The organism is Bacillus sp. TL12, from assembly GCF_022625245.1.
GTDB lineage: Bacteria > Bacillota > Bacilli > Bacillales > Bacillaceae_G > Bacillus_A.
In genome coordinates this window covers 1-57,180 of sequence record NZ_JAJJBY010000029.1, presented here as the reverse complement: position 1 = coordinate 57,180, position 57,180 = coordinate 1, and the positions used below count along the sequence as shown (strand labels likewise).

Genomic DNA, 57,180 nt, shown 5'->3' with positions numbered 1-57,180 from the left:
AATCTGAATCATCATCACTTACACCACTGAAATATACATTTTTATCATCATCAAGGACACGAAAACGATGCATTCCTTGATTATAATCTACTTCCTTTCCAACCAATGACCATTTTTTCTCTTCTGGTGAAGTGTGAATGTTATCTTTTGTTATCTTATATCCCATGTATTTTTCTCTCCCTTATGTGTGGTATAATAGGAGAAGGGAATGGATCAGATTCCCTTCTACAAGTCATCTGTTTAGCTGCGGATGGCTTTTTCGTTTTTAAAGTACCTATTTGCTACTCCTGTGAACAGTTGGTCCACTGACAATCCCCTTTCAAAAATCCCTTCCAAATCTTCTTCAGATATATTGCACATTACTTGCATTGCGAGAAGCTTAAATTTCTGCTCTGAAGTTAGCTTATTGATTTCTTTTTCTTTTTTTCTTTGATGAAAGCTCACAACTTCAGCAAGCTTTACTTCTTCTTGTGGCTCTTCCTTTATTTCTACTGAAGTATCACTATCCAATCCTTTCATATGTTCTTCCGCTTGTAGCATTTTTTGTTGATATGTCCAATCATTTATATGGAAATCTTCAAATATTTCTTTTGCAAATTCCTGAATTTGCTTTTTGTATTCTTCCGATAAGCTTCGATTGGCAAATATATAATCAGCACCATTATATATCTTTCCTTGATATTCATAACCGGTTGTTATTTTCATATCTTGCATACCATCAAAAGAGCAAGAATTGAATTTTTCGGTTATTTGTTCAACCTCTTTTCTCATTGGGCCATCTTTCCAATTTACATCTACTGAAGAACCTCCACTATAACTACTAGAACGAACAGAAAATTTGATCCCCGGAAATGCTTTTTTTAACTCCTTTCTAATTTTTTTCGCTGTTTCAACAGCACTTTCAATAATTGCTTCCATGCTTTCATTTCCCCTTTCGTTATTAGTTATCCTTACAAGTCTATTATCTCACGAATACAATAGACTTACAAGTCTATTTTGTCATTTCCTTCAATTACTTTTCGACAAAAAAGACCCTACTAATTAAGTAGAGTCTTTGCTTAATAATTTGCTATTTAACAAGATATTGCTGTAGTTCTTTTATTATATGATCTGCGCCTTCTGGACTAAGAATAATTTTTCCATTTGCTAAAGAAAAATTTTTCGCTGAAATGTCTCCAGTTATCATACAAGCATGGTGAGATTCGTATTTCTTCAAAACAATTTTCTCGTCTTCCACAAAAATCTCCAGTGGATCTTTTTCTGCTATCCCCAAAGTACGTCTTAACTCAATTGGAAGCACAACCCGGCCTAATTCATCTACTTTTCTTGTCATTCCTGTTGATTTCATTAAATCTCTCCTCTATTTCTATAATGTGTTATGTTACCTCTATATTTATTCTAACAAATTGGTTAATTTGATTTAACTGTTTGCTTCTTTTTTGGAAATACAAACTGAATCTTTGCATCTACTAATTTGAGATAGGCGTCAAATTCCTTTTCCGATTTCCCTTTTAATCCTTTAATCAAGTTCGTTTTCTTACCCTCTAACAACTTCACCATATTACCTTCGCTAATTTTCTGTCCTAAAAATTCTTTCGAAACAGAAAATTTACAACTGTTTTTATCGTCCTTAACGTACCCCGTGCAACCATATATTGTTTTCTTGTCTACAACAGGCTTTCCACAAGACGGACATACTCCTATATGATGTTCTGACTTTTTATCCCCCAAAAATTCATTTATCGCCCATGAGTTTACTTGGTCTTTTGCTTCAGTAATTAATTTGTGTGCTAACTTTTTAGAGGTTTCTACAAAAGGCTTATCATTTTTCTTTCCTTCACCAATTCCCTTCAAGTAGACTTCCCATTTTGCGGTTAATTCGGGTGAGCCGATTGCGGTATCCTTAATGGCTTCCACCATCATTTTCCCTTTATTCGTAACGTTTACGGTGTTCTTTGCAATTTTAATGTATGAAAGGGACTTTATTCTCTCTATAATTCCTGATCTCGTTGCTTCGCTGCCAATATCATGTTTTGCCATCAATGTAATCAGTTGTCCTTCTGTATATAATTTAGGCGGTTGCGTTTTCCCTTCATATAGCTTAATTTCTTTTATAGCTACAGATTGCCCTTGTTCTACAATTGGAAGGGTTTGTTCCTTTTGATCCTGTTTCTCTTCCTTTTCTTCTTTTCCAAACACAACTTGCCAGCCTAGATATGTGATTTGTTTCCCTGTGGACTTGAAGAGTGCTGTATTCACTTCCGTAAAGAGATCCGTTTGATTATAGGTCATAGGTTGATAGAAGGTTGCTATAACACTGCGTACCACTTCATCATAGAGCCACATTTCCTCTTTTGATAATGTCTCTATGTTTGGCACTTGATTAGTTGGAATAAGCGCATAATGATCACCGCATTTTTCATCGTTCACGTATGCTTTTTGATCTACAATCGTGTCTCTTTCTTTCTGTTCAATTAAAGTTTGATAGTCCGTGATATTCGCTAACTTTTCTAGAATACTTGGCAATTGTTCCGCTTCCGCTACGGGAATATGCTGATATTCTGTTCGGGGATACGAAAGCATCCTTTTATCATACAAACTCTGAGCTGTCTCTAGTACAACTTTAGGAGACAGCTTATACTTCTTATTCAGCTTTGCTTGTAAACTCGATAAGTTATGCAACTTAGGAGCTTGCTTAGATTTTTGTTCTACTGTCACCTTGTGTATTCGTGCTGTATGCTGTAGCAATTGTTGCAACTTCCCTTGTGCTTCTTCTTTTGAATGAAGTTTCATAATATTATTGTCTTGAAGAAGCTTCCCCACATAAAGTGTTCCATTTGCTTGGAAATGCCCATGAATTTCATAGAATGCTTGCGCCTTAAAACTCTCTTGTTCCTTCTCTCGTTGACGAATCAAATGTAACAAGGATGATTGTACCCTTCCTGCACTAAATACTTCTTTGACACCTTTCTGCTCTCGGAATAACAGGGTAAACAAGCGTGAAGCATTCATGCCAATAATCCAGTCGCTCACAGAACGAGCCTGTTCCTCTAAATAATAACTATGTGTTTCTTCAGCATCCCGTAAATTTTGAAATCCTTTTCGAACTGCTTCATGTGTCATACTTTTTACCCAAAAACGTTTTTGGGGTTTATGATTAACGCCAGCCATGATAATAATATTTTTGGCAATGGCTTCCCCAGCTCTAGCAGGGTCAGTTGCGATAATAATTTCATCCGCTTTTTGCAACCATTGTTTGGCATTTTGGAAGATAGATTTTTTTTCTTTTGATACCTTCATTTTGAATTTCTCTGGAATCATTGGTAGTTGATCCATACTCCAGTTTTTCCATTCTTCTTTATACTCATCAGGGTTACATAATTCGATGAGATGACCCAGTGCCGAAATCATGACGACTTCTTCGTCTCCAAAGATTTCTTTGTCCTTCACCGTAATATGTGTCCCTTCTCGTTTGGCACTTTGGAATGCTTCCGAATAACTTTTCATTTGTTGCGGTTTTTCACATAGTATAACTTTCACGCTAAATTCCCCCTTATTTTATTTTCATTTAATATGACTCTACAAAATAACGCCTTTTTAGTTTTTCCCAAGTGATTTTTAACTTTTTTTTGCAAGGACTAGACTGTTTACAAGGAGTGTAAGCATTATAAGAAGATAGAGCGGTAAGAAGATATAAACCTTGAAAGTATTAGGTAACTCTGGAAAGAAAAACATAACCATAACGTAAATCGCAGTGAATAATGTAGTGAATATGATATTAATACAGGCTTGCTCTCGAAAGTCTCGAAAATTTTGCTTCATTACATAGCATCCTCTCTTAATAAAATTCAAATTTGATAAAAATTGTAATAAACACCTGTCGTTTTCGCAAAACTTAATTCTAACTCTTGTTTCTTTTTGATAATGCTTTCGGAATTTTGATTTTCTGTCCATTTCCTAAAATTTGTTTCTATGTTACGAATAACCGTTTTTAACAAATAATAAAATTCGCGTTCATTCTCTCTCAACTTCCGAGATGGTACTCTTTTATCTTTGCATTCAGTAAATAAAGGCAATGCTAAAGCATCTTCTTCCTTTATCGTTATACTGTTATGTGCTTCTGCTCGATATTCAACCGCAACATCTTTTTCATTCAGATGTAAAACAACTCCAGAAACACTCCCATTTTTAAGAAATATTTTTTTAGGAGGAATACGGTTCTCCAATTGTAACGCTTGTGTTATTGGATCATTTTCAAATGTCCCTACATTAATCATCCATACTTCCGCTTCTAATTGATTAGATTCTGCAACTATTTTCCCTGTAGATAATGGTTCAATCTGGATGAGACCATTTTTAATGAGGGAAACCGTATAAATGCACTCACCTGCTGATAAAGTACGTTTTTGATAGGCATATATATCTGTATCATTTTCTATTAATTGCTTCATTTCATTTTCCAATAGCACTTCTGAAAAATAGGAATAAAAATCTTCAAAGAATCTGTGTATCGTCCCATAATTATCCCTTGTATAATATATGCCATCTTTAAATCTGGCTTTATACACCGTATTTTTTGTAAATAGGGTTTTATCAACAATCGAATCATCAATCATATAAGTTTCAACAATAAAATTACGTGTACATACAACCCCTACATACAAATCACAATTACACTTCATTAAGTGACAGTTAGGACAGAATAGCCAAGGTAGTTCATTTCCAGCTTCTCTCCAATTTTCACTGGCTTTTATTTTTTCTTGCATTCCAGAATCTTCTTTCTCAAGATTTTTCAATTCAAAATTTAAATTCACCATTTAACTAGCTCCTTTCTATATTGTTAGAACTTTCATCCCTAAGAACCTTATTCTCACGGGCAAGAGTTCTTCATATTACTGATCTATTTCCCCATATCCATCTGTATAGTATTCCCCATAAAAATTTGCAGGGTCTGCATTCCATTCCTCAATACATATTCTTCCTAGACTATTTTCTAAGTTTTCGAAAGTAATATGAATGTAATCACGTAAACGTTTCAACTCGTGTAAATTATAATTTTTCAGTTCTTCCTCTACTGAATTTTTATCTCCATAAGGAATCATCATAAGTGATTTTGCTTTCTCCAAAAACTTTTCATTCTGTTCTTGTTCCAATAGCATTTCTTGCTCAATTATTTTGTCTAAATTTCCAACATAAAACCAACTCTGCTCTTGAACATGTTCCAAATCAAGACCTTCCCAATTGTGATACAGTTCAATTTCAACATATTTTCTATCCCATTTTTTTGTATGGGCAGTAAACCCAAAATACTTGCACAATACATTTTCCAGAGGTGAGCCTATGAACCAATTATCTTTCACTCGCTTACTTTTCATTTTCAGCACAATTCCCTCAATGTGTTGTAATAGTTTCCGAACTATTTCTTCTGAATGGTGAGCTGATACATATATCGCTTCTTCATCGTGTACTAAACTCAACTTATGATAAATTCTGTATACGATCTCTTTTCTTTCTTGCACTTCTATATATTCCTTCAACTGTTCTTGTTTCATCATGATTCACCCTCTTCATAATTTAGTTTACATACATTTTCTAAAGTTTAACTTGTCATTCCTAAAACGGTTTCAAAATCAATATCATGAGTAGCAATCTGTATGTTTCTTTCTGTACAATAATCAATCAGGATTCTACTGATTTCTTCTGATGGAGCATCATTATATTTTCCCTTCGCTTGCACCAAAGACCATCGTCTGCCCTTACAATGAAATTCTAAGCAATGTGTAACTTTTTCTTGTTTTTTGTCTTCCATTAAAACAATATATAATTCCTTATCGATTGCTTCTTGTGCATATGAACCTACACATATGTTTAATCGCGTCCCAACTTCTATTAAATGATGGTTGCTCGTTGCTAACAGAAAACGATGGCCTTTTGTTTCTGTTTCCAATTTCAATATTTCTTCTTTTGAATACGGTATTTCCTCATATTCGTACTCTAATTTGTTCATATCACTTGCCAGTACATCGTGTAACTTTTCTAAATCATAAAGTTTTGGCACTTCATACGTAGGTAGCTCTTCCTTTATAACTTCCATCATCCGTACAATATCTCGCATATATTCAAATATATAGTCTCGACTGGTTTCCACCTGTTTTATGATTGCCTTTGCAAACATTTTTTCACTTATGAAATGCCTTTTGATACGTCCAAATTCATGTAGATAATTTGGATTTAGTTGCCCGAATAAATGTTCAATCGGAAGGTAATGAAAATCAAAACGTTTTAAATCAGGGATTCCTGCTAGCTTTTCTAACATATATTGTTTTACATCTGCATTATCAAATAGATGTAAAAGATGTTTATATAGCACCAACAAATGGGGATTTTCAAATAAGATTTTCTGCTCTTTTTTTGCTAGTTTCTTATCCACTAACCATTTCATAAGTTCGGTTTGTTTGTATGGTAATTGAGGTAATTGTGCCCTTTTTTGTTTATTATCTCTTAACTGAAACCTAAAGTGTGAGTATTCCGTTAATTCTATCGGTAACAACATCAATTGCGGATATCTTAACAGAATGGGAAAATGCATCACGCTGATCTTGGAGTATTCTGAAAACCATGTTGGCAAGATCGTCTGCAACAAGGACTGATAAGCTTCCGTTTGTTCTATATACTGTAAATGTTCGGATAAGAGATTCCATTGAAATGAACATGCTCCAAATGTGATATTCGCAATCCGATTCTTCTTGGGATTCTGACTTTTTCGAATCAAATATGTTTGTTTCGTTTGCTTATTGTGAGTGATATTGTATCTATAAACCACTGACATTTTTCTCATTTTCTTTTTCTCGAAATCAAACTTCAAAAGGTGATGATAGAAAGCACAACTATATGTAATCTTATGTTCATCATCAAAAACCTTTGAATAAATAGGACTGATATACGTTGCCCGTTCATACTTCCGATTTGTTCTTTTTTTACAAATCGAGCAATAATATTTATGTTTCTCCCGAAATACTCGAATGAACGCTCGGGAAAATTGATTACAATTCTTACAATGAACCAGATGAACCGTTTCCCCAGACCATACATCGTCAGACTTCATATAAAAGCTTTCTTTAAAAGGATTCTTATATATGATTTCCTCCACAACAAATTCTCCTCTCTTCCAATATTTCAACTTGGTAAACAAGCCTATTCCGTGAAAATAAATAACCCTGTTACTTGCTCTCCTTCTACTGTTTTATAAGGGTCTAATAGTCCAAGTCCTAAACATTTTCTTAAAACTCCTTTATATTTAACTGCTGGAATATCATTAAAGACAAAATCAAATTTATGAAGGTCTTCGAGAATAGTTTCTTTATCCATATCTATTACTGCTAAGTTACATGGCGCATCTAAAAATGAGCTTAACATGACTTCGAATTGCTCTTTTCCTGATTGATTAAGTGTTTCTCTAACAACTTGCACCATTGATTCTTTATCAATTTCCACCGGCATTCTTCGAGCTGAAATTGCATCACATACATAACATTCCGCTGACTCGCAAACAAGCCCACATCTTTTACATACATATATTTCTCTCGTTTTTTTCATTTTTTCTTCTCTCCTTTTGGATTATGAATTTGTAATTCATCATTAAACAACCTTATAAGTAGGCTTCTCCTCTGTATTGGCGCTGAACCTTTGATATCTTCATAGGCTTTTTCTTCGATTTTTTAATTTGCTCCCACATATATTGAAGAACTCGAGCTGTAATTTTTTCTGGAAAGAATCCCTGACGTTCTAAGAGAATATTTTCAATAACCCACGCTTTTCTTGTGTAATACTCATAATCATTCCCTACTTCATCAGCTGTATCTTTAAATTGCGCATCATCATTCAAAGCTTTATTTAATATCCTTAGCCCTGTAAATGTTTGACTCCGTGCTTCTCGTACTTCCTTTAGCAACAAATACAAATCGTACGTATGATACTGTTTCAGCTCTTCTACAGACTGATTGATGTGTTCTAAGAAGATATGTTGTTGCATCTTTGTAAACTCAAAACGCTCACCATTCTGACAAAGCTGTAACACACCTGTTTGTTGTTCTCGAATACAACCACCACAGAATTCACAAATTTCTTGTACGATACCATCTTTATCAACCTGTATCGGAGTTGCACAGTATGGACAGTTCACGATTACCACGCTACCTTTCGTTTGATGATACTCTTATTCTACACCGAACTTAATTAAGTTTCGATAACCTTAATTAAGTTTATTTACATTGCATTAACTTTTACTACTCGATATAATAAGATGTAGAGGTGATTACAAATGAAAACATCGGACTTAAAAACTAGAGATCGTTTCTCTAGCACACTTGATAAGCAGATAAACGAAAAATTCCAACAATTAACAGAAACAACACGCATTAATAAATCTAAATTACTAGACGAAGCTATTAGTGATTTAGTAAAGAAATATGAGAACCCTACAAAGAAATAATGGCGTAGGGTTCTATTTTATTTTCAGTCACTTATCTTTCTAAACTCACCGTAACCTCTTCTTCCATCACAATTTCCTCTTGTTTTTCCTTCACCAATTCTGAAAACTTTTCTACTTTCTTTTCATCTTTTACATCTTCTGCTATGACTGCCAACTCTTCTTTCTGATCTACAATCTTGGCTTGTTGATTTACCAGTAAAATATGAGATACTTTTTCTACTTTTGTGACAAACTCTTCCGCATTCACTTGTTCTATGCGGTGAATATGAGGATGGTGTTCCACAATATATTCCCGTAACGCTTCCATTGTCGCTTCAGGGTGTTTTTGAAATTGTTCTGTTACGATTGATTGAAAATCCTTTTGTACTGGATTTTCAACAGATGGATTTTCTTCTATACGTTGGGCCAAATCAGGCATTAAATTCTCTGTTTCTTTGACAGTTTGCTCTTGTACCACTTCTTCTTCTAAAATTCGTTCCTTTTCATGGACAACTTCCTTCTGACTATCCTTTTCCTCTACAACAAGCGTTTTCTCCTGATTCGGTCTAGCCATTTCCATTTTTTGATTCAGTTCTTGACCCTTTGCAATGATAAGATTGTTCACCCGAACAACACCATCAATCAATTTATTTTTCGCATACTGTTTGACTTGCCCAGGTGCATCTTTTACCGTTTGTACGTTTTGTTTTACCTTTTGTACAAATGCTTCTTTAAATGTTTGGTAACTTTGCTTTACATTCTCTTTTAACGTATGAAGTGATTCTTTCCAAGAAACGCCTTTCTCTTTCTGTTCATAGTATTGATGAAGTGTTTGTTCTAAGCTCTTCACATGTTGATCTAATAACTCCTTCACGTCCTCTTTGGTCAGTTTTGTACCATTTGGATGATCCAAATCCTTTTCTATCATCTGCTGTACCTGTTTCATGCTCTCATTTAATACATTTTTCACTGTGACCGTTTGTAAATTGTCACGTAATGCCCCTATTTCAACTTCTAACCCTGTCTCTTTTGGAATTTGACCTTCGTATTCAAACGTAGGATTCACTTGATATACACCCGATTGAACCCTTTGAAGAAAATCGGATTCTTGTAACGCCTTCATGGTATCGCTCACTGTTCGTTCTGAAACATTTGTCTGTTCCGCTATTTCCTTCTGTGTCATATGCAATTGGTTTTTTGCATCCAATCGTTCCATCACGAAATTCAATACTTGAATTTTTTTCTCACCCTGTAAATGTAAGTCCAATAAAAGATTCCAATCTCGATGATTCTTCGTTTCCATACAAAACCACTCCTTTTATATAAATTAATTAATTGATATATCCCTCTTCACCTAAAGGCTGTTGAATACTGATATCCCCCACAATCCATTTTTTCGATTCAGCACTATATACCATTTGGATGTCCAATACCATTTGTGACGTACTCGTTATACCGTTTACAGTAGTATTGATCCACAAACGAGAGAAAACATTTGCCTTTTCCCCGTTATTCATTGCTGTGTAGTATAACTTTACATCTTTTATATTAGAGACAATTGTTGTTTCTGGAGGTGTTTTTTGCGGCTTTTGTTGTTCACCTGCTGGCTTTAACTTGCCCCTTGCTGTTTCTGTTGTATAAGAATCTATTTTCGCCCAACCTTGCTCACCTTTCGATGTATCATACGTAAAGAATGCCCGTAAAAATGCTTCTGTATCTTTTTTTACTTTCGTTTCCTCATTGTTCTCTTTTGCATGTACTCTGTCTTGTAACCTTGTATTCTCTTTCAAAACCTGTTTATATTTCGTCTCATATTCTTTCACCTCCCCTTTTTGCTTCCACCCATACCCCATTGACACCACCATACCTAGAGATAAAACAACAATTACTATGATACGTCTCATATATACTCATCCTTTCTTATGGTTATTGAACTCGGCCAAATCCTGCTAGATGTTGCTGCCAATAAGGTTTATTTAAATCTGCATAATCAAGTGGATCACCTGCGTGATACATTTGCATATTTCCTTGGTAAATACCTACATGTGTAATGTATGTTCCCGAATTATAAGTAGAGTGAAAGAAAACTAAATCTCCTGGCTTTGCTTCTTCAGCAGAAATACGTTTTGTTTGATTCCACTGCATTTGTGCCGTTCGATCTAGCTGTACACCTGCTGTTCGAAATGTCCATTGAGTTAAACCACTACAATCAAAACTTGTAGTTGGACTAGCTCCACCAAATACATATTTATAGCCTTTATACTTTATAGCTTCAGCCATAACTTTTTGAAAAAATTCATCCCCAACAGCTCCACCACCAGCAATTTCACTAGTTTGATAGTACTTTAAAACTTTTTCAACATAGCTAAAATCGCCGTAACAAAATGGACTTCTGAATCCACATTCCGTTCTTCCTCCATTGTGTTCTAAGGCAAATTGTTTTGCCAATTCAAGCGTATATTCCCCACCATTACGGTTTATAAAATTTAAAAATCCTGGTCCGAAATTATATGTTTGCAAGGCTAATTTAATCCTATTTATATCAGAGGGGCTTTGTACATTTGCTATTGTAATAGAATGTTTAAACTCTTGAACACCGCACCAAATACTGTAATCTGGATCAGTAATACCGTTCTGAATTTTCGGATATCTAGTATTAAATGCCCCCTCTGCTGACTGCATGACATCGAGCTCTCTGCCGCCACTCTCCTGCATAATTAGACTAAGCATCAAAGGTACATAGGCTTCTACCCCAAACTCTTGTGCATATTTTCTTACAAGTGGTTCCCATTTCATCACTTCTGGCGGAACAGTTGCTGTTCCTACTCCTGCTCCTCCCATTGGTGTTTGAGGCTTACTGCCCCCTCCCCACATCAAACAGATGAATAGACTAAACAAAACCAGTATGCCAATCAGTATGGGCTTCCAATTTCGTACAACGGTTACGGTTGCTTTGATATACACGTTTTATCATCTCCTTTTCATAATCATTTGACGTGTAACAAACTTCATCATACTTCCTGCACCACTTGCTACGCCTGTAGAATACACAAACTTTTGTAAGACTGCTGGTGTTGTCACGACTCCTATTAAAATACCTGTTCCTAAAATGGCGTGACCTGATAGCATACAATTGATTCCAAGATATAAAAAACTTACTTGTGCCATTGCTGTCCCGACAATCGCAATGGTTTCTCTCCACCACGTTGAATACATATCCATCTCCTCATTTAAAGCGGATAACGCTACAAAGGGAATTAACACATAACAAAAGACAATCTGTCCTAACCGCATAATCATTTGAATGTACATCATGACAAATAAGATGGCGAGTAATACTAAAAAGAAGATAGTCACAAATACCACTGTTCCTGCTGTCTGCAATTGATAAATTTTTGCTACATTCCCTAACACAATTTCACTAACTGATTTTTCGCCTTTGGCTTGATTTAATCCTAAGAATTTCACAAATTCATCTACCACTAATCCTTTCCCTGAAATGAAACTCACCCAAAACGAATTAATTTTGATCACAATGTCTAAAAATAACGGTAACATAAGAAGGCGATAAGCAAATTTTCCGATATCCCCCATAATCTGTGAGGTCGTTCTCCTTTGAATCGAACCTGTTGAGATTGCTAGATATTGTTTAAACAATTGGTGAATCACAATTGTGCCAACCAAGGCATATACTAGGAATCGAATCCAAGAAAACAAATCTTGTATCACCTGTACATTTTGATATTCCGTATCAATTTTCGTAACACTGACAATCGAACCTAAGAAAAAGTTTAAAAGTTGAATAGATAACTCCACGATCCATCTGGAAAAAGCTTCAATCGGATTCGTTGCGACTTGAAAGAAATCTTTTACCGCTTGCCACATACTATTTCGCTCCTTCGCTCTTTATTGTGCCGGAGGCACGACTGCTTGTTTTTGTTGTAATTTTTTGTTTTCTTCAATCACGATTTTTAATTGACCCACAATTTCTTTTAGTTCAGCTTCCTTGTTTTGTAATTTTGTTTTTAACTTTGTTTTCTCTTGTTCTATTTTTTGTATCTGTTTGGCTTGTTTTTCTGTCTGCTCATCATATTTTGCATTCACCATAGCTGGTTGAATACTATCTTTTGTGATAAAATACAAGTTACAGGAAACCGATAGTGTCAACGCTGCGACACATATTTTGGTGGAAAGAGGGGAAGAGAATGGTGCGAATGACCAAGTTCTCTTTCTCTTTTTTTGTTTTTTTCCCGTTTCCTCTGGTTCTTTGACCAGTTCTTGCAATGCTTCCCATGTCATAGCTTGATAGACTTTTTGTATGAAAGGGTCTGTTATCTCTATTTGCTGAAGCATATATGCTTCAAATGACTCCCCTGAAAACATGAAAGCAAATAACCGCTTGGCATGTGATAACATATCCTTACGATTGAATCCCGTCACTGGCATGTGATCCATTGCATGATACATAAACTTCACATCACCTGTCTTGGTGTAAAAAATATTTTCGGGAATGGGAAGGAGCATCGTTTGTTGATGTGTTTCAAAAATGTGTATAAGATGAGAAGCTATTTTCCGTTTCAATGCTTCATTTTCTTGTTGCACATGGGTAAGAGATAACAAATTCGGTTCTTTTTCATAGCGTAGTATCACATCTCCCCGTACAATATCCGCAAATGTACAAGACAATACATACGGTTGCTTATGCTTCATTTGGTCAAACGAATTTTCTTGCTTTAATTTTGCTTTGGAAAACCGATACACGTATTCTGTTGCTGTTTCCTCTACCGTTCCGTCTCCAAAAACAATAATCATGTTTCCACCTCCACTTTCTCTTTTTTCTCTTTCCTTCTTTGTGCTTCTTTCTCTTCTTGATGTTCGAACGGAGAAAACTCACTCTTTTTTTCTTTGTATATCAAAACAAACGACGTTTGCTGAATAGATTCTGTTAACTGTATATGAATATCTGTTTCCGTTTCTGTTAACTCATACGTAACAGACGTTTCTATATCGGTCATTTCAAAAGCTGTATTTTTTGCAACTAACAACTTAATCGCTTCTTCTTCCTCATCTTCCAAGATCACTGTATACGAAGTATGTATACGTCCATTTTTGTTCATACAATTCGTAGGCTGTACCACCATATCTCCCCATAACTCTCTTTGAATCGTGATAGGAAATTCTAGTGATGATTCCTCCTGTTTATTGTCCTCGTTTTGTTCGTTCGCTTGTTCTTCGCCTTCCAAAGATTCTTCTGATACTGAAATCGGTTCTAGCTTTTCTTCCTCTAATGTTATAGGTTCTGGTCGTTCTTCTTTTAAATGCCAACCCAACTCTGCTTTTTCTCCTGCTTGCTCTTTAAACCACTGATACGCCCATGCTTTCTCTGCATGTATCGGTAATTTCCCTCGTTGAAATACATAGCATTCGTTTTCATCCATCTGATTCAAAAGTTCATCTGGTGTTTTTAACGGTCTCTGTACATACGTGTAAGAATGTTGATTACTATCTAACTCCCCAGGTGTTTGACTATCATTTCGAAGGCGTTTTGTTGTAACACCGAGCCGTTCCGAGAAATATTTTGCTGTATCAAGTGCATTCGTTCCAAGGAAGATGGCAGTATCACAATTGGCAATAATCTCATCTGTCTGTTTTTCTCCATATCGATCCATTAACTGCCCAATACTTTGTACAATCACTGACACTTCAATTCCATACGAACGTGTCGTAGAAAGCCGTTCCGCAAAATCAGGTATTTTCCCGATATTCGCAAACTCATCTAGTAAGAACCGAACTGGTACATCTAATCTGTTATGATTTGTATCTGCATACGCATATAGCTCTTGAAAAAGCTGTGCAAAAAATGTATTGATTAACGCTCTATAGGTACGGTCTGCCACTGGAATCACAACATACAAAGCGATTTTTCTCTTCCCAATATCCGCTAATTGAAAGCTACTATATTTTGAAAAATTACGAACGGACTTTAATTTCCAAAGTTTCATAGCGGCGGCTGCGTTACTCACAATTCCTGCCCATGTTTTTTCTGTAGCATTTTTAACTACTCCGAATGCCATTCTAGCCGAAGAATCTTCAGCCAACTTTGCAAACATTTTTTTCAACTCTTTTTCTGAAGGTTCTGTCAATAACGTGTACACACTTGGCATAGAATGTTGTTCTTTCGGTAGATTTTCTCTCACATATAAAATGCCTGCTGTAATTAAGGAGATAGCTTGCTCTTTCCAGAAAGTATCTCCTGATTGTTGTCCTTCCTCTCCCCCTAATACAAGCGTTGTTGCGAACTTTTCAGCATCTTGATCTAAACCAACATAATCAATCGAGTTATACATATCTGATAAAGCCATGTTAGAAAAATTGATTAAGTATACTTCATACCCCTGTTTTCGCTTCTCACGAGATGTCAGTTCATACAATTCCCCCTTCGGGTCCGACACAACAATCGATTTTTCTGTTGTATTTACAATGTTCGGAAGGATATAACACTGTGTTTTCCCTGAACCCGAACCACCGCCAATGAATACATTTCGATTTAGTTTACTTTCTGGTTTATGAATCATCATTTTATCGTTATAGATTGCTAAAACAGTTCCTTCTTGATTCCTATCATCCGTAATATTCTTTCCATCAAATATTTCTTCTTCACTTGAAAGTGAAGCACTTCCTAAACCACCATATTGGCTCGCATCTTCCATCGTATGAGGTTTTAGCTTTCTCCATGTTTGGAATGTTGCATAGCCAAAGATTCCAAGAAGAATCAATTGCGCATATTGATAAAGTTCTAGTCCGATTGCAAAGGATATCGTCTCAATAGGACTCGTAAGATACGTAATAGCAAGGTCTTTCGCTGTACCATCTGGTAGGTCCATCAATTCGTCTTTATGCTCTAATAAAAAGTCAATCATACGAAGACCAAATGCTACTACATAATCAATCAATAGACAGAAACTGAAAATCATTCCGACTGACAACCAAAATGTCTTCCGAGAATCGGCAAGTGGTTTCTCCTTTATACTCATATAGCTTCACCCTCTTTCGGCTTTCCTCCCATGAGTTCCCATTCAACCTCTGTTGGTTCAATTTGAAGGTGTACACGTTTATCAGCATATATAAAAATCCCTTCTCCCTTATTCTTCTTACGAGGTTTTAAAATACGTCTTTCATTATCCGAAAACTTAATATGCGCTTTTGTCATCAAATCATGGATAGATTTCTCGGCTAGTGGCAAAAACATTTTCATTAAACTATTTTCAATTACAGCTCCACCATAATTCTTTTTCCCATCACTAGCCCGAAGTAATTCTTCCACTTGTTGTGTTGCGCCCCAAACGCTTCCACCATACTTTCGAATCCGCTTCCAAATTTGATAAATAAATTCCATACTTTGTGGATTATGGGGGTCTGCGAATACATGTAATTCATCTAAAAATAACGTTTTTCTTCCCTTTGTTTTGGTGATCTCATCCCATAGAAACGATGTAGCATTAAACATTGCACATAACTGTAATGCTGAACCCACACCAAGTCTTGAAATATCAAACGAAATCAATTGGTTGTCTAAATCTACGTTCGTAGGCTCATTAAAAATACGATTATTCGCACCTGAAACATACTGTTTCAGTACATAGGAGAATAGTTTTAATGTGTCATCTCCTTCTTCTAACTTTTTCATCAGTAGCTCATATAAATCTGCTAAAATAGGAAACTCATGCGCTTGTTTCTGTTCAAAGTTTGTATCAAATGTAATGTTAAAAGGCTCTGATTCATATAATTCCACAAGGTAGGCATCTAGTACCGCTAATTCATCAATGGTCATAGACGGACGCATAATCTTAAAAAAGACCTTTACGCGTTCTAAATGCTCAAGTAGTGGATTTCCTTTCTTCTTCGCATCCCGTTCATAAAACACTTGTAACGGATTAATAATTGTATCGGTGGTATTCGATAGTTCAATCACTTGCCCACCTAATTTTTGAACTAATTCAGTATCCTCTCCCTCTGGATCCAGGTTAAAAATACGAATACCTTCCATAAAATCTCTTAACATCAACATGTGCTTCGTCGTCGTTTTTCCATAGCCCGATTGCCCCAAAATAATCCCATTTCTATTTGATAGTTCCCATTTATTTACGACAATGAGCGATTTTGTTTTCATATTTTTCCCCATTGCAATCCCACGTTTGGAAAACAATTCTGTTTCATCAAAAGGAAAAAAAGTCGAAAATGCTTTTGTATCCATATTTCTCCTTGTATATTCTCCCACCTTATTTTCTAAAATAGGCAGGCACGATTCAAACGCATCTTGCATACGAGAGTTTGGAACATAGGCAAACAGATTACGAGCAGAAAATGCATTATTTACCTTATCCGTTAACTTCTTAAGCTGTTCCAAACTCTCCGCATGAAGCCGAATTAAGAAATGAACCAAAAGCATTCCGCCTGTATCATTCGCTACTAAATCCTCAAGCATATTATTCGCACTTTCTAATTCTTGTTCTGCTCGTTTTCGCATCTCTGGATTTAACTTACCTGAAAGTAACCTTGACTCTAACTCTTCAATCGAATTACTAAAATCTTTAATCATATTTGCCGAAGAAGTCGGCTCTACATGATAGGTAAAAGAAATATTACCCTCTAGCCTATATAATTTTGATAAGAAACCAATGGAGCTTACAGACGGATAATCTGTTATACAAAGTACCCTTTCATATGCATCTCCTACTTGGATATAATCCTTTTCCTCCTCGAATATAGCTGGTGCAATCTGATCTGCTACAGAGAAGCGCTGAAATGTTTGTTCTTCTTTTTTCTTTTTTCCTTTTAATTTGAACATTCCCTATTCTCCCCTCTTGTTCTTTGCTTTTCTTTGGCATCTGAAATCGTAATATAGGGTGGAGATACTTCCTTAAAGCGATTAATACGTGCTTGATAGTTGTTAAAATGAACTTGAAGCATTTGGACGATTTCATTTGCATTTAGAATGTGACATTCTAATCCATCTTCTGAAAGATCCGTAAGATTCTCCCGTATCATTTCTGTACGTTCTAAGAGCGTTTCTAGCCCGTCTCGGATGCTTCCCTCGTCTTCTCTTACTTCTGCACTCAAAAGTAGGTAATGCGCTTTTTTTAAGGTATTCTGGACTTGTGAGGATGTTTCTAAGTAAGACACATATCCCCTTCTTAATAATTGACGGTTTGCATTCGATTCTTCTTCTATCTTTTGTTTTTGATCTTCAACGTAATCCGATAAATCAACAGGTTCTGCTAACACTTCAATTTGAAACTTACACGGTATGCTCGACACAATCGCCCCAAAATCCTCTAGCAATTCTATTTTTTCTTCTTCCCCCATTAATTCCAAATTCATAGTTCCAACTCGAATCCCTGCAATCAAATTTTGATTCTTTGTCAGAATAGCTTGATGATACAACGTTTTGATGGGGATTAAATCCTGCGTTCGTTTGGCTTGTTGTTTCTGCTTTCTCTTTTCTTTCCATTTTTTCAAAGTCATTGTCCCACCTACCTAATATTTTCTATATAACACGACATTTTGTTTCTTTCTCTTCCGCTTATAAAAACGATATAAATCTAGTACATATGCACCTGCTTTGACGTTACACCCTCGAATAGCTGGCATGACAAGTAATCCCGTAAACATAACGAATAAAAACAATCCAAGTCCGAGTTGCGCAAAAATGTGAATGGGTAACAGATACAACACACCCCCTACACTAGGAGTGAAGAGAAGATAGTAACCTATCTCCTTCCACCCTATGCCTGTGTTGGGAATCAACTCAAATTTTGCATCTATATTCTTAGGAATATGCACTTGTTTTTTACTCATCTCGCTCTACTTCACCTTTCCTATTACAAAGTTCACAATTAAAGTCCCCATAAAAATCGCTCCCGTTACCATAAGGATGGACATCATGTCACCTTTACACTCTGCTTTTTCAGATGGGTTATTGGCAAGTTTCATTTTGATTCCTTTCCATCCAAACATACATGCTCCTACAGAAGGGGCAACGAATAAAATAATCGTGGAAACAGCATCTACAATACTTTTAATCTTTGTCTTAATCTGCTCTTCTTCACCAGCTGCAAATATAAGATTCGGAGTTAACAAGATGGTACATACCATCACAAGTGTTGCATACTGCCAAACCATTTTATTTTGTAAAAATTCTTTGATTCTTTGTTTCATTCAATCCACTCCCTTTCTTCTTTTTCAATTTCGCAAATTGCTCTCGCACATTAGACTTCGGATCAATTACAATCATTGGCTGATTACCACGTTGTTGATTCCAATGCATCATTTGGTAATATTGATATCTGCCCATGCCCACTATAGATTTCCCCCTTTTTCAATTTGTGGTTCGGTTTTTACATTTAATTTTTCTGGAAAAGTAGGAGCATCCTTTTTTTCTTCTCCTGTCTTATGCACATCTGATTTTGATTTTTCTGGTTCTATTGGTGGTTCTACGGGTGGCTTGGGCTTTTGATCTTCAATCACTTTTACTGACACTTTTGTAACAGAACGGTTTCCTGCTTTATCAGCTGCCATTACTTCTACCTGAATATCGCCTACTTTGTTCGTATCATACGCTCCCACCGTTAAAACAGGATTTGCATCTTTATTATCTTTTACTGTGACCAAATCTTGGGCTGACAATTTCCCTCCCACTTTTACTGTCGCGTTTTCTTTTGGTGTAATTACAGGTGCTTCCGTATCCTTGTTCTCCTCTGGATCAATTACTTTAACTGGTACAGTTACACTTGCTTGATTTCCAGAGCTATCTACAGCAATAACTTCAACTTGGATTTCACCAGCCTTGTTTGTGTCATACTTTCCAATTGAGACGATTGGATTTGCATCCTTATTGTCACTAACAGTCACTAAATCTTGTGCGGAAAGAATTTGACCAACTTTTACTGTGACATTTTCTTTTACAGCGATAACTGGTGCTTCCGTATCTTTATTCTCATTTGGATCTATTACCTTCACCGCAACCATGACACTTGCCTGATTTCCAGAGCTATCTACAGCAATGACTTCCACCTGTATATCTCTTGCTTTGCTTGTATCGTACTTGCCGACAGAAACAATTGGATTCGCATCCTTGTTATCACTCACAGTGACTAAATCTTGTGCGGAAAGAATTTGACCGACTGTCACTGTAATGTTCTCTTTCGCTTTTATCACAGGAGCTTCGGTATCCTTATCTGCGTTGGGATCAATGACTGGTACTGTTACCGTAATACTAGAGCGATTTCCTGCTTTATCAATGGCAACAACCTCTATCTGTATCTCTCCTACTTGATTTGTGTCGTAATTCCCATTAATCGACAATAACGGATCGTTATCCATGTTATCAGTTACGCTAACTAAATCATGTGGATTCAAATTCTGTCCTTTTTGTATTGTTAGATTCTCTTTTGCTGTCATTTTTGGTGCTTCGCTATCTATGATTGGTTTCGGCTTTTCTGGCTCTGTCGGTGGCTCTACAGGTGGTACGATAACGGGAGGTTTCGGTTTATCCCCTCCTCCATCATCTTTTGGTGGAATAATGACTGGTGGCTTAGGCTTATCGGATTCTGTTGGCAGTTCTACCGTCACCTTCGGCTTCTCTAGATTGTTTGGTGGAGTAGGTTTTTCAAGTGAAATGGATTCTTTCAAATTTGATGTATTTCCTAATGGTGTCAATATAACTGGCGGTGATGGTTCTACTTTTGGTGGTTCGATTGCAGGTGTTGGTAACTTCTCTTGCTCCACTTTCGATTTTTGATTCGTTTGAAGAATTTGTGTTAATTGTTTCGTTTCGTCTTCCGTCAAATATTTTTTTGCTGTTGCTACAATTGGTACGTTTTCTTTTTTCGTAACAGATGTTGCACCTACATGATTGATATCTTCTAGACTCGTATCCTTTTGCGCAACATCCTCTTTCTTCGGTGTTTCTTTTTCCGTTTTCTTCTCCTTTTTTACCTCTTCCGTTTTCTTTTTACTTTTTTCTTTAGAAGAAGCTTCTTCTTTACCAAAACAACCTGTGAGGGAAGACAGTGCAAGCACTGTTCCACTCACAATAGTAACTTTTTTTAAAAATGCTTGCTTTTTACTCATTTTTGTTCCTCCATTTGTCTAGTTTTCTAGTCATCTAGATATTGATTTCTACATCTTTTATCGGTATTTTCTTTGGTGGACTATATGCATGTAGTAGAATTATTTCTTCTCGCAGTAGGAATACTTCCATTTGATCGTATCCACTGATACGACTAAAATATTCCGCATCTTGCATACTATTTGTTCCAAAGAAAAGAGTCTGATCACAATTTTCTAGAATCTGATTTGCAACTTCTTTTCCATAAATTTGTTGTAGATGTGAATGAGATTGAACAATGATTGAAACACTTACTCTTTTCGATTTCATCACATTTAAAACATGCAATAGACCTGGAATGGGATACATTTCATATTCATCTAAATACAGATGTACATCTCTTTTTAGCGTTTGTTTTTGTAATACGTTGAATAATTTTTGAATTTGTTCTCCTCGCTCTTGATACGTATTTTCTAGCCCATTGACATGGATGTATAAAATGAACTTTTGTTGCTGAGGACTAGCTATTATCTCATGAAATGTTTCATCGAAATAAGGATGGAGTAAATCTAACTGTAGCACTTGATATCCCTGCTTTGACTTCGTTTGATGCGTTACATGGTACATTTCTTTCTTCATGCTCTCTATGACAATAATATTCCTTTCTTCCTGACCAACGTTTGGGTTTGTATAAAAACGAGTTTTACCTGTTCCAGTAGGACCAACTACATACACATTTGAATTGTTACCTTGTTCAAATTTTACTTCCGTAGCACCAATTAGCATCTGTTTCACCTATCCTTTTCCCTTTTTATTTACAGAAACCATATTAGTAATATAGCTATCCATGTTGGAATTGCTAGTAAACATGCATTCTCGCATCCTCTAAAAAAATTGAATGCCTCTTCTTCCACCTCATAAGAATCTTTTTGAAGCTCTTCTTGAGACGGATATTCCTTTGCACTTACCAATTTTATATTTTCTCCTTCCAAAACATAGCTTCGACTCATTCCTTCTCCGGATTTTCCAATTATAAAGGTATGTTTCATCAAAGACTTACTCATACCCGTTCTCCCATTCCTAACTCCCTTGAATATTGCTGATATATACAGTGTTTTCGAAGGATCGATAATAACGTGTCTATAATTCCCTTTCTAGTCATACCTTGTGAAGAATCTACGCTCTTAAAAATGTGATACGATGGATGTTTTTCACCAATAGCCACCATTAATTCTGAAAAGTAGCTTTCTTTTTCTCTGGCTTTCTGTAGCAATTCTAGTGTTTGTTCCGCATCTACATACAACAGTTCTCCAGACTTTTTCTGAAAATACATCATACATCCTGCTAATAGATCAATCGCTGATTCTACCCAAAAACCACCCCGCTCTGCTGGCTTTACAAACGTTCTCGCAATTGCAGTTGCCTGCATGTATTCATCAATATACAGTTTATAATTCTTTGTTTTTCCAATCGTACCACTTACAAATTGATTCTGATTTTTATTACAAATGCTTGCGTCACTCATTTTTCTCCCTACTTTCGCTTTTAATTAATCATCTCAACTGACACCCTTCATACTTTTACATCTCCCACCGACCCTTTGTCGTTGAGAATCACTCATTTACTCATTTGGAACTAATACCTTCTCTGTAAAATAAGACGTGCTTTGTGCTGGGTAATTATCCGTATTATCAAACAAATCTAGATACTGCGTCATAATGTCCATAAATTCTTCTGGCGAAATTTCCTGTGCTTCAGCGAATCCTACCCCTACATCTTTGGAATATGCATCAATTTCCCATTGTATGGTATAACCACTGTTTTCTAACAAGGAATGATTCCGTTCAAATGATACGATGCTTTCCTTATCAAACGAACATTTCACTAAATTCGTTAGATAACACGATTCTCCATTTTTTAAGGAAAGACGTTGATCCTCTAATCCTTCTGACTCAAACAATCGTTCCTGCCCTTTTTCATCAAATACTTTAAATAGGACATAGACACTCATTGAGCTCATGACATCTCCTTTGTAGGAGAATGGTTCGTTTGGTATAAATACATAATCATAGCCTAATCTATACTTCATCATGATTCCTCCTTCCACAAAACTTAGCTCTTACTCATTCGCCTTTCTATGTGAGCGATACGCACGAATTGCTACAAATCCACCTAACAACATCACTATTCCGCCAATCCACATCCAATATGGATTCTCTTCTTTACCGCCTGTTGTCGGAAGGGTTCCTTCTACTTTCTTTGGCTGTTCTACTGCTTTAACTGGCTGTACTTTCACAGGTTGCTCCACTACCTTTGGCTGTTCTGGCTTCGGTTGTGGTACATCAGGTTTTTTGGGTTGCTCTGGCTTCGGTACTTCTGGAGTTGGTTTCTTTGCATTCTTGACTGTGTGACGAATAATCTGACCATTTTCTTTTATCTCGAATGGGAATATTTCTTCATTCAATACATATCCATCTGGAGCAATCGTTTCTTTATATGTGTACTTTCCATGCCCAAGTTTGAATGTTGCAATCCCTTGCTCATTCGTCTTTCCTTTTACTACGACTTCACCTTTTTCATTAAAAATCGTAAACTCCGCATTTGGTAACTTTGTATTCCCATTTGCAATATCAACCTTCGTAATTTCTAACTCACCTTTGATTGGCTGATTCTTTGCAACTAATTCGATTGTCTTTCCTTGCTCTGTGATTTGGAAAGGGATTGGCTCTTTTGCTAAAACATAGTTTTCTAACGTTTGCTTTTCTACAAATGTGTATGATCCAAACGGAAGATTCTCTACTTTGATAAGTCCGTTATCATCTGTTGTATGTTCACTGACTGTCTTTCCTTCACTGTTTTGCAGAAGGAACTTGACACCTGCTAGTTTCTTCTCTGGATTCTCTGCATCTACTTTTAAAAGCTGAACATTTCCTTTTACTTCTTTATTTTCCACTGTGAAAGTAAGTGTCTTTCCGTTTTCTTGAATCGTAAATGGATACTTCGTATCATTTACAAGGTAACCGTCTACACCCTTAGTTTCTTTAAAGAAGTATTTGTTGAATGGAAGATTCTCTACTTTTGCAATTCCTTGCTCATTTGTTACAGTCTTTGTAACTTCTTTTCCATCTGCTGTATATACCGTGAACTCTACTTTCGGAAGAACTTTTCCACTGTCACTTAACTTTTTAATCTCGATATTTCCTTTTACTTTCGTATTTGCTACAGTGATTGTTGCGACCTCACCTGTTTTCACTTCAATTTTTTGTGGTTGGTCATTCAGTACATAACCAGATGGGCTTTTCACTTCTTTCACGGTATACGTTCCAATCTCTATATTCTGTAAAGAAGCGATTCCTTTTTCATTTGTTGTAATCGTTCCCACACTCTGTTGGTTTTGATCCCATACTTCGAACATTGCACCTGCAAGCGGTGTTTTGTTTTCATCCACTTTTAGGATTTTTAGACCACCAACAGATTTCCAAAAGACTTGAAGGTCTTGACTTACTTTCTCTTGATTGCGTTCTAACAGAACCGTCGCATCTTGAACCGTATCCGTTCCCTGATAGACAACTGCATGCTGATTCGTCAGGTTCGCCATTACTTTTAACGACAATTCTGAACTTTTGGAGAGTTTTGGTACTTGCACACGGAATTTTTCACCTAACTGGAATGTTTCTTTTGCTTCTCCCTGTTCAGTGACAATTCGTGTACCAGCTGGCACTTGATTCGTTTGAACCTTAAACTCGCCTTTCTTAGCATTTGTTTCTACTGTATACGTTGTTGTTTCAAAATACTCACCGTTTAACTGAGCTTCTTGCTTATCAGTTGGTTTCACATTCATATACACATCTTGTGTGTCTCCTGTGTGATCCGCTGCATAAGTAATGGCTTTCGTTGCACGTTCTACTTCAGCATCCTTGAACTGTAAATCATCTGCTGATAGTTGACCAAGCGCTATCCATATTGAGACCTGCGTTGCATAATGTGCCTGTTGCCAAGTGGAAACCCCTAATTGTTCGGGTGTTTTTTGTGGATAGCCATTGAGTAATACCCGATACACAACATCGTCTGTGCGTCCGATTTCAGGAAGATCATGACCATCTGGCGACTTTTTCCCATACACCAGACAATACGCAATTTGTCCACTGGCATTCTTTAGGAGTTCTGTCCGCACATCTTTTCCATACTGAGGACTGTAGGCCCATTTCATGTCATATTTCTCATGGTGGATGACCTCTGCACTAGCAGACTGAAATGGAATCAAGAAGCTGAGAACAAACATACATAAGCTCATCACGACAGCAATCGGTTTCAAATACACGAATTTTTTCATCATATAGTAGTAGCTCCTTTATGAATATGAGATTGTCAATGTGCAAAAACTGAAAAATATAAATATTCAGTCATATAAGAACAAAAAATATAATTCTTGAACAAACGTTCAATTTCCAAATTAAAGTCTTTGAAATTACTTCTTTTTTATATAAAATGTACACTGTATGTATATTCTATATATAAAAGTATACTTATCAAACTAATTAGCATTAAATAACTTTCGCTCGATAATACGTTGGAGTGAACAACTTATCTAATGGTTCATCCAAATACTCTGCGATTCTTTGTGCTCTCTTTGCAAGCACACTCTTCCTTCCCGTTTCTACATCATATAATGTAGTAAGTGGAATATCACAAGCAATCGCAACACCCTTAACACTAATACCTTTAGATTCACGTATTTCACGTATATTTGTCACATCATCACCCCCTTGTTTATATTGTATTCGGCTTAAAGCGTAATGTCAACTTAATTTTAATTAATTTTTTAACTATTTTTTAACGAAAGGGAGCGGACACTATGTTTGGTCAACGCCTTAAAGAATTACGTAAAAGTAAAAAACTAAGCATGAGGCAACTTGGAGAAGTTCTAGGTGTGAAACAAACCAATGTATCTAATTGGGAAAATGTTGGCACAGAACCTGATTACAAAACCTTAATTAGAATTGCACAATTTTTTGATGTTTCTACTGACTATTTAATAGGTAATTCTGTAGAATTCAATGATGAGGAAAGTAAAGAAAAGAGAGAAATTGCATTATTAGCTCAAACATTATATAAAGAACTTTCCAAAAATCCAGATCTCAAAAAACAAATTGAACAAGAATTAATACAATATGTTCACTTTCTAAACTATAAAAATAGAGGGAAAGGCATATAGCCTTTCCCTCTATTTTTATAGTTTCTATTACACTTAATTTCATAAGCCTAAATTTAATTCATATTTGTAAATTATCAAAAAAAACATTAAACTAATAGGTAGAAGTATCGCTTAAACAATCCCTGCTCACTAAATATAAGTTGAAAATTTAACATAATTTATGTATCATTATAATCAAAGAAAAAACCCCACCGCACAGTTTTCAATTGGTTCAGGTCGGCAAACTCGATACCAATTAAAAACTCCAAAAGATAGGGTTTTAATTCATACTATAAGTATATGTGTTTTTCTTTAATATCATTCTTGATATTAAAATTATACCATAACACATATACAATGTGAATATAAAACCTCTGTTTTTCCTGATTATTTGCGGTGGGAAAAATAGGAGGTTTTTTCTATGGTAACTAGTTTTGAAACCCTAACCGCTAGTGAACTAACTAGCGATATTGAATTGGAAACAAAAACTTTCAAGACAAACATGAAATTCAGTAAAAAAAATAAAAAATCAAAATTCCTCATGCATGGGCCAAAATTTTTTGATGAGCTTCGTATATATTTAATCAAAAATAACGAGCTTGGAGAATATGCATTGCCTTCAAGCGCATTAGCCACTTACATTTTACTCCATTATAAAGTAAATGATTTAGGGCGACTTCCTCGTGATTTTAAACTATCTAATATCGCGAACGAATCTGATATTCCGTATTCAACTATTCATACAGGTTTCCAAGCTTTGCTTCATTCTGGACTTGTTAGGGAAATTTTTATTAATGGGAAGATTCCAGTGTATGAGATTTGTAATTATGCAAGATTAAATCGTACAGCTAAAGAAACAAAAGATAATGATGGAAAACTTTCATATTTTCGAATCCCTAACTTATTGTTAGAGACTTCTATTTTAAAAGAGTTAGTTTCCCATCGTGACAGCAAAGGTATCATTGAATTTTTAGGATTATGTACCCACTTTACTCATCAATTTAAAAATAGCAAAAATTCCGTTGAAGATTATTCTTGTGTTCGTAACATGGACGGCTTAAAGGAACGTTTAGGACGCAATGCGAAAAAGGTGCGTAACTACCTAAAAATCATCTCGCCAATTTTTAAATTTGATGCTACTACAAAAAAGGTTCGTAACCCACGTAATGGACGGATAGCTCGTATACGTGAGAAGATTCAGCAAATTGTTATTACTCAATTTACGGTTCATATGAATCCTGCATGTGTGATTGAAAATGACCGAGCTGAAATCAGACAAACTGAAGCTAAAATGCGTAAAGAAGCAACAGCCCGTCTTGAATCCATTGGCATAGCATTAACCAATAAAGATCGTAAAGACATTGTTGTATCTTATAAAGGAGAAGTATCACGAATCGCTACATATATTAAAAACAAACAACTTCGTGATGATTTTATGACTTATACCATGAGTTATGCAATGGATCAATGTGAAAGTTTCTTAGCACTTGGAGAAAAGATAAAATCAATCGGTGGCATGATACGAGCGAAACTGCGTGAATCGTTTATTCCATGGGCGGAACGATATTTAGACGATGATACACGTCATGCACTTGTACTGGAACTCATTTCTCATGATATTGATGTACCTGATGCATTCCGACTTACTTAAATTTTAAAAATGAATAGATTATGAGCCTTGTTCAAAAAAATTACTAAGGACAGGGCTATTTGTTATGTTGAAATAAAGTAGATAATCTTTCTATTACCCTATAATTCAAAAAACAGTAGGTTTGATTTTTCTTCCCCTACTGTTTTTTAATACTTCCAAATACTAAATTACGTCTAAATACTTGTGGAATTGTTAGTAATTTATTAATTAAATTGTGTAAACCTTAGTATATTGTTATAAAGCTTGTGTAAATCTGAATAGTTCGTAGTTGTAGTTATGGATAAGTTGGTATTCCGATTCAATTTTTCAGACAATTTATCTAGCCCTAGAGCCACAAGAGTTTCCAAAGTTTTCTTTTTATCTATATAGTATTTGTATCTTTTATATTATTATTGAAAATTTTATATAGTAATTGAAATTATTACTTAATAGATGAATCTATACATAAACAAATGGAAAATTAATAAAAACTATCTTTCTTCATACATTTAAAATTTTATAGGGAACTTTGACAAACCTCGTAAATAGAATTAAAACTTTTAGGGAAATTCGACTAGTTTTAGCGAAGCACAAGGGTTTTCATAAATCCCTCAGAATTGCTACAGCAACTGACTTAATCTCTAAAACTTTAATTAGGAGTTGATTGTATGAGTCAAGTAATTTCATTACAACGTCCATTAAACAGTTCGGACGTTGCACACAAACTAAACATACCCCCAAGTACTTTGCGGACGTATACAGTACAATTCAGACGCCTTGGACACAGTTTTAGCAAGAAGAATGGCCGAATATTATATTCAACCTGTGATGTAGAGCTATTTAAACAGATGATGAAGTTACATGCACAAGGTTTTGGGACGATTTCCGAATGTGTTTTAAACGTTTTAAACGTCCACAACAACGTTGTAAACATTTCAAACAATAGTGAGGACACAATGGACAACGTGGACAAACAAAACAAACAATGTAAACAAGTTAAGCAACCTGAGAACGCCTCTTCACCAATTGACACAGCAAATGAGATAGCAAAGATCAAGGAAGAAATGGAAGCATTACGAAAATATGTCGATGAAAGTATAAAAAAACGAGATGAATTGTTGCTGCAAACATTGCGAGAAGTATTAGAAACAAAACAACAGAAGAAAAAAAAGAAACGATGGTGGCAATTCTGGAAGTAAATCAACTAACCCCAATCCCTTCCAGTCTTGGAAGGGACTCGCTCGGCGCTTGCCAGGCAAACAGGTTGGGAAGATCTTTCAACCTATTTGCAATAGGTTCTAGCGTTTGGGATAGACGAATCTGTCCATTCCTTATCCTCCCTCGCAAAGAATGCTCAGTCCGGTATCATGGACAGATACCATGTGTACGCTACTATTGTTTGATAGTGAGAATAATAGGTTTTAAAAATAAGGAATTCTCCAAGTATGATGGAGGGTTCCTTATTTTTTGTTCGATTAATACGGGGAATGACTACAATTTATATGGAGACAAAAAACGGTCATGCAATAGAAACAACCTTCATGAAATTTTGCATCTACACACTCCCTACATTCAAAAAACTTGCACGGAATGAAACGTGCAAATACGGAATAAAATTTATACTCATTTCATGGAAAACAAAAATAAAAATAGAACCTCGGATAAAATTTATTTCTGTTTTACATAAAAATAAAATACAAATAGAATAAATTTTATTCTATTTGTATTGAAAACGGAATAAAATTGAAGTATAATAAGGATATAAGAAAAAAGAAATAAATTTTATTTTTTATAGTTGTTATTTAGAATAAAAATGGTAGGAGGAACTGAAATGACGAATGAAAATCTTAGTGTGGTAGAAAAAATTAAAGTGAATGTGGAAGCTGATCTCGGAAATAGTAATTTAAAAATTTTTATTAATGATGAATACGTAACTGTACCGAATGTCTTTCAACGTGTTCATGGGGGAATGGATGCCTATGAATCTGATGAAAATAAGAATGTACTAAATTTATTGGAAAATTTATATGTTCATGTATCTAGTAGTGCAATTAAAAGGAATGGAAGTTTTTTAATCGGGAAACGTGCCATGCAAAACTCTGAAAAAATGAAAGCGATGAATATTAAGATTGCCAATAAACATGAAGAAGATCTTCCAATTATTAATACATTAAGTGTTATTGGAGCAAAAATGATTCAAAAAGTATATAAAGAGACAAAAGCGATTCCTGATGTATTGAATATAGATATAGATTTAATAACTGCTATTCCTGCAAGTCAACATACCCCTAAGACAGCTCAATTCCTTGTAAACAGATTTACAGAGAATAAACATGTGGTAATCATCTATGTCGGTGACAGACCTATCACAGTACAAGTTGAATGCTCTAAAGTACGAGTTACAAAGGAAGCATTAGCAGCGTTATATGCGATTACAGAAGCTCCAGATGAAATGTTCAAAGAGTTTCAGGAACTATACAAAGATCGTTTAGATAATAAAGAGATTACAGGAGACTTTTTTAAAGATAAAAAAATTCTACATACGGATATTGGTGAAGGAACAAGTGAGTATATTTTTACCGATGGTTTAAGTCCAGTCTTAGACAGTTGTTCTGGTGAAAGAAGAGGAATTGGTCATGCAATTGAAGAAGCGTGTGCCTTGTTAAATAAAGAAAGAACAACTAATTTTAAGAGACAGCAATTTACTGAAATTCTTTTAAATAAAAATGATAAATACTATGAGGATGCATCCGAATTTATATACAATACAAGATTCGAACAAGCGGAATTAATTCAAGAAGATATAGAAGATAAATTCACGAATGCTACAGGCGGTCAGGCTGAGGTATTAGCTGTGTACGGAGGTGGTAGTATTTCGTTGAAAGAAGAATTATATGATGAATTATTAAGGTTGTGTAAAAGAACGGGTATGATGTTATTATATGTTCCAGAAAAATATGCAATAGAATTAAATCCAAAAGGTATGAATGTTTTGAGAAAAATCATTGATTAAAAAAACAAATATCAAAGTAGAAAAATACGTCATATATGTAAAAAGGTGAGTTGAAATGAAACAAGAACAATATAATTGGAAATTTAAAAAGATGACAGATGATCCAAGTTTTAAAGAGTGGCATAGTAACCAAGATAATATCTCACACTCATTGAATACATTGGTTAGCTTTATCATTCGTTTAATTGGAACAGGTGATTTAGGAAGTTTCGATAATCAAACAAAACTGCAACAAGTTTTATTACTACAAGATGAATCATTTATTAATGCCGTTGCGAAGAGAGTTAATACTCGTTCATCAAGTAGCTTTGTTGATACAGATCAGGAAAGAATAGATGAAAAAACAGTATTAAAAGAAATGAGTACAGAAGCTTCGAACCAGCAAATTCAAACAATAGAACAAGAAGCTCAAAAGATGATAAAAGAAGAACATTCAACAGAAAACAATAATCTAGAAACATATGAAGAAGTAAAGAAAAATGCGAAAAACTTTTTTTGAAAAGGAGAATGGTTATGTACTATAAATTAGATTTTTTACTGCAATACTTAGATCATAAAGAAATGCCTTGTACGTTTGTTTTACAAGGTGGAAAAGTGGTGAAAGGCATCGTAGATGGTCGAGATGAATATACAATTTATGTGCAATCTGAGGAAAAGACACATTGTTTGTTTAAGGGTTCGATTATGGATATTATTCCTGCGGAAAAATTGGATTTAAAAGCAATCCAAGCCATCACATATAAATGGAATACTGAACAAAAGAAACAGGAAAAATCGCAAAAAAATAATATATTTTAGTTTCAAGCAATTCTTAATAAAAAATCCCTGTATCTAGAATTTTATTTCTAGGTACAGGGATTTTTACTTATATGAATCAATAGCCGATTATGAATTATGATAAGTTATCAAGAGTAGTTACTCTCAAACAGATTCAATAAAACATAAGTTGTAGTTTTCATGAATATAGCGTCTTTCGAAAATAAGATGAGTGAAACGATTATAATGCAACTGGAGAAGAATGATTTATAGTTTGGTTGTTTTCATCTAAAGATAAATGCTCATTTGTTTTTTGTTCATTTGGAAATGTGTTTTCAATTTTTTCATTCACACGTACAGAAATAGATTCAAATAATGCTTCTCGATCCTCGATAGATAGATGCTCAATATTGAAATATTTTTCTGTTAGTTCACCAGTATCCTTACACAACTTTTCTCTTTTTTTCTTTTCCTCAATTTTCATTTTTCTTTTTAATTCTTGTTTTGCTTTCTTGAGTTGTTCTTCTTTTTCTAAAAGTGCTTTTAATTTCTCCTCGGTTTTATTACTCATATCATTCACCACCATATAAGATATTTTGTTTATATACTAGGATTTTCTTTTTTTCGAAAACGACTAGGTGTATTTGCTTTAATGTAGTTAGAAAAAATTTTAAAAACTTCTTCTCGATCTTCAACGGTCATGTGATACATATCGAAATATTTTTCGCATAATGCACCAGTTTCTATTAGTCGTTTCGTTCGTTTTTTTCTATCATGCTGTCTATCTTGGAATTGTAATTCTCTCTTTGTAATTTTTAAGTACTCTAGTTCTTTTTCGATTTTCTTTAGTTCTGTTTCATGATTCATCTTCTATCACCTGAATTCAAATAGTTAGAAAACTATGTATATCAATTATAATTTGTGTGGATAATAAAATCAATAAAAATAATTCAGAAAATTATAGAAAGAAAGAAGAAAAGATGGTAAAATATTCACTGTAATCTCGTTACAGTGCGCACTTACACAAACTTTCAGTTTGTACGTTTTAACATCCGAAAGACTTCGGATGTTCCCTGCGGGGCATATGTAGTGGATATATCGAATTTGAGGAGGTGAATAAGGATATGGCGATTTATCATTTGAAAGTAAAAACAGTTTCAAGAAAAAAAGGTCAAAACGTTGTAGCGAGTGCTGCATATCGTAGTGGTGAGTCTTTATATTGTGAACGTACGAAAGAAACAAAATATTACTCTCGAAGTGTTCAACCAGAAACCCATATCCTTGCACCTTCTCAAGCACCATCATGGGTTTTTAATCGTCAAGATTTATGGAATGAAGTTGAGCGTTTTGAAAAAAGAGGTAACAGTCGTTTAGCAAGAGAAGTGGTTGTAGCGATTCCGAAGGAATTATCAGAAGAAGAACAAAGAGAACTCGTATTGTCGTTTGTACATGATACATTTGTTCAACAAGGAATGATTGCAGATGTTGCCATTCATCGTGATGATAAAAATAATCCACATGCACATATTTTACTGACAACTCGTGAGATTTCTCAGGATGGATTTGTAAAAAAGAAAAATAGAGATTGGGATAAGAAAGAGAATTTAATTGCATGGAGAGAGTCATGGGCGAAGTATGCCAATCAATCTTTAGAAAAAGCAAATGTGGAAGAGAGAATTGATCATCGTTCGTATGAAGAACAAGGAATTGAATTGTTACCCACAAAACATGTAGGTTATAAAGAGCATCAACTAGAGAAACAAGGAATTCGTACAAAAACAGGTGAGTATAATCGTCGTGTTCAAGCATATAATCAACGTTTAATTTCATTACAAGAAAAGCGTCAATCTTTACTCAAAGAACGTCAACAAAATGAAACTGATTCTATTAAGAACATAGAAATATCGGTAAAAGGATATCATGCACTTGATAAAAAGATTATTCTCCTAAATAAACAAAATGAACGTTTACAAGATCCTAAATCAAAAGATAAAGTACAGTCTTATACATGGCTAAAAGAACAAATTGAAAAATCAGCATATAGACAGTTAGAAGAGAAAAGATTACACGTTTATATACAAGAACAACCAGTGGAATTACAAGGAGAAGTTTCCGTTCGAATGTTTGAAAAAATGAAAGAAATTCAAACAGATGATATGGTTTCACTTGTAGAAGCGGTAGAACGTGATATGGTAATGGAAAAAGTAGAAAAACATATCAAACAATCTGTCACGTATGATCGTCTACAATCACATCAAATGTTGTTAGATAGATGGGAAAAGAGTTTAACAAAACAGAAGAATGATGGACGCATTTTAGAAGAACGATATGTGTCACAAATGAATTCTCTTCAAGAGCAAAGAGAAGATACAAATCAAGCAATTAGTTGGTATGAAGTGCAAGCGATGTCGTATCTAACTCGCCAAGGATATGGTGTGTATCTCCGTGAATGGAGTGAAGATAAACATTCGAAAATTTCACTTCAAATTGTGGAAGAAATGAAGCAACAACCAACGCTTTCAATGGGTATGATTGTTCAACGAGTCAAAGAAAATGAAATCTTGGCTCAAGCTCAAATCATTACAAGAAAAGACCTAACGATTGATTCCATTGATATGCGTAGAAAGCAATTGCATAAGTGGAAAATGTCTGAACAAAAACAAAATCGTTCAGAACGTGTTGAACAGATTATTGAGCAAGCAAAAGTATTAGCGAAAGCACGTGTGATTTTGTTAGAACGTTGTAAACAAGAAATTGAAAAATACCCACAAACTCAAACTTATATTCAATCTTTAGGGGCTACAGAGAGTAGTTCTGTAATGAGTAAGTGGTTTAGCTGGAAGCATGATATAGGAAGAGAACTAACAGAAGAAGAAAGTATGGCATATGTCACAAAAATAGCGATACAACAGCAAGAAGAAAACGTGTTGCAAGAAGCGAAAAAAGTGCTAAGAAAAGAAACAACGTATCACAATATTTCTGTGGCAATCGATCAGTTGCAAGAGCAATTAGCCGAAACACCGATTAGACAATTTTTAAATCAGGCAAGAACGCAAAAAATGGCATATGAACTGGCGATTGAACGAGCTGGAACTTATAATGAGTTATCTTCGAAGTGGAGAAAAACACGTTCAGATCAATATCAATTAGAGGAATTGAAAAATTGGTTAAGTGAAAAAGGCATCGATGTAAATCGTATGTCTTATAGTCTTCAACAAATGAAATGGAATGTTGAAAAATTGGAAAAAGAGGCACTGAGAAAAGAGCGGATAGTGAATGTACAGTTACCACTTTTCCAACAGGCAAAAAAGGTATTAGAAGAACAAGCAATTCGCTATGTAGGAGAAACATATACAGAGTTGAAAGATATCTATATTCATAGCCACTTATTAAGTATGGAAGAGCGTAAGGTATTTGTTCATATGAAAGAATGGAATGAAGAATGCGGTACAGTATATGACTTTATGAAACGACAAATTCGTTTGCAAGAAATACAAGATACCGTTATTAAGAAAAAGTTAAATATACAACAAAATATTTCAAAGGTATCTTCAGTAGTAAGAAGGCTTGAAAAAGTCCAACATGCAGAAACAGTATTGGAAAAAGCTGAAGAAACAAAGAGAAATTTAGAAACAAAAGGAAATGTATTTAAGCGTGTTGTGATGAGAGATCAAGAATTAATCGAACAGTATAATGTTGCACAAGAAAAGATTGAAAAGGCAAAAGAAATATTGCAAGAAAAACATCAGGTATCAAAAGAAAATTGGGAAGATAGACAAGAACAATTACGAGAACTGAAGCAAGAATTAGGTGATTTGCGTGATAAAGAACATCGTTTAGATGGTTTGCTTGAAGTGTCTAATATATTAGAACGCACACGACAAAAAATGCGTCAGGAAGCAAAACAACGAGAATATGAACATCAACAAGAAATGAGAAAACAGAAAATGAAAAGTAGGGGATTTGAACGATAAAAGGAGAGGATGGATAGCATGAAAAATGTGAAAATGTTGTATAGTGTCATAGGTGTGTTACTCGTTGTAGTGGGCATTATGGTGGGAGTCATCGTTACAAAAAGCGGTGATTCTCCTGATGCACAGAAAGTTGCAAAACAAGATATACAGCAAGAGCAAAAAAAGGAAGGGACTAAGAAGAAACTTTCATCTCAAGATGTGCAATTAGTGGAGCAACGTACAAAGGAATACTTAGATAAGTATTTATTTAAGAAAGATATCAAAATTACTGATGAGGTTGTAAAAGGGGTACAACAGAGCTTTTTATCCAAACGAGTTCAAGAAGAGCTAGTACCAAAATACCCTTATCTTGCAGATTGGAGGGATGCAACGCAAGAAGGTGGGATTCAAACATTTCAAGTATTAGATAAATATAGTCAAATTGATCAGCCCAATCAAACGATAACAACTTATGTGAAATACAATAATCCTGCTGATGTATACGGGCAAACAGTAGATATTGAATTTTGGATTGAATGGATACAAGAGAATAAAGAGTGGCGAATTAACAGTAGTTCAAACTGGATTAATTTATCTACAGGAGAAATGCTTCCAGAAGCAAAACCAATTTCAAATAATAAGCGCACGATTTTAAAAGAGGGGAGAGAAATTCGATTTTAAGTCAAAAAAAAACGGTATGGAAAATACCGTTTTTTTGATTGTCTTAAATTCCTTTACCGTGACTGTATTGGACAAGAACGGTATTTGATTTTTGCTCAATTCCAATTTCTTTGAAATTGAGGTTAGATAATCCTAATGAAAATACTCCAATACTCATTATTGTAAGAATGATAATTTTCGCTTTTTTCATTTTAATTCCCCCAGTTAGGTAAACATTTTTTTGATTGCATAACTTTTATAAAAGAATTCGTTAGACTTTTCTGGATTATTTTCATTGAGATAACGGATTGCTAGCTCTTCACTATATAATTGAATTTCTCTCCATAATTTATGTTGTTCTAGATATTCTATAGCTTTGGTTATAATGATTTCCAATTTTTCTACAGGTATATTCTCAATGAAAGCAATTAAAATATTGTAATGATGTTTATATTCTTCATTAGCATATTGCATACCTTTCTGTAAATACTTTAATGCTTGTGAATTACTATTTGTTTTATAGTATTCACGGGCTAATAAATACATTGTTTTGTAGTCTTTTTCATTTTCAAAAGAATTTAAGAAGTACTCTATTGCCGAGTCGGGACGGTTTTGCTCAGAATAGAGTAATCCCAAATTGTATTTTACTTTTAAAACCAACTGTTGCTCATTGCATATTTGGAATGTATCAATAGATGAAAGTAAAAACTTTTCAGCTAATTGCCACTTTTCTAATGTTGTATAGGACATTCCTAACGTGTTTTCGCATGCAGCTACCTTTATTGTGTAGTCTGTCGATTGAGAAAAATAACTAATACAATTATTGACGTGATAGATTGATAAAATTGGATCATCTAAGTAGTAATAATAAAGAGAAGAGCGATAGTTGAATTCTGCCACTTCACATTCATCTTCTATAAATGGTAGCATTTTTTTTGCAGTATCAAAATAGCATTGCGCTTGTTGATAATCCCCAGTGTTCATTCTATGTATAAATTTAAAAAAATTATAATAATAACTGAGTTTATGGTCATTAGAGAAATCAGATGTTTGTAGCTCTAAATCATGTTCATATTCTTCTAATAAAATTGTATATCTAAAATGAAATAATAGATATAGAGTATATAATGTTTTGTCCTCTTTAAAAATGGAACTATCAATGGAATGATAGTATTCGGTAGCTTCTTTTACATGTTGTTTGCGGATTAATGAATACCAAATGTCTAATTGGTTGAAAAGTTGGTTTTTAGAATTCGTTTGTACTAATTTCATTTAAACGCTCCTTTTTGAACAATCTTAATAACCAGGTCTCTTTATTATAGTATATAAATAATTTTTATAATATTGAGAAAAATAATTCGCAAAAAAATATAGGCATACATTAAAATTTAAATAACACCTCCGGTTTCGAAGTCCATGAAAATTAAGGCAATTTGATAATTGACAACCAATTACTTAATTTAGTGTAATTTTTTTAGGATGAATAATAGAAAAACTATTAGTTTAATTTTAATGAGTATCTATATGGCTAGTATAACAACCAAAATTCCTATTTCTGTATGTAAATATGCATATTCATCATATCCATCATTTGCTAAAAAAGTATTTGAATTCATTGTTTTTTCGTATTGAATGGATATAGGAAAATAAAGAATGGCGGATTAATAGTAGTTCTAATTGGATTAATCTATCTACAGGAGAAATGCTTCCAGAAGCAAAACCAATCTCAAATAATAAGCGTTCGATTTTAAAAGAGGGAAGAGAAATTCGATTTAATAACAAACAATCATGATAATAAATTTAAAATTCCTTTTTTGTAGAAAAAAGGAATTTTTTGTTTGTGAAGAGTATTTACTATCATATAAGTTTATGAGGAGGTGAAGAATATTTGGGTGGATGGCTGTTAATGTTTCTTGTTTTATTTGGTGTATGTGCTGTAGTAGCAATTCCCTATGTGTTGTTGGAATTAGCTGATTATATGGACAAGAATCCAGTTCCAGATTGGATACAAGGAATTACTGAATTTCTATTTGGTTGGGAACCGCAAATGTTTCATCCCTATATACCAGGGACAATAAAAATAATTGCTGTGGGCGGTATGATAATTGCTACAATTTACTTCTGGATGCGATATAAGGAAGAGGATAACGCGATTGCACAACTATTAGCTTATGGCTTTGGAATTGTTAGTACATGTTGGTTAGTAAGCAATCTTATTATTAAACCAACAACCGCATATATTGCTAGTCTATTTCAGCCTTTTGGGAGTGGATCGGGTTTAATAATTCTATTAATTATCGGATTAATTGTTTTCAATGCAAAAAAAGCGTAGTGATTATTAAAGTAGTAACAAAATAACCAAAACACTCGTACATGTTATAATATAGCTGCATACTGCTAACATATGTTTATCTACAGATGACTGTTATTGTTAGATGGTGACCATCGATGATGATCTTTTATGAAAACCATCCTTTTTCTTTTGCTTTGGACGGCTGGAAGAAAGGATGGTTTTTTGTTTGTCCAAAAATTAAAATTGCACTTGTAAATCTTTTAGCATTTCAAAAGTATTTATACATTTTACTTGGAAATTTCTACATACTACAGGGATTAAAATTCGTTTTTTCGACTCGGGATTATAGACCTCATGAGTCACTAATGTATATCCTTTCGCCTTTGCGTAAGCTATAAGCCATGCATCCGCATTGCGCGCAAATTCATCTTTCGCAGCTTGGGTGTATTGAGGATCATTAATAGCCCATTGTTGTATTTGTGCATAATTTTGTAGAACATCTAATGCATCAGTTCTTTCGAAATAGTCTCTAAAGTTCTCTGAAGTCCATTCTTGTAATTCATCTGGATCAGCATCATTTGGGGTAATAATTTCTTGTTGTATTTTATCTATGCTACAAATCTTAGAATTATCAGCTAAACTAACTAAGGTATTCCAAAAACTTGGTACAATATCAAAAGCATAATATCCCCTATATGCACCAATAAATACATTTGCATCTAGAACGTACAAATTAAACTCTCCTTCCCTCGATAAAGCTTAAGTACTTTTGAAAACTAGACATTTTAAGACCTGTTAGTCTATAAGCATCTGTGTACTGTATATTACCAGATTTCGCCTGATATATTACGACTCTAGAGAATAAGTTCCCTAATCGAATCCTAGTAGTATTGTAGAAATTTCCACCTGATGATGAACTCCGCTCTATTTGAATTTCTTCAATATACTTGTTATAAAAATCAAAAAATTCCGATTTGGTTATGTACTCTAATTCCAATGCCCTTCTACCTACTACCACAGGGCTTACTTTAAATATTTTCCCCAATGATTCATACACTGCTCCATCACCATAGTGTGTATGCCATTTTTGCTCAAAGAGATCCCTAGGGCATAAAAGTTCTGCAGCTACAGAGTTACATAATTTTTCAATATCCGCATTAACTTTATTTAACGGTGATGCCTCTACAACTGCACTCGAACCAATAAAAATATGTGCAATTTCATGAATTAAAGTAAATATTTGAGCTGACTTGGCATCTGCTCCATTTATAAAAATTAGTGGAGCCATATCATCTACTAAAACAAAACCTCTAAACTCACCAACATTTAATGGTCTATGAGTATTGCTACCCACTATACCGTTCACCATGACCATAATACGATTTTTTTCACATCTATCAATGAGGTGGTTTAAAGCATCTTGGAAGGTTCTTAGTCGACTAGCCCACCCAGAATCTAAATCAAGTAGCTGTCTTATATTGTCTACTAATTCATTGACTGAGCTATCCTTATAGGAACCTACAAAGGGTAAAGGCTCTCCTACATATTGTTCATAGTAATCTTTCATGAAATCTTGCCGTCTTTGCATCATGTGTAATGTTTCAATCAAATCAGGACTAGATTCCTTCCGTTCCCCCTCTTCAAGTGTGCGATAATGTGGAATAGGCAACTCCTCAACTGGTGGCTGTTGAAGAAAAAGGTATCCTAAAGGAGTTGAGGTCGCATTGGCGAAATCCTCCAATTGTTTTAATGTAGGTTGAAGAGTTCCTTTAAGCCATTCATCTAACTTTTTAAACTTATTATGTAGTTTTTCTTTTTTTGTTGAACGATTGTAGGCCCATTCTAAAAGTTCTGCTTTTATTGGTACTCTTGTTGGCAATATTTTCACCCCCTAAAAAGTAAAAAAATAGTACTAATCTTTTTTACCTATTCATTTGTTTTAAATATACCAATATCTACTAATCATGTGAAGAGAATTTAACATTTAACTATAAAAGTGTCAGGCCACACAAAATAATATTCTTGTTCTTTTTTCGGGTACAAATTCGAAATTACATAGTATCATCATATCTATTTAATGTATCTAGAATCTTATATGGATGGTGAGGATATATGGGACAATATCAAATGTTGTACAGCACACCGTATCTCTATTCTTCTCGTACATTGCAACAAATGTACAAAAGTGCACGGAAAGAAGAAGATGTAAGTGCGATACAAGAACATATGCTACGTCATGAGGTGTACTTAGACCGACAATACCGAGGGTACTATTATTTGAGTGAGAAAATTGAAGGTGATCTGTACGGAAGTGAACAGCCTGTATCGTGGAATGAGTTATTAGAAGATTACCAGTTGTTTAAGGATTCTCAAGGTAATTTATCTATTCAGCCGAAAGGATGGAGATAATATGACCATTATTGGAGAATTGGGTATTGTATATGGCGTGACAGGGGCAACGGTTATAGGAATTAAATTGTTAAAAAGAAAAGGGCTTCACCTTCCTGATTGGGTGCTACGTGCGGGTCTTAAATGCCTGCTAATTGGTACAGTTTGGTACGTACTATGTGATATGCTCGATGTGTTTCTACGCTAGTATTCTATCGGGTAGTTGATGGGAACGGTCGTAGTGTATTTGAACAACTTTTTTATGATATTCCTGATAGCCCCAACTACCTCTAAGGAGGTAAGGAGTTTATGTTTTCGCTTTTGGTGATTCCAGTTACTTTTTTAACAGTAGCGTATTTTTATAAGGGGAAAGAAATGAGTGATAAGAAGAAAATCAAAGCATTTTTTGAAATTACGAAAGTGTGTGTACAGCATAAAGGAGAAACCCAGTACCCCGTGTTCCTCAAACAGACGGAGGATGGTATGAGTACCACATATGTCTATCGGCTTCCGTTGGGAGTTCCCAGTCAGTTAATACAGAAGTTAGCGCAAGTATTAGAAGAGGGACTCTATAAGCCTGTGATAATCTCGTTTCAGCAACGGGAATTGTTCATACGGGTTTTTGAACAACGGATCCCTGAAGAATGGCATTGGTCCAAAGAATTGTTACAAGAGAAAACGTGGAGAGTTGTCATGGGAAGAGCGTTAGACAGAATGATGTATCATGACTTTGAAAAAACACCACATATGTGTGTTAGTGGTATGACTCGCTTTGGTAAGACTGTATTTTTAAAAAATATCATGACGAGTTTAATCTTACAGCAGCCAGATCACGTGAAATTGTATGTCATTGATCTAAAGGAAGGCTTAGAATTTAGTCCTTACAAAGACCTATCACAAGTGGAAGAAGTAGCGGAGAATCCTAGGCAAGCATTCGATATGTTGAATCGTATCCGTGAAAAGATGGTAGAACAGGTCGTACGCATGAAAGACTCTTATTTTACCAACATTGTAGATACGCCAATCAAGGATCGTAATTTCATAATTGTAGATGAATCCGCAAACTTATGCCCAACACAGGGATTACCAAAACAGAAGAAAGATATATTGTATATGTGTCAAGAAATGTTATCAGAAATAGCGAGGATTGGCGGAGCATTAGGGTTTCGACTGATTTTTTGCACCCAATATCCGACTTCTGATACCTTACCAAGACAGATTAAACAAAATAGTGATGCGAAAGTTGGATTTCGCTTGCCGACAGTGGTTGCTTCGCAAGTAGCAATAGATGAAGGAGGACTAGAAACTCTTCCCTCGATTGCTGGAAGAGCCTTATTCAAAACAGATCGTGTAGAAGAAATCCAAGTGCCTTATTTGTCTAACAAGGAAATGTGGAATGTATTAAAACAGTATAAGGTGGTGAAGAAAACTGAAACACCAAAAACTGAAACAAAAAGCGAGACAAATCGAGATTTTATCGAGTTTAAGTAAGTTAGAATTTGCTTCTAGAAGGCAACTCCAAGCCATTCATTGTCTCGGTAGTATCAGAAATGCAAATCGTATCCTGAAGGATTTAAGACCGTATTGTCATGTGACTTCGCACAACCGAGAGTATGTGTATTATCTAAATAAGAAAGGGCTTGCTCTTCTAGGAATAGATGCAAAAGAACGAAAAAAGAAACATCAACTGGAACATATCTTATTACGTAATGAAGCATGGATGTGGTTAGATTTCCCCGATTGGAAAACAGAGCAAATTATTACTTTAAGGCATCAAGGCGAAGAAAAAACAATCGTTCCAGATGCGTTTTTCACTAAAGACAATGTCCCCCACTTTGTAGAAATAGATCGGCTTCAGCACATGAGAGTGAATGAGAAGAAAATACAGTATTATGCATATTTAACTAACATTTATCAGAAGCAACAACATCTAACGCCAATCATCATCTTTTGTACGATATCCGACTGTAGGGAGAAGCAATTAATGAATTATGCTATGAAATATGGCGTATATATGCAAACATACCTACTACAGGATGTCGTATAAACAATTGTGTAACTTCTCTAAGTCCAAAAATCAGTGTAATCAACATTTTTTCCTGTTAATTTACGAAGAGCCCTAAGTATCTTACTAGCGTTTTTAGCGGTAGGAGAAACACTACTTATATTACAAACGCGACTAAGAGTAGCTTCTTTCACCCCACTTACTTTAGCTACTTCAATTTGTTTGAGATCATGATCATCTATAAATTTCCCTAATTTAGAACGAGGTTTTTTAAACCAAGGCATTGGAGCCACCTTCTTTCTCTTAATTTATTAGTAATAACTTGTCCATAAATTTCATTTTTTAAACTCAAAAATATAGAATAATAAAACAAGTAAGGCATATATTATTAATAAAAGTGAATGGAATTTGTAATTATTTCATGGAATATAGCATACATATTAATAGCTACAAGTTGCGAATATACATGAAGCATAATTGCAACTTGTTGTAACGGGTATGCTAGTAAAATAGAAAAGCTGAATCCCTTGTGAGAGAAGGGATTCAGCTTTTTATTGTTTTACAATTTAATAATTATTTTTTAGCTGTTTCATATGTGCAATTTCATTAGCTGTCGAGTTTTATCATATATGAGCTTAATTAATATTATATATTCTTAGTTTAAGAACATAATGGATAAGATATTTAGGACAGCAAATGAGCATAAATTAAAAGCTCCATGAGCTAACCAAGCTGATAGGAATCCAAATCTTAGAAAAAATAAAGCATCAATTACACCTGGAATGAAGTATAAATAGAAGGTTGATATGTCAGGTCCATGTAATAGTGCAAATCCTACGTTGGTTACTAATATCCATCCCCATATATATTTGGGACTTTTATGTATAAATAATTCATTGTACACTTTTTCTAACCATGAAAACTTTGTTTTAAAATCAGCAAGTGCTAAAAATATTCCTGCATAAAGGGAATATCTAAATATAATTTCTTCATTAAACGGCCCTATTACAGAAACTAAGAATAAAAATCCTGTTTTAGTTAAATCCGATGTATATGTTATTTGACCAGATCCTATACCAATCATATCATGGCCTAGAAAGATAGGGATAAAGCGGATGAAATTTATTATAAATTGCATGAGTATTCCAATTAGAATAGGGAGTCCTATGGTTACATATAGTTTATTTTTATTAAGGATGAAGTGATTTTGGAAGTCTTTTCTGATTGTAGGGAATATGAAAATTCCTGTTAATACAATTGAAAATAAATAGAGAGACTCAATGGCATTATTATTATTAGAAATTCCTAATCCTGATAGTTTATCTGCTAATACAAGAAGTATAAAAAGTAAAACAAAAGTAACTAAAAATAGAATAGGTCGAACTAAGTCACGTATAAAGGTCAAACTAATCCCCCTTTGAAATCATATTTAAATTAGTAATTTGATTTTACCATTTTTTGAAAATTCTTTCATTATTCTTTTGTTAGTTTGTTCTACATAACAAATTAAAATTTCACGTACTATAATATAAGTTTATCTAAAAAAAACGAAATTTAGGGAATTCTCTTTTGGAATGTCGTAGCTTGTTATATAATGGGGAAGATCAATCAATGTAGCTTCGGTTATGCAGAGTAAAAAGTAGTACCCAAACAAAGGGCAAGTATCATGTAGTTCAGCCCACGTGATACTTGCCCTTTCCTATGTATAAAAAATAATAGCAAATTCATTGCGATGCCATTGACTTGGCTAAATGTATATATCTTCAGCAACCAAGGCATATAGTTTTTGTAAAGGGAATCCCCTTACCAGAGAGGTGTTGCTATGAAAGGGATACAGATAACGATATTCCATCACTCATTCCACTTTAGGTTTTGCTAACGACCTAAAAAGTATTTTGGTTAAAATAATGCAAGTTGATAATCAGAATGTTCATCACTATGTATACAAGAGATATGACTATGATATCCGCTCCCTAATCTCCTTTGGATTTCATTGTCCATTATTTTAATCGCATGTTCAAGTGAGTGTGTGTATACGGTAACTTCTTTTGATGGATATCTTTCTCCACTTGGCGCTATGATGGTATATGTAAGTACATAATTATTGAATTTCAAAAAATCATCTCCTTACTGCCAGTAGTAATGAAAACAATAGAAAATATACGTGATGAGAACTCCAACAAATACAATGCCATATAATTTCAACCCAATAAGTGCAAATTTAGAAAAAATAGAAATCCCTTTCTTCATAAATGTGAATAAAACACCACTAAGAAATAATACAATAGATCCACTTATTAGAAAGCTAATCAAACTGTTTCACCTCTTCCTTTTCCGATTTTCTACCTTTGATCCAATTTTCTTGTAATTTTGGTCATTAACTATTATATAGGGTTAATTTTCTTCCCTTGTTGCTATATCCTGTTTCCAGAGAGAGTACCCAGCTGTGAAGATCATTCCAATCATATCCCATTTTCAGTAATTCTTCAGGGAACTTAGTATCAAATTCATCTCGCCAAGCATACATATTCTCCAATGCTATATCTAACCTTCCAAATTTGTACAAAGTAATATTTTTCTTTTTCCCATTTTCTCTACATGCTTTCATTAAATATACATATAGTTTCCCTTTAGAGCGATTAAACGTTAGAAAGCCGATGTTTTTCTTCAAAATTTCACCCTCTTTTAAAAGTTCCGACCACAATGTTTAAACGGAGCATGTGGTCGGAACTTTATTATAATGTTTATTACGAAGCATGAATTTTGCGAACACGTACTTTTTTATATCGGCCATGTTTTACGACTTGGCGAGTATCTATATCTTTATATTTTCCACTTAGAATCATTTCTGAAATATCAACAACAATTGTATTTGTTAAAATATTTACTACATACCCAGTTAACTTTAATGAAGAATCCTTACGATGTGGAAATTGTACATAATCACCTTGTTTAATAGTTGAAATTGTTCTTTCCATAAAAAATCCTCCTTTATTCATTTGGAATGCTTTTCAATGATTTTAATAATTATAAATTACTAACTAACACTTTATTTTTTATAAATTTATTTGCTTCTATATAAAGAATGAAAAGCTCGGCACTTATTGTGATATTCATATTATCCTTCATTCGTTTTAAAATAATGATTTCCTGTTCTTCATGTTCAAACATTTTTGAATAGGCTAAAACTTGATATGCTCGCCCGTCCTTTTCATAAATATAAAATTCTCCACGTTTTGGTTTCGTCGCTATCATATTCGTCCTCCTCATAAATTGGAATTAAAAAAGTATAATTTTCTTAAAATCCATAGAGAGATCCAGTGGTCAAATATGTAGCTAAAAGCATCATGATAGCAATACCAAACGTTCCGAAGAACCAAATTTGAGAATTAATACAGTCCTCAATTCCAAACCATTCACATAAGGATATATAGCTCTTTGAAGCACCTTGATTGAAACTAATATGCTCTGATTCCTTTGATTGATTCTGTGTTATAATGGAGTTACAATTGTTAATTTTAGATAAGGTATTTGCCAATCGAATCACCTTCCTATAGTTAATGATGTAGGAGAAAAAGTCCTGACTATCTGGCGGTGGTAAGGGCTTTTTCTTGTTTACTATTTACTGGTTAGTCTGTTCATGCCATTACGTGTTACTAACCAAACTTTCCCGCTTTTTCTTGCTTCATTCTCATAGAACTTTCCTCGGTTGCACCACTTATTAACAGTGTTTTCCGCAAGTCCCCATATTTGTTCAGCTTCTCTTGTTGTATAAACGGAAAATAGAGTTTCCTCTGATTTTCCATTTTTAATTTCGTCCATTAGTTGTTGTAGATCCCTCCTTTGTTTTCTTATACTCATTATAATGTCTTTATGTCTTGTTTGCAAGACATTATCAGAAAAATTATTCATTATCTTTTCGACATGTATTCGACAATTTTAGGAATGATATAATGGTATAGTTATATTAATGCTAATCAAATAAACGAATTAATGAATGTAAGGGGGATTAAATAATGGCGTATTATATATATGAGGGCAAGAAACATTCAATTTCAAATTACAATAACATAGATACACGGTGTACCTGTGAATCGGATTATTATACATTAATTAATAATCCGATACGCATTAGATTGAAAGAAGGCAAAGAACCAACTGTATTTAAGAGTAACAACGAACCATATTCGAACAGTAGATATCAGAATAGAGCTATTACCTTCAAAGGTTGCCTATGTGAACTGGATAAAATTAGTGAAAGTTACAACATATATGGTACTAGACAGCCATCACAATATAACTGGGGAACACGAGAAGTATATAAGGATACTGGAAAAACAAAGGTTCATGGTGATTTACCTTCAGAGAGGTATTTTAAATGGGCAAACTATAAAAAAAGATCTTTTTAAACTACTATTTTATAGATTAACATATTATCGGATATGTTAATCTATATCTTAAAAATAGGTAAAATGATTAATCTTTGTTCAAATTTACAAATAAAAAAAGAATCTAATGAAAATTAGATTCGGAATGTATCAAGTATAAAATTTTTATTATTCTTGTTTACTTTGCCAAATTCCCTGTAAAAACCCATCCATTTAATTCTTCACCTAGTGAATTTGTATACATTATGAATGACCAATTTCGTTTCTTTTCAATAATAATTACGGGTTTGTTACAAGGGATATTATCAATTACACCAGAAATACGTTGCTGTGAACGAAAAACGGGTGTTTCTCGATTAGTAACTCGAACCTTGTTTACAGTAGAAAGAGCAATGCCAAAATCTTTTTCAAGAGTACTCTTTACTTGTTTTGCATTTTCTTCAGGCTTATTAGTTGTAAATTCAGAAACATGAAGAACATTTTCTTTGATTATATCTTGTATAGCGGGTTCTACACCTAAACTGAAGAAGTATACCGTAACATATATAAGTAGAAGAGCGAACGGCGCTTTTTCTTTTAGTTTAGCTGAAGTATCAAAAACCTTAGTAGCCCAATCGTCTAAAATCATACGAATGTTGTTGGGGTTAGTTTGTTCTTGTAATGCTATGGCTTCATGTTCAATTTCTGTTTGTACCTCTTCTAATTCAAAGTATGGTTGAATTTCTTCAAGGTCAATTGCGGAAATTTCTTCTAAACGTGATGAAGGTATTTCCATTGTACGAAGTGCATTTAATAAAACCTCCGAGTATGAGAGTGAGTTTATGGAGTTCGTGAGTTTACTGTAATTATTGATTGCACCTTGCAATCTCTGAAGTTGATTTGAATAAGCTGGTAGAATCTTTTCCCATTTAATTGAATTGTACGTATTTAAATTAGCAAGTGTACCTGTGGTTGAAATTACTTTATTGTAATTATTAATTGTACCCTGCAAATTTTGAAATTGATTTGAATAAGCTGATAAGATTTTTCCCCATTTAATTGAATTGTACATATCTAAATTGGCAAGTGTACCTGTGATAGATGCTGCTTTATTGTAATTATTAATTGCATTCTGCAACCTCTGAAATTGATTTGAATAAGCTGATAGGATCTTTTCCCATTTAATTGAGTTGTACGTATCTAATTTTGCAAGCATAACGGCGTTTGACATTGATAATGTTTTATCGTAATTATTGATTGCACTTTGGAATTTTTGAAAATCTGAATTTTTCACAGTTATTGTTCTCCCCATTCCATCTAATATAAATATATTATCTTATATGTAACTTAAATTAGATACGAAATGTATCAAGTACGTTATCTTTTTCTTCTTTATTAATTCCAATATATCTTAGTGTAATTTGTGGTGTACTATGATTCAATATTTCTTGTAACATAGCAATATCTTTTGTTTGCTTGTAAAACCAATATCCAAATGTTTTACGCATGGTATGAGTACCTAAAGATTCTACCCCGGCAAAATCTCCGGCTTTTTGTAATTGTCGATAGGCTTGAATTTTACTAATGGGTTTATCCCCTTTTCTAGAAGGAAATAGCCAGGTACTTTTTAGATCTTCAGCGTAGGGCAATACTTCCTCAAAAATGGATGTAATATTTATGATACGTTCCTTTTTTGTCTTTCCTTCTTTCACTTTAAATTCTTTCCGTTTTTTTCGCTTCAGTTTTAAAATTTCACTCGTTTCCATTTTAAGTAAATCACTTACGCGTAACCCTGTATTAATACCAATTAGAAATAAAATGTAATCACGATCTGAACAATGACGTTTAAGAGACCATTTCATATCGTCGAGCTGTTCTTTGCTCCGAATTGGTTGTACATCAATTAAATGTTGCTTTTTATTCATCAGTCTTTCAATCCCTCTGTTTTCAATGATTTGAATGTATACTTTTTTAACTGTTTTTAGAATATCAATAAAAATAGATGAAAGTCAATATTTAAAGGGAAATGAAAGTAAACTTTTGGGTAAAAGTTTACATTGAATTATTTCGTCTTTAACGCCAAAAATCAAGATAATAATATATACAGAATTCACTAGTAAGATATAATTTTAGATAAGGGGGTTAATACAGTGAAGAGTTTGACAATTGAAGAGGTTTATCAACAGATTCTAGATGGGAAGAGAAGAATGTTCCCAAGAGGAACTTGGAGTGAAGATATAGATAGAAACTTGATTAAACGTGTTACAAGATATCTAATTGAAGTTATCTTAAAATGGGATAAAGATCAGATAAAAGAAAAATGGGATTTATCAATTATAAAGAAACATAAGTTAGGAGGAGCAATTGCTATTATTTATAATGACAGTCCATTTAAAATGTTAAATGATGCATATCCAGAGCTTTTAAAAGAATGGGAATTAAAAATGGCTCCTTTGAATTATTGGACAAAAGAAACAGGGTTAGAAGCATTACGTTGGACAATTGAAGAAAAAGAACAGCTCACATTGGAACAATTAAAAGAAGTGTACAATCATAAATGGCTCATAAAACATAAGTTACATGCGCCATGTCATCGATTATGGGAAAATAATGCTTACTTAATGATAAATGACTTATACCCGAATCAATTTAAACCGTTTCATTTCAAATGTGCGACTACAAATTATTGGACAAAGGAAATTGCATTACGAGAACTTGCATGTATTATACAAGAAGAGCGGATTGAAGATGAGGAACTATTAGAAGTATTCAGTGTAAAATGGATTGCTACTAAAAAGTTAAGTACTCCCTTACTGAGGTATTGGCAAAGTAGTCCATTTCAAATGATTAATGATTTATATCCAAATAAGTTTAAACCGTGGCAATTTAAGAGTGTACCCTCAAATTATTGGACGAAGCAAAATGCAATAGAAGCTATTTTTCATATTATACAAAAAGATAATCTACAAAAAGATGAACTACCTAAAATAATGAGTAGTAAATGGTTCTACAAAAATAGATTAGGTACACCTTTTCAAAAATTTTGGGAAGCAAGTCCATACTCTGTTTTAAATGATTTATTTCCAGATTATTTTCAACCATATCAATTTAGTAGAACTCCTAACCTATATTGGACAAAAGAACGATCCCTTCAAATTCTATCGGAATATATTCAACAAGAGGGGTGGGGTGATGAGGAAATCTTGGAAAACGTTACTTTCCAATGGTTAACTGACCGGAATTTATGGACACCGGTATCATATCTCTGGGAAAGTAGCCCATTTAAGATGGTTAATGATTTGTACCCAAATAGGTTTAAACCATGGCAATTCAAAACGACTTATCGTAATTACTGGACAAAAGAAACGGCACTAAATGCTTTAAAATGGACTATTGAGGAGAAGGAACGTTTGTCTCGTGAAGAGTTAATAGATGTATATTCACAAAAATGGTTGTTAAAACATCGACTCCAAACTCCTTGTATAAAGTTTTGGAAATCAAGTCCATTTGCTATGTTAAATGCGCTATACCCCAATAGATTTAAAGAATGGGAGTTTTTTAGAGTACCCTCAAATTATTGGACAAAAGACAAAGCATTGGAAGAATTACGCTGGATAATTGAAGAAAGAGAAAAATTATCAAGAAAAGAATTGTTAAATGTTTTTAGTGGATCATGGATAAAAGGACAAGGGCTAAGTCATCCACTACAAAAATTTTGGGGTAGTCGTCCTTATCATATGTTGAATGAATTGTATCCAAATCGTTTTAAAGAGTGGGAATTAAAAAAAACGCCTACAGGATTCTGGACAAAAGAGAAGGGACTCGAAGCATTACGTTGGACAATTGAAGAAAAAGAAAAATTAACAAAAGTTGATTTATTACAAATATATAGTAAAAGATGGTTAAGGGAACAAGGATTATCTACACCTTTACAAAGGTTTTGGAGAGGAAATATAAATTTAATGTTGCAAGATTTATATGAGGTTCCGTTACCCAAATGAAATAAATCCTATGCTAGGGGTCACCATATTTTATAAGATAACGCATTCAAAATTTCAAGAAAAAAGGAGTCAATTTGACTCCTTCTCTTTTTTGTTAATTATTAAGAAGATACAACAGATCTATGAAACCTGTCTTCATAATACCTAGTTTTTAGGTCATCAATTTTCAAAGTAAGTCCAATTTTTTCTGCGATTTCTATTGTTTCCCCAAAAAGTCCATCTTTATGATTAGGCCAATTCTCCATGTATTCCACTAAAGTCATATTTGTTATTTGTTTGAAATTATTATCAATAGATTCTCGATCGGATGAAACACCAAAGGAAATATTAGTTACTACTCCGCTTTCTATGTCAATTCCTTTAAAAATAGGAGCCGATATTTCTAGATATGGGTTAATATCATGTTGAAATGGCGAATGAGAACGATATAATCCTACATCATAAGGAAAACCATCTAAAGTAATCCATGAATGACAAAAAGAGAAAGGTACTTTGGAAGACTCAGTAAATCCAATTTCTAAATTTGGTTTAAACCCTTGTTCCTTAAGCAAAATATATAAAATACTTGAAAGGGCATGACAAGCTCCAATCCATTGCTTTCTCATAGCGTGGTTAAACACAGCAAAATATGTATCCACCAAATTCTTATTGTTATTGATTTCTAATGATAATTGAATTGCTTTTTGTTTCCAAACATCTACAGGATTTTCGATTTTATTAATACAACATTTCTTATATTTCCGTCCACTACCACAAGGACACGGTTCATTATGTTCATACATATGATATTATTCCTTTCTCAATTAAATCTTAAAATATAATTTAAAGGTATATAGTTTGACGGTTCATAACTTCCATTAAGATATCTGCTATTAATTTTCCATTTTCGAAAATAATTTGGTTTTTAGTGTATGGATCTATATACTGTCCCAATCCTTTACTCAACATAATTTCTAGTTCATTATTATCTAAAATTCGACAAGATAGAATGGTAGGGTGTTTACTAAAAGCTCGATAAACGTTTAAGGTTTGACTTAAAGAAGCGGCAAGCGGTCTAAGCATTTCATCATAGTAAGGGCTCATATCTTCAGCTATTTTTTCGTTTAAGATAAAATCCATTCCATCATCTTTTATGTCAAATCGAAATAAAAAAATCAATATCTCCCTCTCCTTTTATAGCATACAATCATTTTTTATATAGCAATTGTGGATATAGCTTGTTTATAAATCAGTTGTTGTTTTCCATTAACCATCATAAGCACGGTAAAACGATCTACTCCAACAATTTGCCCTGGTATTCTGACACCACTTTTTAAAAACAGAGTAATTTCCTTTTTTTCTGTTTTTAATTGCTCATAGTGTTCTTCTTGTAAGTCCCTCATTTATTTCTCCATCCCCTCTATATAAATACTCAGTTCATAATAACAATTGTATCAGCTTAATTCTGACTATGGCCACTAGGAATTAAAAATAACATGACGCTCATTTCTCCTAAAAACCTATCCAAAAGAGCGAATCCATGCACCATATTTGTTGTGAAATTATCCAAATGCTCATTTGTATGCTCCATTTTACTCAGAAGTGTATCCATTACCTGTCACCGTATGCTAATTCATCATTCACTTCAAGCAAGGGGCAAAATATTTTGCTTTACTGTGTTTCGTTTATGCTTTCCCTACGCTTCACCCTTTGCTCAAAGTATTGTAGCAAAGGATTCCACTTGCAAAAGCCCAACTCAACATCATTTCGTAAAATATTTGTGCTTTTTCCCTTGCTTTCCATTTCTTCTTCATTACGCAAAAGGTGACAGGTAGACAAGTTGGGAGCCTGACCTAAATTAAAGGAGAGATGGAAATGAGAGTATACCAAGTATTTTATTCATTAAATGGAGAGGTTCACATTCAAGCTGATAGTCCTGAACAGGCACGAGAAATTGCATGTTTAGTAGTTCAGAAACAAAAAGAAAATCCTGATATTTTATTAGAACTTTCTACGGATATTTGGGACGTTACAAAAGATGATGAACTAGAGATAGAATATGCAAGTGTAGATAACGTTGAAGGGTGGGAGCAAGCGTGACTGTATATAAAGTGATTTATGTATTAGATGGGATATTACACATTCAGTCTGAAAAACCAGAAGATGCACAAGAAATTGCTTATGATATACTCGATAAATTCAAAAGAAACCCTTCTTTCATGTTTATACCGACGCTAAACGTATGGAATGTTACTGAAGATAACGTTATTAAAAAGCCTTCTTCAGAAGGAATAGATAATCCTGAAGGATGGGATAAAGTTAAGAAGACTTTCTTTTTATTAGAATCACGATGGGATTATTACAATGACGGTATGGGAAGTATGGCTTCAGTATATTTAGACTTTCAAAATGCAATACAGTTTGCTAAAAATGCGGTTAAAACATTTTTAAAAGAGCATGGATACTTAGAAAGCGATTTAGTAATAGAAACATTAGAAAGTGCTAATCGTTATCAATGGTGGGGATATGATGAAGATGGATATAATGACTTTTATATCCATGTCATACCAGATAACTTTGTTGACGATATATCTGTAGAGGAAGAAGAAAACAAAAGAGTTTGTAATGTTTGTAGACAAGGTATGGTAGAAGGTTATTGTATAGATGATGGACTAGCATACTATTGTTCTGAAGAATGCTTACACAAAGAATATACACCTGAAGAATACGAAGAAATGTATGAAGATGATTATGCTTATTGGACACAGTGGGAAGAATGAAATTGAAAATCCGTATTGTCACAAACTATATGTTTGGACAATACGGATTTTTTTGCTTATTCAAGGAGGCCCATGGATAAGTCGCCTAAAGCGACTCTTTGATTGAAATTAGATGTAGGCTGAAGCCTACAAGTTCCTAAAAACCTTGATATAAATCAGTTTGTATGTTTAAAGGATTTCTGATATTTGAAAGAGATCAATCTATTTATAAGAGACTAAATTTGTCAGTTTAACTGGGGGCGCCTGTTCTCCTTCCAGTTTATATTCCAGTCGCTCCTACTGGTCAAGGGGCAAAATTTTTCATTTCTCGCATCCCAACTCATACAGCTTTCTGTCTCCTTTATGCTTTCTCGGCGTTTGGGACCATGTGATGTAATAACGCTGAAGAAAAATCAAAACATGGTACCAAACTTGAAAAAGCCCAAGTCGAAGACGAAAGACTCGTATTCGTATGACCTGCTGCGGCATAAAAAATTTGTGCGAAGACCCTTGACCAGCCGCTCCTTTCATAAAACGTTCCAGTCGAACAGGCGGTGTTCACCCAAAATTTTTTCTAGAAAAGGAGAATCGAACATGAACGAAGTTAAAGTAAAAATTGATGTTTGGGAAGGGCGCATAGGAGAAACAGGAATGGTGCAATTTCAAAGTGTAGACCTTGCCAATATGTTTTTAAGAATGATGAATCAAAGGGTAATTGCTGAAGAAATCCGTGGTTATCTAAAAAGCGAAATTACGTTGTTATGGACAGAAGAGAAAGAAGAATATTCATTTGCATATCGATATGATATAGGCGGCGGAAGCTATGTTCATGATACAGAGCCAATACAAGCCGATTTATATAGACGTTATACCTATACACGGGATGAACTCCAAAAACTAACTGATAAAGACAACCGTTTTGTTGAAATGTACACCGACAATCTAAAAATGTATGAAAAGTCTTTACGAGCTTTACAAGTTCTAAAATAAAGGAGGACAAGCATTATGATGTTAGTACGCATAAAGACCTATGAAAAAATAATCTATACGCTATGTAGTTGGGGAAAAATGTATATGAATGAATCTTGGTCGCATCCTAAAATTAGAGACCTAGTGCAAGAATGGCACATCGCAAACTATGAATCTTATGAAATGAAATACAACGAAAGCACCACTAATTTACGTAAGGAAAAATTAGATTTTAATATAGAAGCAATTTGTAAGAATAGACACGAGTTATTGAAAGCTTTGCATAGCATTCGTTACAACATAGAACATGAGGAATTTGAAGAAAGCAAAGCATACGAAGAATTAGAGTACTTAATAGAAGTTGTATCAGAAGATATTTTAATTCATCACCCTGAATATGAACAAGCGGAATGGGCATAAGCCCATTCCATTCTAATAAAAAGTAAAGGAGCGTTCAATAATGAAATTTAGACCACAGGCTAATATAGAATATGTATTCACGGATTATTGTCCAAAAGAGCAAGATAAGGAAATAGAAGTATGTGGAATTGTTATTTTACAAGGTACTGAAATAGAAATGATTAATTTGTTAAATGAAAATATATGTGACCGTCCTTTTGTGAATCAAGTTTCAAATTTAACAGAAATGAGAGCGTGCTATAAAGTCGGTTTTCGTCCATATGGGCAAAGCATGACCTATCAACAAGCTGTGCAATTGCTACATTCGAGAGGTTCTATTTGTATGACAATCAACATTTAAAAACAAAGAAGTGTCAACTACGTTGTAAATCTAAAAAATTATAATGGAGGTACTTAAAATGGCATACAAATGGGAAAAAGAAAGTTTACAGAAATACGGGGAAGAAGTTACTCAAAGTTTAATAAGTAAACAAAAAGAATATGAAGCGATGAAAAAGGATAATGATTGTAAGCACTGTGGGAAAGGAAATGAGGGTGCAATTATTGAGTGTGGAGATGGTATACCTTTTATCATGCGCTATGGATTGTGGAGTAATGGGCGTTGTAATTATTGTGGTGAATACACTGGTAGACGTAAATAATTTAATAAAAAATTACAGAATAAAAAGGCTATGTATACACATAGCCTTTTTATTCTGTATGAGGGATTTTTCGAAGAAGCAAAACCCGCCCGACCAGCGTCCGCAGCCATACTGGAAATGCATTGTAACGTGTAGGACACCCGAACCTTTCACGCTACAACGCTATTTCCAGAAGCGCGCGGTGTAAAGGGGCCAAAAAATTTTAAATCGTTGTGTTTCGTTTATCCTTTTCCGGCATTCCAAAATTTGCTGAATTATCATAGCAAATTTCTCCATTTGGAAAAGCCCAACTCAACATCAACTCTTAAAATTTTTTGGCTTAATCCCTTGACACCGCGCGCTTATATGGCTGCGGACGCTAGTCGGGCTTCAAAGAACTAAAACCCTAAAAAGTTTAAAAATCGCAAAATTTATTTTTTACTGCCCCACTTCGTTACTGCAGTAAAAAACAAAATTTGCTAAATTTTCGATTCCTCCTGAAATGAAGGATCTATTATAAAAGAAAATCAACCATCCCCAACCCCTTCCAATCTTGGAAGGGACTCGCTCGGCGCTAGCCAGGCAAACAGGTTTGGAAGACCTTCAAACCTATTTGCATAGGTTCAAGCGTTTGGGATAGGCGAATCTGTCCATTCCTTATCCTCCCTCGCAAAGAACGCTCAGTCCGGTACCATGGACAGATACAATGTGTACTCCACCACTGTTTAATTGAGGAGACCGATAATTCTAAAAACTTCCCTTATTGTGTGGTTATATTTTTAGACTATAATTACGGTATGTGAAATTTTAATTAATATATTCTTGTGAAACCCCTAGTTTTCACCTAAAAATTTGAGTAGGACTGTTAAACAGTCCATTTTTCCTTCTCTGCTCATTTAAATTTGCTGATACTTATTGTATTGCTGTCTTTTTTATCGACTTTTAGAATCGAATCTGAGTAGCCGTTTTTTCTGTATTTAAATTTTTAAGCCTTACTTTTAATTAAATTAAGCTTTCGGCTCTCCAAACCATTGGAACATTGCTTTTCTTGTAATGATCCATTCTTTTCTTACCCCATTTGGTGGTAAAAAGAACTTAACTAATCCTTCATCAATCATTTGCTGTAACTCTTCTTGCTGTTTTTCATTTAGCATAGACGGACTATATTTATTCTTTAAAGTATCTCTTTTAACTCGCCATTTATATGCTGCTTCAGATGGTGTCATGTAGTTTTCAATTTCTTTCATTCGATATTCCCCTTTATATTGTGATATGAAAACAAAGGGAACAATAATAATCCCCTCTGTTTAAAACCTATTACAGCTATTTTATAAATTTTGTAAACGAAGAGCCTTTAACTTTTCTTTCGTTTCTAAAATTGCTAAACGGATCAGTTTTATTTTTATCTCTTTACTAAGAGAAAGCCATTCAGGTGTATAGATTTTCATTTTATATTCCACCTTTCTAATGATTCAACATAAAATACATTAACATTCGTGTTTTTTATAAAGTAACGTACTTATTTGTTTTTTTATCTTTGTACTGAATTTCAGTACAACCATAAGCATATTGATAATCATCTAAAGGTGAAAAA

The 57,180-nt window shown here is 34.1% G+C and carries 69 protein-coding genes; 22 read left to right on the top strand and 47 right to left on the bottom strand.

The window, feature by feature from the left end:
- Window positions 1-240: 240 nt before the first annotated feature.
- From LOK41_RS21345 to LOK41_RS21310, 8 genes are all read right to left on the bottom strand, one after another.
- Window positions 241-918 carry an LPD29 domain-containing protein gene (locus LOK41_RS21345; protein WP_241818182.1) on the bottom strand — a complete coding sequence of 226 codons (678 nt, stop codon included), beginning with the start codon at window positions 916-918 and terminating at the stop codon, window positions 241-243.
- Window positions 919-1,069: 151 nt separating this feature from the next.
- Window positions 1,070-1,348 (bottom strand): AbrB/MazE/SpoVT family DNA-binding domain-containing protein, encoded by a 279-nt coding sequence (locus tag LOK41_RS21340; protein WP_241818181.1) that lies wholly within the window; start codon window positions 1,346-1,348, stop codon window positions 1,070-1,072.
- 62 nt (window positions 1,349-1,410) lie between these two features.
- Window positions 1,411-3,540: a type IA DNA topoisomerase gene (locus tag LOK41_RS21335; RefSeq protein WP_241818180.1), complete on the bottom strand. Its 2,130-nt coding sequence runs from the start codon at window positions 3,538-3,540 to the stop codon at window positions 1,411-1,413.
- A 308-nt stretch (window positions 3,541-3,848) separates the two neighbouring features.
- A complete protein-coding gene (locus LOK41_RS21330) occupies window positions 3,849-4,817 on the bottom strand; it encodes a hypothetical protein (protein WP_241818179.1) in 969 nt (322 codons plus the stop codon).
- A 75-nt stretch (window positions 4,818-4,892) separates the two neighbouring features.
- Complete coding sequence (locus LOK41_RS21325; RefSeq protein WP_241818178.1) at window positions 4,893-5,555, bottom strand: hypothetical protein; 663 nt, start codon at window positions 5,553-5,555, stop codon at window positions 4,893-4,895.
- 44 nt (window positions 5,556-5,599) lie between these two features.
- Complete coding sequence (locus tag LOK41_RS21320; RefSeq protein WP_241818177.1) at window positions 5,600-6,865, bottom strand: PcfJ domain-containing protein; 1,266 nt, start codon at window positions 6,863-6,865, stop codon at window positions 5,600-5,602.
- A gap of 329 nt (window positions 6,866-7,194) precedes the next feature.
- Window positions 7,195-7,596, bottom strand: a complete 402-nt coding sequence (locus LOK41_RS21315) for a hypothetical protein (protein ID WP_241818176.1) — start codon at window positions 7,594-7,596, stop codon at window positions 7,195-7,197.
- 52 nt (window positions 7,597-7,648) lie between these two features.
- On the bottom strand, window positions 7,649-8,191 hold the full coding sequence (locus LOK41_RS21310) for a hypothetical protein (protein WP_241818175.1): 543 nt from the start codon (window positions 8,189-8,191) through the stop codon (window positions 7,649-7,651).
- Window positions 8,192-8,320: 129 nt separating this feature from the next.
- On the opposite strand from LOK41_RS21310, the gene LOK41_RS21305 reads away from it, so the two are divergent.
- Window positions 8,321-8,491 (top strand): ribbon-helix-helix domain-containing protein, encoded by a 171-nt coding sequence (locus LOK41_RS21305; RefSeq protein ID WP_241818174.1) that lies wholly within the window; start codon window positions 8,321-8,323, stop codon window positions 8,489-8,491.
- A gap of 31 nt (window positions 8,492-8,522) precedes the next feature.
- Here LOK41_RS21305 and LOK41_RS21300 read toward each other — a convergent pair whose 3' ends face one another.
- From LOK41_RS21300 to LOK41_RS21215, 18 genes are all read right to left on the bottom strand, one after another.
- Window positions 8,523-9,773 (bottom strand): replication/maintenance protein RepL, encoded by a 1,251-nt coding sequence (locus LOK41_RS21300; protein ID WP_241818173.1) that lies wholly within the window; start codon window positions 9,771-9,773, stop codon window positions 8,523-8,525.
- 28 nt (window positions 9,774-9,801) lie between these two features.
- Entirely contained in the window at window positions 9,802-10,374 is a 573-nt protein-coding gene (locus LOK41_RS21295) for a hypothetical protein (protein WP_241818172.1), read from the bottom strand.
- A gap of 22 nt (window positions 10,375-10,396) precedes the next feature.
- The gene (locus LOK41_RS21290; protein WP_241818171.1) at window positions 10,397-11,434 is read right to left on the bottom strand and encodes a bifunctional lytic transglycosylase/C40 family peptidase; all 1,038 of its coding nucleotides are present in this window, start codon (window positions 11,432-11,434) and stop codon (window positions 10,397-10,399) included.
- 6 nt (window positions 11,435-11,440) lie between these two features.
- Window positions 11,441-12,355, bottom strand: a complete 915-nt coding sequence (locus tag LOK41_RS21285) for a conjugal transfer protein TrbL family protein (protein WP_241818170.1) — start codon at window positions 12,353-12,355, stop codon at window positions 11,441-11,443.
- 21 nt (window positions 12,356-12,376) lie between these two features.
- Window positions 12,377-13,282: a hypothetical protein gene (locus LOK41_RS21280; protein WP_241818169.1), complete on the bottom strand. Its 906-nt coding sequence runs from the start codon at window positions 13,280-13,282 to the stop codon at window positions 12,377-12,379.
- Window positions 13,279-15,504 (bottom strand): VirD4-like conjugal transfer protein, CD1115 family, encoded by a 2,226-nt coding sequence (locus LOK41_RS21275; RefSeq protein ID WP_241818168.1) that lies wholly within the window; start codon window positions 15,502-15,504, stop codon window positions 13,279-13,281. Before LOK41_RS21275 ends, LOK41_RS21280 begins: the two co-directional genes overlap by 4 nt.
- Window positions 15,501-17,318, bottom strand: coding sequence for a VirB4 family type IV secretion system protein (locus tag LOK41_RS21270; protein WP_241818167.1), 1,818 nt, complete (start codon window positions 17,316-17,318; stop codon window positions 15,501-15,503). The genes LOK41_RS21275 and LOK41_RS21270 overlap by 4 nt, the downstream gene beginning before the upstream one ends.
- On the bottom strand, window positions 17,306-17,995 hold the full coding sequence (locus LOK41_RS21265) for a hypothetical protein (RefSeq protein ID WP_241818166.1): 690 nt from the start codon (window positions 17,993-17,995) through the stop codon (window positions 17,306-17,308). Before LOK41_RS21265 ends, LOK41_RS21270 begins: the two co-directional genes overlap by 13 nt.
- Window positions 17,996-18,007: 12 nt before the next feature.
- Window positions 18,008-18,328: a hypothetical protein gene (locus LOK41_RS21260; RefSeq protein WP_241818165.1), complete on the bottom strand. Its 321-nt coding sequence runs from the start codon at window positions 18,326-18,328 to the stop codon at window positions 18,008-18,010.
- 6 nt (window positions 18,329-18,334) lie between these two features.
- Window positions 18,335-18,688 (bottom strand): hypothetical protein, encoded by a 354-nt coding sequence (locus LOK41_RS21255; protein ID WP_241818164.1) that lies wholly within the window; start codon window positions 18,686-18,688, stop codon window positions 18,335-18,337.
- Window positions 18,654-18,830 carry a hypothetical protein gene (locus tag LOK41_RS21250; protein WP_241818163.1) on the bottom strand — a complete coding sequence of 59 codons (177 nt, stop codon included), beginning with the start codon at window positions 18,828-18,830 and terminating at the stop codon, window positions 18,654-18,656. Before LOK41_RS21250 ends, LOK41_RS21255 begins: the two co-directional genes overlap by 35 nt.
- Window positions 18,830-20,602, bottom strand: coding sequence for a hypothetical protein (locus LOK41_RS21245; protein ID WP_241818162.1), 1,773 nt, complete (start codon window positions 20,600-20,602; stop codon window positions 18,830-18,832). Before LOK41_RS21245 ends, LOK41_RS21250 begins: the two co-directional genes overlap by 1 nt.
- Window positions 20,603-20,636: 34 nt before the next feature.
- Window positions 20,637-21,365 (bottom strand): type IV secretory system conjugative DNA transfer family protein, encoded by a 729-nt coding sequence (locus tag LOK41_RS21240; protein ID WP_241818184.1) that lies wholly within the window; start codon window positions 21,363-21,365, stop codon window positions 20,637-20,639.
- A gap of 29 nt (window positions 21,366-21,394) precedes the next feature.
- The gene (locus tag LOK41_RS21235) at window positions 21,395-21,643 is read right to left on the bottom strand and encodes a hypothetical protein (protein WP_241818161.1); all 249 of its coding nucleotides are present in this window, start codon (window positions 21,641-21,643) and stop codon (window positions 21,395-21,397) included.
- Window positions 21,640-22,104, bottom strand: a complete 465-nt coding sequence (locus LOK41_RS21230) for a hypothetical protein (RefSeq protein ID WP_241818160.1) — start codon at window positions 22,102-22,104, stop codon at window positions 21,640-21,642. The genes LOK41_RS21235 and LOK41_RS21230 overlap by 4 nt, the downstream gene beginning before the upstream one ends.
- Window positions 22,105-22,200: 96 nt before the next feature.
- The gene (locus LOK41_RS21225) at window positions 22,201-22,668 is read right to left on the bottom strand and encodes a hypothetical protein (RefSeq protein ID WP_241818159.1); all 468 of its coding nucleotides are present in this window, start codon (window positions 22,666-22,668) and stop codon (window positions 22,201-22,203) included.
- A gap of 30 nt (window positions 22,669-22,698) precedes the next feature.
- Window positions 22,699-24,915, bottom strand: a complete 2,217-nt coding sequence (locus LOK41_RS21220; protein ID WP_241818158.1) for a thioester domain-containing protein — start codon at window positions 24,913-24,915, stop codon at window positions 22,699-22,701.
- 208 nt (window positions 24,916-25,123) lie between these two features.
- Entirely contained in the window at window positions 25,124-25,333 is a 210-nt protein-coding gene (locus LOK41_RS21215) for a helix-turn-helix domain-containing protein (protein ID WP_241818157.1), read from the bottom strand.
- A 101-nt stretch (window positions 25,334-25,434) separates the two neighbouring features.
- On the opposite strand from LOK41_RS21215, the gene LOK41_RS21210 reads away from it, so the two are divergent.
- The 6 genes from LOK41_RS21210 (at window position 25,435) to LOK41_RS21185 (ending at window position 31,214) form a co-directional block, all read left to right on the top strand.
- Complete coding sequence (locus tag LOK41_RS21210) at window positions 25,435-25,794, top strand: helix-turn-helix domain-containing protein (RefSeq protein ID WP_241818156.1); 360 nt, start codon at window positions 25,435-25,437, stop codon at window positions 25,792-25,794.
- Window positions 25,795-26,194: 400 nt separating this feature from the next.
- Complete coding sequence (locus LOK41_RS21205) at window positions 26,195-27,424, top strand: hypothetical protein (RefSeq protein WP_241818155.1); 1,230 nt, start codon at window positions 26,195-26,197, stop codon at window positions 27,422-27,424.
- Window positions 27,425-28,071: 647 nt separating this feature from the next.
- Window positions 28,072-28,602: a MerR family transcriptional regulator gene (locus tag LOK41_RS21200; protein WP_241818154.1), complete on the top strand. Its 531-nt coding sequence runs from the start codon at window positions 28,072-28,074 to the stop codon at window positions 28,600-28,602.
- 632 nt (window positions 28,603-29,234) lie between these two features.
- Entirely contained in the window at window positions 29,235-30,416 is a 1,182-nt protein-coding gene (locus LOK41_RS21195; protein ID WP_086409959.1) for a ParM/StbA family protein, read from the top strand.
- A 55-nt stretch (window positions 30,417-30,471) separates the two neighbouring features.
- Window positions 30,472-30,915 carry a hypothetical protein gene (locus LOK41_RS21190; protein WP_043935283.1) on the top strand — a complete coding sequence of 148 codons (444 nt, stop codon included), beginning with the start codon at window positions 30,472-30,474 and terminating at the stop codon, window positions 30,913-30,915.
- Between the two features lie 14 nt (window positions 30,916-30,929).
- Window positions 30,930-31,214: an RNA chaperone Hfq gene (locus tag LOK41_RS21185; RefSeq protein ID WP_086409960.1), complete on the top strand. Its 285-nt coding sequence runs from the start codon at window positions 30,930-30,932 to the stop codon at window positions 31,212-31,214.
- 199 nt (window positions 31,215-31,413) lie between these two features.
- On the opposite strand, the gene LOK41_RS21180 is transcribed toward LOK41_RS21185, so the two are convergent.
- The gene (locus LOK41_RS21180) at window positions 31,414-31,743 is read right to left on the bottom strand and encodes a restriction endonuclease (RefSeq protein WP_241818153.1); all 330 of its coding nucleotides are present in this window, start codon (window positions 31,741-31,743) and stop codon (window positions 31,414-31,416) included.
- Window positions 31,744-31,772: 29 nt separating this feature from the next.
- Window positions 31,773-32,039, bottom strand: coding sequence for a hypothetical protein (locus LOK41_RS21175; protein WP_241818152.1), 267 nt, complete (start codon window positions 32,037-32,039; stop codon window positions 31,773-31,775).
- A gap of 257 nt (window positions 32,040-32,296) precedes the next feature.
- Here LOK41_RS21175 and mobQ point away from each other — a divergent pair, with 257 nt between their 5' ends.
- Window positions 32,297-35,146 (top strand): MobQ family relaxase, encoded by a 2,850-nt coding sequence (mobQ, locus tag LOK41_RS21170; RefSeq protein WP_241818151.1) that lies wholly within the window; start codon window positions 32,297-32,299, stop codon window positions 35,144-35,146.
- 18 nt (window positions 35,147-35,164) lie between these two features.
- A complete protein-coding gene (locus tag LOK41_RS21165; RefSeq protein ID WP_241818150.1) occupies window positions 35,165-35,806 on the top strand; it encodes a hypothetical protein in 642 nt (213 codons plus the stop codon).
- A 43-nt stretch (window positions 35,807-35,849) separates the two neighbouring features.
- Here the strand turns inward: LOK41_RS21165 and LOK41_RS21160 are convergent, their stop codons facing one another.
- Together LOK41_RS21160 and LOK41_RS21155 are read right to left on the bottom strand one after the other, a co-directional pair.
- Entirely contained in the window at window positions 35,850-35,996 is a 147-nt protein-coding gene (locus LOK41_RS21160) for a hypothetical protein (protein WP_241818149.1), read from the bottom strand.
- A 14-nt stretch (window positions 35,997-36,010) separates the two neighbouring features.
- Entirely contained in the window at window positions 36,011-37,057 is a 1,047-nt protein-coding gene (locus LOK41_RS21155) for a response regulator aspartate phosphatase (RefSeq protein ID WP_241818148.1), read from the bottom strand.
- Window positions 37,058-37,673: 616 nt separating this feature from the next.
- Between LOK41_RS21155 and LOK41_RS21150 the strand changes: the two genes are divergently transcribed.
- Entirely contained in the window at window positions 37,674-38,117 is a 444-nt protein-coding gene (locus LOK41_RS21150; RefSeq protein ID WP_241818147.1) for a hypothetical protein, read from the top strand.
- A 198-nt stretch (window positions 38,118-38,315) separates the two neighbouring features.
- Here LOK41_RS21150 and LOK41_RS21145 read toward each other — a convergent pair whose 3' ends face one another.
- Both LOK41_RS21145 and LOK41_RS21140 read right to left on the bottom strand, forming a co-directional pair.
- Window positions 38,316-38,810, bottom strand: coding sequence for a DUF4411 family protein (locus tag LOK41_RS21145; RefSeq protein ID WP_241818146.1), 495 nt, complete (start codon window positions 38,808-38,810; stop codon window positions 38,316-38,318).
- Between the two features lies 1 nt (window position 38,811).
- Window positions 38,812-39,966, bottom strand: coding sequence for an ImmA/IrrE family metallo-endopeptidase (locus LOK41_RS21140; RefSeq protein ID WP_241818145.1), 1,155 nt, complete (start codon window positions 39,964-39,966; stop codon window positions 38,812-38,814).
- Window positions 39,967-40,190: 224 nt separating this feature from the next.
- Here LOK41_RS21140 and LOK41_RS21135 point away from each other — a divergent pair, with 224 nt between their 5' ends.
- From LOK41_RS21135 to LOK41_RS21120, 4 genes are all read left to right on the top strand, one after another.
- A complete protein-coding gene (locus tag LOK41_RS21135) occupies window positions 40,191-40,487 on the top strand; it encodes a hypothetical protein (RefSeq protein ID WP_241818144.1) in 297 nt (98 codons plus the stop codon).
- A 1-nt stretch (window position 40,488) separates the two neighbouring features.
- The gene (locus tag LOK41_RS21130) at window positions 40,489-40,674 is read left to right on the top strand and encodes a hypothetical protein (RefSeq protein WP_241818143.1); all 186 of its coding nucleotides are present in this window, start codon (window positions 40,489-40,491) and stop codon (window positions 40,672-40,674) included.
- 101 nt (window positions 40,675-40,775) lie between these two features.
- A complete protein-coding gene (locus tag LOK41_RS21125; RefSeq protein WP_241818142.1) occupies window positions 40,776-41,957 on the top strand; it encodes an FtsK/SpoIIIE domain-containing protein in 1,182 nt (393 codons plus the stop codon).
- The gene (locus tag LOK41_RS21120) at window positions 41,896-42,513 is read left to right on the top strand and encodes a replication-relaxation family protein (RefSeq protein WP_241818183.1); all 618 of its coding nucleotides are present in this window, start codon (window positions 41,896-41,898) and stop codon (window positions 42,511-42,513) included. The genes LOK41_RS21125 and LOK41_RS21120 overlap by 62 nt, the downstream gene beginning before the upstream one ends.
- Window positions 42,514-42,530: 17 nt before the next feature.
- Here LOK41_RS21120 and LOK41_RS21115 read toward each other — a convergent pair whose 3' ends face one another.
- The 9 genes from LOK41_RS21115 to LOK41_RS21075 form a co-directional block, all read right to left on the bottom strand.
- Window positions 42,531-42,755, bottom strand: coding sequence for a helix-turn-helix domain-containing protein (locus LOK41_RS21115; protein ID WP_241818141.1), 225 nt, complete (start codon window positions 42,753-42,755; stop codon window positions 42,531-42,533).
- Window positions 42,756-43,126: 371 nt separating this feature from the next.
- Window positions 43,127-43,876, bottom strand: a complete 750-nt coding sequence (locus tag LOK41_RS21110) for a CPBP family glutamic-type intramembrane protease (RefSeq protein ID WP_241818140.1) — start codon at window positions 43,874-43,876, stop codon at window positions 43,127-43,129.
- A gap of 494 nt (window positions 43,877-44,370) precedes the next feature.
- On the bottom strand, window positions 44,371-44,586 hold the full coding sequence (locus LOK41_RS21105) for a hypothetical protein (RefSeq protein ID WP_241818139.1): 216 nt from the start codon (window positions 44,584-44,586) through the stop codon (window positions 44,371-44,373).
- Between the two features lie 12 nt (window positions 44,587-44,598).
- Complete coding sequence (locus tag LOK41_RS21100; RefSeq protein ID WP_241818138.1) at window positions 44,599-44,784, bottom strand: hypothetical protein; 186 nt, start codon at window positions 44,782-44,784, stop codon at window positions 44,599-44,601.
- Window positions 44,785-44,848: 64 nt separating this feature from the next.
- Window positions 44,849-45,142 carry a hypothetical protein gene (locus LOK41_RS21095; RefSeq protein ID WP_241818137.1) on the bottom strand — a complete coding sequence of 98 codons (294 nt, stop codon included), beginning with the start codon at window positions 45,140-45,142 and terminating at the stop codon, window positions 44,849-44,851.
- Window positions 45,143-45,218: 76 nt separating this feature from the next.
- On the bottom strand, window positions 45,219-45,449 hold the full coding sequence (locus LOK41_RS21090; RefSeq protein ID WP_241818136.1) for a DUF2187 family protein: 231 nt from the start codon (window positions 45,447-45,449) through the stop codon (window positions 45,219-45,221).
- 49 nt (window positions 45,450-45,498) lie between these two features.
- The gene (locus LOK41_RS21085) at window positions 45,499-45,726 is read right to left on the bottom strand and encodes a hypothetical protein (RefSeq protein WP_241818135.1); all 228 of its coding nucleotides are present in this window, start codon (window positions 45,724-45,726) and stop codon (window positions 45,499-45,501) included.
- A gap of 43 nt (window positions 45,727-45,769) precedes the next feature.
- Window positions 45,770-46,018, bottom strand: a complete 249-nt coding sequence (locus LOK41_RS21080; RefSeq protein ID WP_241818134.1) for a hypothetical protein — start codon at window positions 46,016-46,018, stop codon at window positions 45,770-45,772.
- Window positions 46,019-46,089: 71 nt separating this feature from the next.
- The gene (locus LOK41_RS21075) at window positions 46,090-46,332 is read right to left on the bottom strand and encodes a helix-turn-helix domain-containing protein (protein WP_241818133.1); all 243 of its coding nucleotides are present in this window, start codon (window positions 46,330-46,332) and stop codon (window positions 46,090-46,092) included.
- Window positions 46,333-46,487: 155 nt separating this feature from the next.
- On the opposite strand from LOK41_RS21075, the gene LOK41_RS21070 reads away from it, so the two are divergent.
- A complete protein-coding gene (locus LOK41_RS21070; protein ID WP_241818132.1) occupies window positions 46,488-46,880 on the top strand; it encodes a hypothetical protein in 393 nt (130 codons plus the stop codon).
- 157 nt (window positions 46,881-47,037) lie between these two features.
- Here LOK41_RS21070 and LOK41_RS21065 read toward each other — a convergent pair whose 3' ends face one another.
- Window positions 47,038-48,132, bottom strand: coding sequence for a hypothetical protein (locus LOK41_RS21065; protein ID WP_241818131.1), 1,095 nt, complete (start codon window positions 48,130-48,132; stop codon window positions 47,038-47,040).
- A gap of 58 nt (window positions 48,133-48,190) precedes the next feature.
- Complete coding sequence (locus tag LOK41_RS21060; RefSeq protein ID WP_241818130.1) at window positions 48,191-48,763, bottom strand: tyrosine-type recombinase/integrase; 573 nt, start codon at window positions 48,761-48,763, stop codon at window positions 48,191-48,193.
- A 225-nt stretch (window positions 48,764-48,988) separates the two neighbouring features.
- Here LOK41_RS21060 and LOK41_RS21055 point away from each other — a divergent pair, with 225 nt between their 5' ends.
- Window positions 48,989-50,839 (top strand): DUF4046 domain-containing protein, encoded by a 1,851-nt coding sequence (locus LOK41_RS21055; protein ID WP_241818129.1) that lies wholly within the window; start codon window positions 48,989-48,991, stop codon window positions 50,837-50,839.
- Between the two features lie 101 nt (window positions 50,840-50,940).
- Here LOK41_RS21055 and LOK41_RS21050 read toward each other — a convergent pair whose 3' ends face one another.
- The 3 genes from LOK41_RS21050 to hfq are packed head-to-tail and all read right to left on the bottom strand — an operon-like array spanning window position 50,941 to window position 52,221.
- Window positions 50,941-51,621: a YecA family protein gene (locus tag LOK41_RS21050; protein WP_241818128.1), complete on the bottom strand. Its 681-nt coding sequence runs from the start codon at window positions 51,619-51,621 to the stop codon at window positions 50,941-50,943.
- A gap of 40 nt (window positions 51,622-51,661) precedes the next feature.
- Entirely contained in the window at window positions 51,662-51,997 is a 336-nt protein-coding gene (locus LOK41_RS21045; protein WP_241818127.1) for a hypothetical protein, read from the bottom strand.
- Window positions 51,998-52,032: 35 nt separating this feature from the next.
- Window positions 52,033-52,221: an RNA chaperone Hfq gene (gene hfq / locus LOK41_RS21040; RefSeq protein ID WP_241818126.1), complete on the bottom strand. Its 189-nt coding sequence runs from the start codon at window positions 52,219-52,221 to the stop codon at window positions 52,033-52,035.
- A gap of 472 nt (window positions 52,222-52,693) precedes the next feature.
- Between hfq and LOK41_RS21035 the strand changes: the two genes are divergently transcribed.
- The 6 genes from LOK41_RS21035 to LOK41_RS21010 all read left to right on the top strand — a co-directional run bounded on the left by LOK41_RS21035 (window position 52,694) and on the right by LOK41_RS21010 (window position 55,607).
- Window positions 52,694-52,918 carry a hypothetical protein gene (locus LOK41_RS21035; protein WP_241818125.1) on the top strand — a complete coding sequence of 75 codons (225 nt, stop codon included), beginning with the start codon at window positions 52,694-52,696 and terminating at the stop codon, window positions 52,916-52,918.
- Window positions 52,915-53,598 (top strand): hypothetical protein, encoded by a 684-nt coding sequence (locus LOK41_RS21030; protein ID WP_241818124.1) that lies wholly within the window; start codon window positions 52,915-52,917, stop codon window positions 53,596-53,598. The genes LOK41_RS21035 and LOK41_RS21030 overlap by 4 nt, the downstream gene beginning before the upstream one ends.
- Before the next feature lie 573 nt (window positions 53,599-54,171).
- Complete coding sequence (locus LOK41_RS21025; protein WP_042985217.1) at window positions 54,172-54,567, top strand: hypothetical protein; 396 nt, start codon at window positions 54,172-54,174, stop codon at window positions 54,565-54,567.
- 15 nt (window positions 54,568-54,582) lie between these two features.
- Window positions 54,583-54,966 carry a hypothetical protein gene (locus LOK41_RS21020; RefSeq protein WP_241818123.1) on the top strand — a complete coding sequence of 128 codons (384 nt, stop codon included), beginning with the start codon at window positions 54,583-54,585 and terminating at the stop codon, window positions 54,964-54,966.
- Window positions 54,967-55,006: 40 nt separating this feature from the next.
- Entirely contained in the window at window positions 55,007-55,306 is a 300-nt protein-coding gene (locus LOK41_RS21015; RefSeq protein WP_241818122.1) for a hypothetical protein, read from the top strand.
- Window positions 55,307-55,364: 58 nt separating this feature from the next.
- On the top strand, window positions 55,365-55,607 hold the full coding sequence (locus LOK41_RS21010) for a hypothetical protein (protein ID WP_241818121.1): 243 nt from the start codon (window positions 55,365-55,367) through the stop codon (window positions 55,605-55,607).
- A gap of 986 nt (window positions 55,608-56,593) precedes the next feature.
- Here the strand turns inward: LOK41_RS21010 and LOK41_RS21005 are convergent.
- Entirely contained in the window at window positions 56,594-56,833 is a 240-nt protein-coding gene (locus LOK41_RS21005) for a helix-turn-helix domain-containing protein (protein ID WP_241818120.1), read from the bottom strand.
- Window positions 56,834-57,180: the final 347 nt, after the last annotated feature.

What these genes read in the sequence shown, in the direction of transcription:
- LOK41_RS21345 (WP_241818182.1), bottom strand. Translation starts at nt 918, where the DNA reads ATGGAAGCAATTATTGAAAGTGCTGTTGAAACAGCGAAAAAAATTAGA.
- LOK41_RS21340 (WP_241818181.1), bottom strand. Translation starts at nt 1,348, where the DNA reads ATGAAATCAACAGGAATGACAAGAAAAGTAGATGAATTAGGCCGGGTT.
- LOK41_RS21330 (WP_241818179.1), bottom strand. Translation starts at nt 4,817, where the DNA reads ATGGTGAATTTAAATTTTGAATTGAAAAATCTTGAGAAAGAAGATTCT.
- LOK41_RS21325 (WP_241818178.1), bottom strand. Translation starts at nt 5,555, where the DNA reads ATGATGAAACAAGAACAGTTGAAGGAATATATAGAAGTGCAAGAAAGA.
- LOK41_RS21315 (WP_241818176.1), bottom strand. Translation starts at nt 7,596, where the DNA reads ATGAAAAAAACGAGAGAAATATATGTATGTAAAAGATGTGGGCTTGTT.
- LOK41_RS21305 (WP_241818174.1), top strand. Translation starts at nt 8,321, where the DNA reads ATGAAAACATCGGACTTAAAAACTAGAGATCGTTTCTCTAGCACACTT.
- LOK41_RS21300 (WP_241818173.1), bottom strand. Translation starts at nt 9,773, where the DNA reads ATGGAAACGAAGAATCATCGAGATTGGAATCTTTTATTGGACTTACAT.
- LOK41_RS21295 (WP_241818172.1), bottom strand. Translation starts at nt 10,374, where the DNA reads ATGAGACGTATCATAGTAATTGTTGTTTTATCTCTAGGTATGGTGGTG.
- LOK41_RS21285 (WP_241818170.1), bottom strand. Translation starts at nt 12,355, where the DNA reads ATGTGGCAAGCGGTAAAAGATTTCTTTCAAGTCGCAACGAATCCGATT.
- LOK41_RS21280 (WP_241818169.1), bottom strand. Translation starts at nt 13,282, where the DNA reads ATGATTATTGTTTTTGGAGACGGAACGGTAGAGGAAACAGCAACAGAA.
- LOK41_RS21275 (WP_241818168.1), bottom strand. Translation starts at nt 15,504, where the DNA reads ATGAGTATAAAGGAGAAACCACTTGCCGATTCTCGGAAGACATTTTGG.
- LOK41_RS21270 (WP_241818167.1), bottom strand. Translation starts at nt 17,318, where the DNA reads ATGTTCAAATTAAAAGGAAAAAAGAAAAAAGAAGAACAAACATTTCAG.
- LOK41_RS21265 (WP_241818166.1), bottom strand. Translation starts at nt 17,995, where the DNA reads ATGACTTTGAAAAAATGGAAAGAAAAGAGAAAGCAGAAACAACAAGCC.
- LOK41_RS21260 (WP_241818165.1), bottom strand. Translation starts at nt 18,328, where the DNA reads ATGAGTAAAAAACAAGTGCATATTCCTAAGAATATAGATGCAAAATTT.
- LOK41_RS21255 (WP_241818164.1), bottom strand. Translation starts at nt 18,688, where the DNA reads ATGAAACAAAGAATCAAAGAATTTTTACAAAATAAAATGGTTTGGCAG.
- LOK41_RS21245 (WP_241818162.1), bottom strand. Translation starts at nt 20,602, where the DNA reads ATGAGTAAAAAGCAAGCATTTTTAAAAAAAGTTACTATTGTGAGTGGA.
- LOK41_RS21240 (WP_241818184.1), bottom strand. Translation starts at nt 21,365, where the DNA reads ATGCTAATTGGTGCTACGGAAGTAAAATTTGAACAAGGTAACAATTCA.
- LOK41_RS21235 (WP_241818161.1), bottom strand. Translation starts at nt 21,643, where the DNA reads ATGAGTAAGTCTTTGATGAAACATACCTTTATAATTGGAAAATCCGGA.
- LOK41_RS21230 (WP_241818160.1), bottom strand. Translation starts at nt 22,104, where the DNA reads ATGAGTGACGCAAGCATTTGTAATAAAAATCAGAATCAATTTGTAAGT.
- LOK41_RS21225 (WP_241818159.1), bottom strand. Translation starts at nt 22,668, where the DNA reads ATGAAGTATAGATTAGGCTATGATTATGTATTTATACCAAACGAACCA.
- LOK41_RS21220 (WP_241818158.1), bottom strand. Translation starts at nt 24,915, where the DNA reads ATGATGAAAAAATTCGTGTATTTGAAACCGATTGCTGTCGTGATGAGC.
- LOK41_RS21210 (WP_241818156.1), top strand. Translation starts at nt 25,435, where the DNA reads ATGTTTGGTCAACGCCTTAAAGAATTACGTAAAAGTAAAAAACTAAGC.
- LOK41_RS21205 (WP_241818155.1), top strand. Translation starts at nt 26,195, where the DNA reads ATGGTAACTAGTTTTGAAACCCTAACCGCTAGTGAACTAACTAGCGAT.
- LOK41_RS21200 (WP_241818154.1), top strand. Translation starts at nt 28,072, where the DNA reads ATGAGTCAAGTAATTTCATTACAACGTCCATTAAACAGTTCGGACGTT.
- LOK41_RS21195 (WP_086409959.1), top strand. Translation starts at nt 29,235, where the DNA reads ATGACGAATGAAAATCTTAGTGTGGTAGAAAAAATTAAAGTGAATGTG.
- LOK41_RS21190 (WP_043935283.1), top strand. Translation starts at nt 30,472, where the DNA reads ATGAAACAAGAACAATATAATTGGAAATTTAAAAAGATGACAGATGAT.
- LOK41_RS21185 (WP_086409960.1), top strand. Translation starts at nt 30,930, where the DNA reads ATGTACTATAAATTAGATTTTTTACTGCAATACTTAGATCATAAAGAA.
- LOK41_RS21180 (WP_241818153.1), bottom strand. Translation starts at nt 31,743, where the DNA reads ATGAGTAATAAAACCGAGGAGAAATTAAAAGCACTTTTAGAAAAAGAA.
- LOK41_RS21175 (WP_241818152.1), bottom strand. Translation starts at nt 32,039, where the DNA reads ATGAATCATGAAACAGAACTAAAGAAAATCGAAAAAGAACTAGAGTAC.
- mobQ (WP_241818151.1), top strand. Translation starts at nt 32,297, where the DNA reads ATGGCGATTTATCATTTGAAAGTAAAAACAGTTTCAAGAAAAAAAGGT.
- LOK41_RS21165 (WP_241818150.1), top strand. Translation starts at nt 35,165, where the DNA reads ATGAAAAATGTGAAAATGTTGTATAGTGTCATAGGTGTGTTACTCGTT.
- LOK41_RS21160 (WP_241818149.1), bottom strand. Translation starts at nt 35,996, where the DNA reads ATGAAAAAAGCGAAAATTATCATTCTTACAATAATGAGTATTGGAGTA.
- LOK41_RS21155 (WP_241818148.1), bottom strand. Translation starts at nt 37,057, where the DNA reads ATGAAATTAGTACAAACGAATTCTAAAAACCAACTTTTCAACCAATTA.
- LOK41_RS21135 (WP_241818144.1), top strand. Translation starts at nt 40,191, where the DNA reads ATGGGACAATATCAAATGTTGTACAGCACACCGTATCTCTATTCTTCT.
- LOK41_RS21130 (WP_241818143.1), top strand. Translation starts at nt 40,489, where the DNA reads ATGACCATTATTGGAGAATTGGGTATTGTATATGGCGTGACAGGGGCA.
- LOK41_RS21125 (WP_241818142.1), top strand. Translation starts at nt 40,776, where the DNA reads ATGTTTTCGCTTTTGGTGATTCCAGTTACTTTTTTAACAGTAGCGTAT.
- LOK41_RS21115 (WP_241818141.1), bottom strand. Translation starts at nt 42,755, where the DNA reads ATGCCTTGGTTTAAAAAACCTCGTTCTAAATTAGGGAAATTTATAGAT.
- LOK41_RS21090 (WP_241818136.1), bottom strand. Translation starts at nt 45,449, where the DNA reads ATGGAAAGAACAATTTCAACTATTAAACAAGGTGATTATGTACAATTT.
- LOK41_RS21085 (WP_241818135.1), bottom strand. Translation starts at nt 45,726, where the DNA reads ATGATAGCGACGAAACCAAAACGTGGAGAATTTTATATTTATGAAAAG.
- LOK41_RS21075 (WP_241818133.1), bottom strand. Translation starts at nt 46,332, where the DNA reads ATGAGTATAAGAAAACAAAGGAGGGATCTACAACAACTAATGGACGAA.
- LOK41_RS21070 (WP_241818132.1), top strand. Translation starts at nt 46,488, where the DNA reads ATGGCGTATTATATATATGAGGGCAAGAAACATTCAATTTCAAATTAC.
- LOK41_RS21060 (WP_241818130.1), bottom strand. Translation starts at nt 48,763, where the DNA reads ATGAATAAAAAGCAACATTTAATTGATGTACAACCAATTCGGAGCAAA.
- LOK41_RS21050 (WP_241818128.1), bottom strand. Translation starts at nt 51,621, where the DNA reads ATGTATGAACATAATGAACCGTGTCCTTGTGGTAGTGGACGGAAATAT.
- hfq (WP_241818126.1), bottom strand. Translation starts at nt 52,221, where the DNA reads ATGAGGGACTTACAAGAAGAACACTATGAGCAATTAAAAACAGAAAAA.
- LOK41_RS21035 (WP_241818125.1), top strand. Translation starts at nt 52,694, where the DNA reads ATGAGAGTATACCAAGTATTTTATTCATTAAATGGAGAGGTTCACATT.
- LOK41_RS21025 (WP_042985217.1), top strand. Translation starts at nt 54,172, where the DNA reads ATGAACGAAGTTAAAGTAAAAATTGATGTTTGGGAAGGGCGCATAGGA.
- LOK41_RS21020 (WP_241818123.1), top strand. Translation starts at nt 54,583, where the DNA reads ATGATGTTAGTACGCATAAAGACCTATGAAAAAATAATCTATACGCTA.
- LOK41_RS21015 (WP_241818122.1), top strand. Translation starts at nt 55,007, where the DNA reads ATGAAATTTAGACCACAGGCTAATATAGAATATGTATTCACGGATTAT.
- LOK41_RS21010 (WP_241818121.1), top strand. Translation starts at nt 55,365, where the DNA reads ATGGCATACAAATGGGAAAAAGAAAGTTTACAGAAATACGGGGAAGAA.
- LOK41_RS21005 (WP_241818120.1), bottom strand. Translation starts at nt 56,833, where the DNA reads ATGAAAGAAATTGAAAACTACATGACACCATCTGAAGCAGCATATAAA.